The organism is Streptosporangium sp. OZ121 (assembly GCF_051918885.1).
Taxonomy (GTDB): Bacteria; Actinomycetota; Actinomycetes; order Streptosporangiales; family Streptosporangiaceae; genus Streptosporangium.
Map to the genome: position 1 here is coordinate 1 of NZ_JBPXMC010000010.1, position 55,382 is coordinate 55,382.

The window sequence follows — 55,382 nt, forward strand, 5'->3', positions numbered from 1 at the left end:
GGTGGCCACGGCGAGGCTCATCGCGAGCGCGCCTGCAAGGGCAGAACGCCGGACAATGCTGAGCATGATGATCCTTTCTTGGAGAAATCGGCCACTTTAGCCTTGTCTCCCATATGTGCAGCGTGGTTCGGAAAAATGGTGAAGCGTTTGCGGGGGTTTCTCGCAGCGTGCGGCGGACGAAGCGCTATAGATCTGGCCGAAATGCCCCGGCACTCGGGCCTGGCTTCCTTCCGTGGCCACGCCGGTTCCCGTGGTGGACGTGGCTCGGCCTCAGGGTTCGCGGGCGCAGAGGGTAGTCCGCAGCGGTGGCGGCGTGGCCCCAGGCGGTGCCGGCCACGTCGGGGCTGGTCGTGAAGTTTGGCTATGACGCGCTGGGCCGGGTGACCTCCCGTACCGAGGTGTCGGCGGCCCACCCGGGCGGGGTGACCACAACATCGAGATCTGATCCGCCATGACGACTGACCTGCGGTGATCTCTTAGAAGGTGTTCTGAGCTGGGCTTTTGGCTTTCGCTGGTTCTCATCGTTTCGTGCTGCTTCTCGTGCTCATGTGCCCTGGATGTGCCCTGCGCTCCCAGATCTGGACGGCATCCACCGCCGGGTCCGGCCGTGCGCGAAAACCGCTCGATCACGAAACCGAGCGATAATCCGTTGCTGTCTTCGGTGCTCTCACGGGACAGGGACGAAAGGGCCGGAGACGGTTCCGTGGCGATGCTCCTTGGCCACCTGACTCCGTCCGGCCCCATCCAACCCGACTGATCTTCGACTCGGTACTACTCGATCAGATAGCAGGAATGCGCGCCCCGCATCCAATCGCGGCCGAACTCCCGGCCGGTGACTCTGCCGATGAGCGCGAAGGCGGAGGTGATGCACTCCGCGAGGGGCGGGCTGTAGCCGTCGAGCGACAACTGCGTCAGATCCCCCCACTCGTCGGGCACGTCCTCATCCTCGTCCTCCTCGGCGTGCGTCTCCGACCATTCGGCGTATTCGAGCCAGCCCGTGGGCAGGTCGGGGTCGGTTCGCCAGCTCACGTCGGTCCAGTCAAGCCGCAGACCTTCCGCGTAGGCGTCGAGCGCGTGCGGGTCGCTTCCGCGGCGACCCTTGGGCCGGGTGATGTTCATCTCCGTCACGTAGCCGCCATTGACCGCGTACAGGATGGTTCCCGGGTCGTTCACTTGCCAGTTCAGCCCGAGCGCCCAGCCTCCCGTCGACAGCTCGGCGAGAGCGTCGATGGACTCGACGCCCTGGTACTGAAGCACCTGGGTCCACCTGTCGTTCAACTGACCGATCCACACCACACCGCGGTCTTCGGGGAAGCTGCTCTGTCCCAGCTCCGCCCAGCTCAGCCGAACCTCGCTCCCGAGATCCGCGCCCATGAGCCGCGCGGTCTCACGCACTCCCCAGTTCTCCGCCCACACGGCCAGGAACTCCTGGCCCATGCCATATGACCGGACGAGGTGCCACAGACGCTTCTGGTGTCTCACTGTTCCCCCCGAGAACAAGACAAAGGCTGCCAGTGTGAACCGCCCCGGCTTCGCCGGAGCGGTTCAGTCTCTTCTCTCCGGCGGATCTGCCACAAGCCCACCAGCCACGAGACAACGGTCTCGAAATCCCCTCCGACCACTGATGATCTTTAGGTCAGCGTAAACTTGCCGGTATGAGTGCGGCACCCGAGGAGTACGACGACCTGCACCGCCTGGTTGACCGCTTGACACTGGGCCAGGTCCGCGCCTTGCGTGCCGTCGCTCTGCAACTCGTCGAGAACGAACCCGCCCCCGTCGCCGAAGCACAGGGCCGGCGACGTCGGTTGTCGTTCGCCGGAATCATCACCGACGAGCCGGACAGCGCTCAACGCTCGGAGGAGATCCTTCGTGACAGGTTCCGGACCGGCTAGTGCTCATTTGTGACACCGGTCCCCTGTACGCGGCAATGAACCGAAAAGACCAGGATCACGACCGCTGCCTTGATCTCCTCGAAACCCATCCAGGTCCGCTGATCCTTCCTGGACCGGTGCTGGCGGAAGTCTGCTGGCTGCTGGAGTCACGAGTAGGGCCGGCCGCGGAGGCCGACTTCCTTCAGTCCATCGTGGACGGCGAGTTGGCCATGGAGCCACTGACCACCGTTGACATCGCCAGGATGAAAGCCCTGGTCGTGAAATACGCGAATTTCCCTCTGGGCGCGGTGGACGCCGCCGTGATCGCAGTCGCGGAAAGACTTGGCGTCCAGGAAATCGCCACCATCGACCACCGTCACTTCGCAGCGGTGCAGAACGCGCAAGGCGGGCACTTCACATTGCTGCCGTAGGCCACACAAGATTCATGACGCGCACCCCGCCGACCGTGGGTCCACATTCGCGGTCTCACCAACAGGTCGACGGTGTCGGTGAAGCTGATCCAACTCAGCCGACCGCTAGAACATCGAGATCTGATCCGCCATGATGACTGACCTGCGGTGATCTTTTAGAAGGGGCTCTGAGCTGGGCTTTTGGCGTTTACTGGTTCTCATCGTTTCGTGCTGCTTCTCGTGTCCATGTGCCCTGGGTGTGCCCTGTGCTCCCCGATCTGGAGGGCCGCCACCGCCGGGCCCGGGTGCGAAAACCGCTCGATCATGAGGCTGAGCGATGGCTACGCTGGCGAGTATCTCGCATCACCTGTCGCTGTCTTCGGTGCTCTTACGGAGCAGGGACGAAACAAGGCAGGAGGCCGGTTCCGTGGCGATCCCCAAGAAGGGCTCAAGGCTGATCAGCGTCGACGGCATCGCCTATCGCTGGCGGATCCGCCACAAGCCCACATACTGCCAGGCAAACAGCTGGGGTCCGCTGACCTATGCGGTGGAGTCGGCTGAGGGACGGGGGCGGGTTCTCCTGGTGGAGCTCCCCTGTTCTCGACCGGATGCCTGGTACGGGGAGCGAACGATGACCGTAGGGCCGGCTCTCGTGGCGGCGACCATACGGAGAGCCCTTGACCGCGACTGGGACCACTCACGGGCAGGCGGCGCCTTCACCCTTAACCTCACCGAGGATGAGCTAAGCGACGCAATGAACGGTCATCCACCCCTCACAGAATCCTTTAGACCCGTTTGACCGATTTAAAAGACACCCACTTTGGGAGAGTGCGGGCGGAGATGCCCACGCATTTGGGCTGACCTGCTGAAACGCTGTGGCGCCCTGATAGGACTTGCTTGATCATCCCGCGCATGTCCCCAGACGACGAACCATGGTCGCTCGCGCGTAATTCGGCCCCTCCAACCGCTTTCGACAAGGGCGTCCTCGGGCTGACCCTGGAGCGCACCATCGCCGTCTCGGCCAAGTTCGTCGGCCGCTCGCAGTCTTCCCGAGACATGGTGGTCTCCCTAGCCAGCCGGCCTGCCCGAAACCCCCAGCCCGGCTTGCACCCAGTCAAACAGGAACACATCGGCTGGCACAGTCGTCAGGTCTTCCGCGCTCCCGCGGCTGATGCCACCGACTGTTTGTCTGTACGTGCCGCCGAGGTTGTACTTCAAGGGCTACTGGCCGCCTCCAGCACGACTGACACCGAAATGTCGGAAAGGTGGCGTACCGTCACCGGCATGCCAGCCCTGGAACGCGGCACACGGGGTGCGAAGCAGGCCAACTCCTGCGGCATCGGGAAGTGCAACAGCTATGCACCACCGGTGGATGGCTAAAGCTAACCACGGCGCTACTTCTTGTCAGATTGACAAAAATATAGAGTCGGGCCCGTGATCGACGACCGATGGGAGCCGCCCGCCATTCTGCTCGCCGTTGACCTGGTGATCCTCACGTTGCGTGATTCGCGCCTGCACGTGCTGCTCGTCGAGCGCGGCATCGAGCCGTACAAGAGCGCCCAGGCGCTACCGGGCGGTTTCCTGCAGCACTCACAAGAAAGCCTCCTCGCCGCGGCTCATCGAGAACTGGCGGAGGAGGCCGATCTGGACGTCGAGACACTCCGGCTGGAACAGCTCGGTGTTTACGACGACCCTGGCCGTGACCCGCGCGGCCGGGTGGTGAGCGTTGCCTTCCTGGCCATCGCCCCAAGGCTGCCCGAGCCGACCGCCGGCACTGACGCCGCCGACGCCGGCTGGCAGCCCAGCGACCGCGTGCTCTCCGGCGAGTTGCGGCTCGCCTTCGATCACCGCCGCATCGTCACGGACGGCATCGAGCGCGCTCGTGCCAAGCTTGAGCACTCCGCGCTCGCCACGGCCTTTTGCGGGCCGACGTTCACCATCACCGATCTTCAGGACGTGTACGAAGCGGTGTGGGGGATGCCGCTCGACCCCCGGAACTTCTACCGAAAAATCAAGAAAACCGACGGATTTATCATCCCGGCCGGTTCGGCCCGAAAGGCCGCGACCGGGCGACCGGCCCGGTTGTTCAGGGCAGGCCCTCGCGAGGTCCTGTACCCCCCGATGATCCGTCCTGTCGACTCGCCGAATGGAAAGGAGCCAGCGCAGTGAGCCCCATTGTGATCCTCACCGCACTAGACCTGGAATACCAGGCGGTCCGAGAAAAGCTGACCGGCCTGCGCCTGCACCGGCACTCCCAAGGCACCCTCTTCGAGGTGGGGCAGCTGGCAGCCGAGCGAGGCCAGGTCGTCCTAGCGCACGTCGGCAAGGGCAACCTTTCCGCGGCGGTGCTGGCGGAACGTGCCATCGCCGAGTTCCGACCGGCTGCCATGCTCTTCGTTGGCGTGGCCGGCGCGCTGCACGCGCACATCGCTCTTGGCGATGTCGTGGTGGCGACGCACGTCTACGCGTTCCACGGTGGCACCAGCGAGGACGACGGTTTCAAGAGCCGTCCCCGGGTCTGGGAGACCTCGCACGCTGCTGACCAGATCGCTCAGCACCTGCACCGCACCGGCTCCTGGGCCAAGAATCTCGACCCTCGTCCGCAGGTGCATTTCGGGCCGATCGCCGCGGGGGAGGTGGTGCTGAACTCTCGGCTTTCCGAGCACGCTCAATGGATTCGCGAGCACTACAACGACGCGCGCGCAATCGAGATGGAAGGCGCCGGTGTGGCACAGGCAGGCCACCTGAATCGGGCGCTGCCGGTGGTCGTCATCCGGGGAATCAGCGATCGGGCCGACGGCACCAAGGAAGCTACAGACCACGAGCAGTGGCAGCCGCGCGCTGTCGCCAACGCGGCCACGTTCGCCGCGGCCCTGGCCAAGGAGTTGTCCACCGAAGGACCCGCGACAAGGAGTTCCACCATGCCCGAGACGAATACGAACATTGCCAAGGGAAACGCCCAAGTGGGAGTGCAGGCGGGCAGCGTGAACGGCGGCATCTGGACCACCCCTGAGACGTCCCGGCCGGCGAACCTACCGCAGGCGCTGGCCGACTTCCGCTCCCGGTTGTGGCAGGCGTGGGCGGACGGACACCTTGATGAGGCGACGTACAAGGCGGCGGAGGTGGAGCTCGTCGCGGCCGACCAGGCTCTGGAGACCGAAACACCGGATCGGAGGAACACGCTGACGCTGGCGCTGAAGAAGCTGCGCGGGCTCGTCGGTGACGCGGCCGCGCTAGCGGCGGAGCTCACCGTCATCATCGCCTTAGCCCAATCCCTGTCATGACAGAGCCAGGGCACCGTGTCGAAAATGTGGCCACAGACTCCAACATCGGAGTGCAGGCGGGCACGGTGCACAATGTCAACGTCTACGAAAGAGATCCGCGGGACTCGCCCGAGACCACGTTCCGCAAGGGCATCTCCTTTCTGAAAGGCCGGATGTCGGGGCCGGCCCGACGGCTGATCAATGACGCCATGGTGGGCTACGCCACTAACGAGGTCTGTTTCTACTGGTTACTCGCCATGGTGAGCCGCCGGACGCGACACGAGCTGACCAAGGACGAAACCACTCAACTGCGAGACCGGCATGTCACCATGCGGCTGCGGGGCGAGGACCCGTGGCGAGACGGCGTACGCATCATCGATCGTCTCCTGGAGTCGGCGGGTAAGGCGGAGGAGGACATTCGCGTCGTGGTCAAAGACCTTGACGCGCTCCGCGAACCGCAACGCAGCCTGATCCTGGAGCACTTGGAGCTGTACCTCGACGGTCCCATCGAGGACCATCTGTGGCATCGCGCGCTGTCGAAGGCCAAGGTGGATCAGATGGCCGAGGGACGCAAAGATCGGATCTGGAAGTTCTTCCATCCGTCACCGGCAAGGCCCTTGTGCCGAGAGCCGCGGCCACCTGACACACCTCTGGGCTGCTGGGCCCGAGCGGTGACGGCGACGGTCATCCTTATTGTGGCGACAGCCCATCTCGGCTACCTGATCCTGCAGAGCGGTCGCGCACTTCTAATGGTGGCCTACGTGCTGGGCCTCGCCGGCGCCTCTGTCGGCGTACGAGATACCGCGCACTGGCGCCACCGCGTCGTGCGCCGCCGCACCAAGGACAGGGAGTACCGCGGACGCAAAATTGAGGTCGAGCGCAGCGTCGGCCGCCGCGTTAAGGAACACCCGAGAGGCAAAGTTAAGGCCGAGCGCGGCAGTTTCGCGAAAAGGGCTGAGCACCGAATCAACCACTATTTCGCCAAGTACGTTCCCTCGAGCGTGGACCGTGACAATTGGTTAGCCGAAACGGAGGGAATACGTCGAAGCCTGCGCGACGAATTGACGGAAGTCTACGGCGAGACCCGAGTCGGAGTCGAGAAGATCGCATGGCTCATTCGGCACCGGGCAAGCGACGCCAGCACCCGCCGCGGGAAAGGCACGCTGTGGAGCTACCGCCAGGAACTCGCCACTCCCATGTGGACGAAGGCACGGGCGATACTCGGACTCCTCACCCTCACAGGTGGAGGCGGCTGGGCCGCTGTCAGAATCGTGCCGGTCGAGCCTCTGCCTGCGATCGGCACGATCCTCCTCCTGCTGATCTTCGGGTGGATCTGCGCCCGCACCTGGCTGCACATCGTCCTGGAGCGCCGTCGGTATGCCGCAGACCAGGGTGAAAGCGTCTCGGCCTACCAGGATGACCTGGAGGCCCTGGCCAGGTGGCGCGCAAGGCTGGCGGACAAGCCTGATGACGAGGAAATGGCGACCTGGCTGGACTGCGACCGCAAAGTGCTCCTTGAGGAGGCGTTGCGGCATTACAGGCTGACCATGAGTGGTGTCATTGCGTATGCTTTCATCGAGGCTCCCGCTCGGGCGAGCGAGCGCGCACGACTACGTGGGGGCCCGTGGCGCTACAAGAAGTACCAGCTCCTGGTCTTTCTCGTTACTCAGGAAGGGGTACGTCAGTTCACCGTCACGCTCGATTTCTTGAAAGGCACCTTCCACGACCGGCAGCGGCTTAACTACCGCTTCGAAGCGGTCGCGTCCGTACGCGTCAAGCAGTCGGACGACGGCGGGCGCGACTTCCAGCTTGCGCTTGTCAACGGCAATGAGATCAGTGTCGAAGTGAGCTCAGGGATGGAGGAACTACAACAGGGGGAGCGCCCTGGAGCGGTGTCCGAAGTGTCGTTGGACGCTGCAGGTCTCCCTCACACCCTCCATGTTCTGGAAGCAATCGCCGCCGAAGGAAAGAAATGGGTCGATCAGCGAGAGCTACGCACGGGAAACCTCTCGGCTGCACTCAATGATCCCGAGTAGGCGAGCTCTGCACTATGTGAGGCGCTCGTACTCGAAAGTGCGGCTCGCAAAGGAGGAGCTGCACCGAGGGCGAGCGCCGAGCAGGCCACGTTGTCCATGCTTCTCCATGCCGAAACCGGAACACGAAATCACGGTGGAGGTGTCTCCGGTGAATCGTCGCGGTGGCCTCATGCCTTTGGAACTGGTGCTCACCGAACTCGGGGGCATGCGCACACCCGTTGAATACGAGATGCTCTACCCAACTCGCCAACGGCATGAGGGTGAACATCCCCCTCAACATCGAAGAGCCATCAAAGCGGGCATCCCGACGACCCGCGAAAACGGCTTCCACATGCTCCGCCACCACTTCGCCTCGGTGCTCCTGGAGCGAGGCGTGTCCATCAAGGCCGTGGCCGACTTCCTCGGGCACGCCGACCCCGGTTTCACCTTGCGGACCTACACGCACCTGATGCCGTCCAGCGAAGACCGCATGAGGCAGGTCATCGAAGATGTGTGGGCGACGGGCCGATGTGCCCTGGATGTGCCCTGAGAGCCCCACCAAACGAGATCACCGCAGGTCAGAGACCCGGCAGCTCAGAACATCGAGATGTGGACGTGGTCGATGTGGTTGGCGGTGTTGCCGCCTCGGTTGGACATCATCTTCCATCCGGCGCCGGTGCGGACGTCGTAGTACTTCTGCTGCCAGATGATGTACATGACCCCGAGGCGGTTGCCGTTGTCGATGGCCCACTGGGCGAGGCGGTTGCCGCGGTCCAGGGCCTCCGCCGTGGGGACGGCGCCGCCGGAGCTCATCATGAAGTCGCAGGCCCGGCCGCTGCCGTGGTCGCCGGGGTCGCCGGGGCGCAGGCAGCCGTAGTTGTACGGCATGGGGAAGTTCTGCAGCACGAGGTTGCGCATGGTGACCGTGCGGGGGGTCAGGCCGCCGCTGCCCGAGGGGGTCTGGAAGCCGTACTTGGCCAGGAGTCCCTCGATCCTGACCCGCTGGCGTTTGAGGTCGGCGATGTCCTTCTTGAGCTTGACGATCTTCGTGTCGGCGGACCTCTCCGCGGCCTTGGCCTTCTTGATGAGGTCCTTGACCCGGTTGAGCTGGGTGGCGCGGCGGCTGGCCAGGTAGGACATGGTCGCGGCCTGGCCGAGGGCCAGGTTGGCGTCGCCCTGGAAGCTCAGCAGGTTGCCGTCGTCGAGGGCGCCGCCCATGTAGGCGGTCTGGGCGAAGCGCACGACGTCGGTCTCGGCGTTGGCCAGGGCGCGCCTGAGGCTCTTGGCGTTGGAGGTGGCCTTGCTGGCCTGGACCCGGGTCTCCTCCAGGCTCTGCACCTGGCCGCGGTAACTCTTGTTGATCGCGGCGGCCTCCTGGGTCAGCTTCTTGAGCTCGGCCTCGGGACTGGGTTTGACGGCCACCAGGGGGGCGGCTCCGGCGACGGCGGGCGACAGGAGTAGCACGGTGAGTGCGGCAGCCAATGCGGCTGCGCGAGTCGGCCTCACGCTTCGCTCACCTCCGGAGCCCCCTCATGGACGGAGCGAAACTATAGAAGACGATCTTGAAGCTCGCCACCGGAACGAAGGAACTCGCGCACCATTGGTGAACTATCAACCCCTTTAGGGTGATTTAACCAACTACTGCGAGACATGTCACTCCTGTCACTCCGGAGAATCCTCGCACAGAACGCACCACTCCACTCGCGGGCCGAAGACATCTCGGGCCCACGGCACGAGGGCGTCTCACCTCAAGGCCCGAAGACGTCTCAGCCCAAGGCGTGAAGACATCTCACCTCAAGACGCGAAGACGTCTCAGCCCACGACACGGGGGTATCTCCGCCCAAGGCGCGAAGACGTCTCGGATCGGGACACGAAGACGCCGGCCACCCTTGTCATCAGCGACAGAACATGATTCGGTCTCAAGCAGCGGTGGGGCGCGTGGCGCCCTTCCCAGCGGATGAAACCGTCCGAGAATCGCGACTCTGGCCCGCCCACCAGGAGGCAACACATCATGCGCCAGCACGACACGCTCTTCATCGGAGGCGACTGGGTGGCCCCCGCCGGGACCGGCATCATCGACGTCGTCTCCCCCCATACCGAGGAGGTCGTCGGCCGGGTTCCCGACGGCACACCCGCCGACATGGACCGGGCGGTGGCAGCCGCCCGCCAGGCGTTCGACCACGGCCCGTGGCCCCGGATGACGATGGCCGAGCGCGCGGCCGTCGTCGGCAGGCTCGCCGAGCTCTACGCGGCCCGCCAGGGCGAGATGGCCGAGCTCATCACCCTGGAGATGGGCTCTCCGATCACCTTCTCCCAGCTGGCGCAGGCCCCGCAGCCGCTCGGCATGCTCCAGTACTACGCCGAACTGGGCAAGACCTTCCCCGTCGAGGAGGAGCGCCCCGGCACCTTCGGCACCGTGACCGTCCGCCGCGAGCCGGTGGGCGTGGTCGCCGCCGTGGTCCCGTGGAACGTCCCGCAGTTCGTCATCATGATCAAGCTGGCCCCCGCCCTCGTCGCGGGGTGCACGGTCGTGGTCAAGCCCGCGCCCGAGACCCCGCTCGACTCCTACCTGCTGGCCGAGATGGTCAAGGAGGCGGGCATCCCCGACGGCGTCGTCAACATCGTCGCCGCCGGGCGCGAGACGAGCGAGTACCTGATCTCCCACCCGGACGTGGACAAGGTCGCCTTCACCGGTTCCACCGCCGCCGGGCGGCGCATCGCGGCGATCTGCGGCGAGCAGCTCAAGCGGTGCACCCTGGAGCTGGGCGGCAAGTCCGCGGCGATCATCCTGGACGACTGCGACCTGCCCTCCGCGATGGGCTTCCTGTCGATCGCCTCGCTGATGAACAACGGCCAGGCCTGCGTCGCCCAGACCCGCATCCTGGCCTCGCGCAACCGCTACGACGAGGTCGTGGACGCGGTCTCGGCGATGGTACGGGGCATGCAGGTCGGCGACCCGTCCGACCCGGCGACCGGCATCGGCCCGATGGTCGCCAAGCGGCAGCAGGAGCGGGTCGAGGGCTACATCAGGATCGGCATCGACGAGGGCGCCAAGCCGGTCGTCGGCGGCCTGGAGCGCCCCTACGACCGCGGCTGGTACGTGGCCCCGACCGTCTTCGCGGGAGCCACCAACGAGATGCGCATCGCCCGCGAGGAGATCTTCGGGCCGGTCCTGGCGGTGATCCCGTACGAGGACGAGAAGGACGCGATCCGGATCGCCAACGACAGCGACTACGGCCTGGCCGGGACGGTGTGGACCGCCGACACCGAGCACGGCATGGACGTCGCCCGCCAGGTGCGCGCCGGCACCTACGGCGTCAACCTCTTCATGATCGAGAACAGCTCGCCCTTCGGCGGTTTCAAGGGCAGCGGCCTCGGCCGCGAGCTGGGCCCGGAGGGACTGTCGTCCTACCTGGAGTACAAGTCGATCGCCCGCCTGGGTTGAGGCGCTCCGCGAGCGGGTCGAGCCTCAGGTGTGCCCGTACGGCTCGCGACGAGCCGTACGGGCACACCGCCGGACGGACCGCCCAGCGCACCCCCGCGACGCTGGGCGACCGTCCGACCACAAGAAGTATGTCCCATGGCGGTCGCCGAGCGATGATTCGGGTCCCGTGGACTTCTCCCGGCGGATCTCATTCATCCGCTGTCGTGGTAGACGTCTTTCATCCGCGATTGGTTCGGGAAACGACGGAAAGAGTTTGCCGGGCGATCTCGAACTCCTCGTCCGTCGGGATCACCGCGATCCTCACGGCCCCGCCGTCGGCGGAGACGAGCGTGTCGCCCCGCGCGTTGCGTACCGGGTCCACGGTGATGCCGAGCGCCCCGAGACCGGCCAGCGTCCTCTCCCTGACCAGGGCGGAGTTCTCCCCGACGCCGCCGGTGAAGGCGATGACGTCGACCGTGCCGAGGACGGCGTAGTAGGCGCCGACGTACTTGCGGAGCCGGTGGCAGTAGACCGACATGGCCAACTCGGCGTCCGGGTCGCCCCCGGCCAGCCGTTCCGTCACCGCGCGCATGTCGTTGTCGCCGCAGAGACCGAGCATGCCGCTGCGGCGGTTGAGCAGCGCGTCGATCTCGTCGAGGGACATGCCTCCCGTACGCGCCAGGTAGAGGACCACCGCCGGGTCCAGGTCGCCGCTGCGGGTCCCCATGACGAGGCCCTCCAGCGGGGTCATGCCCATGGACGTGTCCACGCACCGCCCGGCGGACACCGCCGAGGCGCTGGCCCCGTTGCCGAGGTGCAGGACGATCACGTTGGCCTCGGGCCCGCCCGCGAGGAGGGCGGCCTCGCGGGAGACGTACGCGTGTGAGGTGCCGTGGAAGCCGTAGCGCCGCACCCCCAGCCGGGCGGCCACCTCGCGGTCGATCGCGTACGTCGAGGCGGCCGGGGGGATCGTGGCGTGGAAGGCGGTGTCGAAGACGGCGACCTGCGGCAGGTCGGGGCGGAGCCTCCGGGCGACCTCGATGCCCGCCAGGTTGGCGGGATTGTGCAGGGGCGCGAGCGGGACGAGCTCCTCGATCCCCCTGACCACCTCGTCGGTGATCAGCGTGGGCCGGGTGAAGGCCGTGCCCCCGTGCACCACCCGGTGCCCGATCGCGGTGAGCTCGGGGGAGTCGAGCCCCAGGCCGCCGGCGGCCAGCCGGGCCGCGACGGTCTCCAGTGCCGCCCGGTGGTCGGGTACCGGGGAGCCGGGCTCGCCGATGCGCTCCACCGTTCCCGAGGCCAGCCGCTCGGCGCCGGACAGGAGCCGGTACTTCAGCGAGGAGGACCCGGAGTTAAGGATCAGTACCCGTCCGGGAAGGCCCTCCCGGCCCGAGCCGGGGCGGTGCCCCGGGACACCGCTCACGCTCTCGTCATCGCTCCGTCCGGAGGCCCCGGCCGTCCGCGCGCCTCGCTCGCTCACGGGGTGACCTCCTGCGCCTGTACGGCGGTGATGGCGACGGTGCTCACGATGTCGGTGACCAGGGCTCCGCGCGACAGGTCGTTGACCGGCCTGCGCAGTCCCTGCAGGACCGGCCCGACCGCGACGGCACCGGCCGAGCGCTGCACGGCCTTGTAGGTGTTGTTGCCGGTGTTCAGGTCGGGGAAGATCAGCACGGTCGCCCGGCCGGCGACCTGTGACCCGGGCAGCTTGGCGGCCGCGACCCTGGCGTCCACCGCCGCGTCGTACTGGATGGGTCCCTCGACCAGCAGGTCGGGCGCCCGCTCGGCGACCAGGGCGGTGGCGGCGCGGACCTTGTCGACGTCGGCGCCGGTGCCCGACTCGCCGGTGGAGTAGGACAGCATCGCGATCCTCGGTTCGACGCCGAACCGCTTCGCCGTACGGGCCGAGGAGATCGCGATGTCGGCGAGCATCTCGGCGTCGGGGTCGGGGTTGATCGCGCAGTCTCCGTAGACGAGGACCCGGTCGGCCAGGCACATGAAGAACACCGAGGAGACGATCGAGGTGTCGGGGACCGTCTTGATGATCTGGAAGGCCGGCAGGATCGTGGCGGCCGTGGTGTGCGCGGCCCCGGAGACCATGCCGTGCACCAGGCCCCGGTGCAGCATCATCGTGCCGAAGAAGTTGACGTCGGAGACCACGTCCAGGGCCGATTCGAAGGTCATGCCCTTGTGCGCCCTCAGCTTGGCGTACTCCTCGGCGAACGACTCCCGCAGCGGCGAGGTGAGCGGGTCGGCGACGGTCGCGCCCGACAGGTCGAGGCCGAGGTCGCCGATCCGCCGCCGCACCACGTCCTCCCTGCCGAGGAGGGTGATGTCGACGATGCCGCGCCGCAGGAGGATGTCGGCCGCCCGCAGGATGCGGTCCTCCTCGCCCTCCGGCAGCACGATGTGCCGCCGGTCGGCCCGCGCCCGCTCCAGCAGGGTGTGCTCGAACATCATCGGGGTGACCCGCCCGGAGCGGGTCAGCTCGATCCTGTCGGCCAGACCGGCCGCGTCCACGTGCGCCTGGAAGTGGCCGAGGGCCGTCTCGATCTTGCGCGGGTTGTCGACGGTGAGCCTTCCCTCCAGCCCGGCCAGGGTGGTCGCCACGGTGAAGCTGTCCGCCTCGGCCGCGAGCACCGGCACGCCGGGCGCCAGACGGGCTGTGAGCTCCCGTACGGCCTCGCTGGGCCTCTCCCCCACCGTGAGGACGACCCCGGCCGGTCTCGCCGTACCGGCCGCCTCGACGGCCAGCGAGACCAGCAGCAGGTCCGCGCGGTCACCCGGTGTGATCACGAGCGCGCCGTCGACGAGGTGCTCCAGGAACACCGGGAGCGTGGCGCCGCCGAACACGAACCCGAGCACGTCGCGCAGCAGGCCGTCCTCGCCCTGGATCAGCTCGGCGTCCACCGCCCGCATGACCTGCCCGACGGTCGGCGCCGACAGCGACGGGTGCTCGGGCACGGCGTAGCAGGGCACCGGCAGGTCGCACTCGATGACCGTGCCCTCGGGCACCCGGTTGGCGATCACCGCGAGCACCGTGCAGCCCAGGTCGGAGAAGACCTGGTGGCCGGTGCGCATCTCCGTCGCGATCTCCTCGGCGTCGTCGCCGTGCGCGCCCACCACCACGATCACCGGGGCGCCGAACTCGGCGGCCAGGCGGGCGTTGAAGGCCAGCTCGCGCGGCAGGTCGTCGGTGTCGAAGGAGCTGCCGAGCACCAGCAGGGCGTCGCACTCGCGCTCCAGCGTGTGGAAGCGGGCGACCAGGCGGCCGATGAGCTCCTCGGCGCCACGCTCGGCGTAGATCTCCGCGGCGTCCTCGGCGGTCACCCCGGTCGCCGCGGCGGCGGGGCGGTATCTGGCCTTGAGCAGTTCCAGGACCCGGTCCTCGCCGCCGCCGGTGATCGGCCGGAACACCCCCGTACGATCGGCCCGCCCGGTCAGCAGCTCCATCAGGCCGAGCTCGACGATCTGCCTGCCGTCTCCCCGGCCAAGACCCGCAACGTAGATGCTCCGCATGTGTCCCTTTCCTCGCCGCTGCCCGTCGCCGTCACATCGGCATCGCCATCAGGTCAATCTTCACGAGGCATACGGTCAATCTTCCCGAGGATAGACATCTTCCGGGGGACCGGAACGGGCCGCGGCCCATCTCCCGATGCGACGGACCAGATCCGGGGTGGCCGCCGACTCCGCGTGGCCGAAGCCGGGCTCGATCCACAGCTCCTTCGGCTCGTTCGCGGCCTCGTAGATCTGGTACGCGTGCTCGAGGGGGAAGAACCGGTCGGCGTCGCCGTGCACGACCAGGAGCGGCACCGGCGAGATCTTCGCGGCCGCCTCGTACGGCGCCAGCGGCAGCGGGTCCCACACGCCCTTCATGATCCGGGTGCGCTTGCCCAGCCGCGCGGCCAGCCGCCCCATCGGCCTCTCGATCGCCCAGTGCACCTGACGCATCGGCCTGGTCCCCCGGTAGTACCAGCGCGCGGGGGCGCTCACCGACACCACCGCGTCCGGACCGCCCAGCACCCCCGCGTGCCGCACGGCCACCGCCCCGCCCATGGAGAACCCGACGGTCACGACCCTCCGGTAGCCGATCGTCCGCGCGTGCCGTACCGCCGCGTCCACGTCGAGGATCTCCAGGTCTCCCACGGTCGACCGGCCTCCCGAGCGGCCGTGTCCCCTGAAGTCGAACGCCACCACCCCGCCGAACCCGCTGAGCACGTGGGCGATGCGGCGCGTGGCGCGTTCCCTGAGCGATCCGGTGAAACCGTGGGCCAGGACGATCCCGAGGTCGTCGGCGCCGCGCGAGGGGGTGTGGGCGGCGTCTATCCGCAGGTTGTCCCGAGTTTTCAGCATTACGGGAAACGACGGTGCGAGAGGCATGGATCCGAGCTTAGGGAGTGCCGTGCACCCGGCCGCACCCCGCCCGCCGCCCCTGTGCGGCCCGGTCCGCCGTACACGCCACGGGCCCCCGCAGGGGGGTCGCGAAGGTGTCCGGATGGTGAATTGGCGCACTTCATCTGCCGGAGGCGTGAGAGCGATTGTCCGGATCAACTAAAATGGGAAGGCCGCACAGTCCGCGGCCAGCCTCCACGATCACAGAGTGAGACTCCATCATGCCTTTGAACAGCCGCGACGACCTGCGGAACATCGCGATCATCGCGCACGTCGACCACGGCAAGACCACTCTCGTGGATGCCATGCTCTGGCAGTCGGGCGCCTTCCGCGTCAACCAGGACGTGGACGACCGTGTCATGGACTCCAACGACCTCGAACGCGAGAAGGGGATCACCATTCTCGCGAAGAACACCGCCGTCAAGCACGGCGGCATGACGCTCAACATCATCGACACCCCCGGCCACGCCGACTTCGGCGGTGAGGTCGAGCGGGGCCTGTCCATGGTCGACGGGGTCGTGCTGCTGGTCGACGCCTCCGAGGGGCCGCTGCCGCAGACCCGGTTCGTGCTGCGCAAGGCGTTCGCCGCGAAGATGCCGGTCATCCTGTGCATCAACAAGGTCGACCGCCCCGACGCCCGGATCAAGGAGGTCGTGGACGAGGTCTACGAGCTCTTCATCGACCTGGACGCCACCGAGGAGCAGATCGACTTCCCGATCGTCTACGCCTCGGCCAAGGCCGGACGCGCCTCGCTCAACCGTCCCGAGGACGCCGGCATGCCGGACTCCGAGGACCTGGAGCCGCTGTTCGAGGTCATCAAGAACACGATCCCGGCCCCGGTGTACGACCCGACGGCCCCGCTGCAGGCGCACGTCACCAACCTGGACGCCTCGTCCTACCTGGGCCGGATCGCGCTCTGCCGCGTCCACCAGGGCACCATCAAGAAGGGCCAGCAGGTCGCCTGGTGCCGCACCGACGGCAGCATCCAGCGGGTGAAGATCACCGAGCTGCTGATGACCGACGCGCTGGAGCGCAAGCCCGCCGAGGAGGCGGGGCCGGGCGACATCATCGCGATCGCCGGCATCCCGGACATCATGATCGGCGAGACCCTCGCCGACCCCGAGGACCCGCGCCCGCTGCCCCTCATCACGGTCGACGAGCCCGCGATCTCCATGACCGTCGGCACCAACACCTCGCCGCTGGTCGGCAGGGTCAAGGGCTCCAAGGTCACCGCCCGCATGGTCAAGGACCGGCTCGACAAGGAGCTCGTCGGCAACGTGTCGCTGCGCGTCCTGCCGACCGACCGTCCCGACGCGTGGGAGGTGCAGGGCCGTGGCGAGCTGGCGCTGGCCATCCTGGTCGAGCAGATGCGCCGCGAGGGCTACGAGCTGACCGTCGGCAAGCCGCAGGTCGTCACCAAGCTCGTCGACGGCAAGGTCCACGAGCCGGTCGAGCGGGTGACCATCGACTGCCCCGAGGAGTACCTCGGGGCGATCACCCAGCTGCTCGCCGTCCGCAAGGGCCGCATGGAGCACATGACCAACCACGGCACCGGCTGGATCCGCATGGAGTTCGTGGTCCCGGCCCGCGGCCTGATCGGCTTCCGGACCGAGTTCCTGACCGAGACCCGCGGCACCGGCATCGTGAACCACGTGTTCGAGGACTACGAGCCGTGGTTCGGCGAGCTGCGCACCCGCAACAACGGCTCGCTGGTCGCCGACCGGCCGGGCCCGGTGACCCCGTTCGCCATGCTGAACCTGCAGGAGCGCGGCGTCCTGTTCGTCCAGCCGACCACCGAGGTCTACGAGGGCATGATCGTTGGTGAGAACTCGCGCTCCGACGACATGGACGTGAACATCACCAAGGAGAAGAAGCTCACCAACATGCGCTCCTCGACGAGCGACACGACGGAGACGCTGATCCCGCCGCGCCAGCTCTCGCTGGAGCAGGCGCTGGAGTTCATCCGCGAGGACGAGTGCGTGGAGATCACGCCGGAGAACGTGCGCATCCGCAAGGTCGTCCTCGACGCCTCGACCCGCGCCCGGACCACCGCCCGCGCCAAGCGGACCAACTGACGCCCGTAGCACCGCTCCACCCCGTCCCGCCGGGCACACCCGGCGGGACGGTCTCGTTTCGTACGACCTCCGCGTCCGGCTCGTTTCATACGGTCTCTTCGTCCGGCTCGTCCGGCTCGTCCGGCTCGTCCGGCTCGTCCGGCTCGTCCTGTCCGGCCTCGCGCGAGACGACCTCTTCCGGCACGCCTTCGTACGGCACGGTTTCGTCCGGCTCGGTCTCTTCGCCAGGCCCGGCCTCGCGCCGGGCGGCCTCGCACGGCACGGTTTTGCCCGGCGGGACGGCGTGGTGTCCCCGGTACCCGCCTCCACCTGGGGTAGGAACCCTGTACTGGCCGCTCCACGTCACCGCGGGGAGCCCAGGACTCGTACGGGGGGATCTCTCATGCTTCACAGAACCTGTCTCGCCCTGGCCGTCTCGCTCGGGACGGTGACGGCCGGAGCCGGCACCGTCCCGGCCGCCCAGGCGATATCGCAGATGTCGCATATTTCGGGGATTTCAGGGACGTCGTCGCCGGCGCCCCAGGCGTCGGCCGAGGCCGTCATCAAGGACACGGCCGGAAGGAACATCGGCTCCCTGCGCATCGACCAGCAGCCGGACGACAAGTCCAGGCTCGCGGTCGCCGTCCGCGGCCTGCGCCCCGGCTACCACGGCTTCCACGTCCACATGAAGGGCGTCTGCGACCCCAGGGCGATCGACCCGGTCACCCGCAGCCCCTTCGCCAGCGCGGGCGCGCACTTCACCATCCCGCCGGTCAAGCACACCGGGCACTCCGGCGACCTGCCCAACCTCCTCGTCGCAGCCGACGGCACCGGCGAGACGACCGTCGTGACCGACCGCTTCCAGGTGGGGCAGCTCTTCGACGCCGACGGCAGTTCCATCGTCGTCCACGCCCTGCCGGACAACCACTCCAACATCCCCGACCGCTACCGCCACCCCGGCGGCACCGGCCCGGACGCGGAGACCCTCAAGGCCGGAGACTCCGGCGGGCGCGTCGCCTGCGGTGTGATCACCAGGAAATAGGGGGCTCCGATCCCCTCAGGGAGCGGCCGGGAGGCGGGACCCTCCTCGTCCCGCCTCCCGGCCGCCTCCCGACTACTCCCAACCGCTCCCAGCCGCCCTCAGCCGCCCTCAGCCGCCGAGTTCACGCTTGCGCCGCAGCAGGGCGGCGCGGTCGGCACGGGCCCTGAGCAGGACGGCCACCGCGAGCACGGCCAGCGTCACGGCGACGACCACCCCCGCCGCACCCGCCCAGGTGCCCCTCGCGACCGCGACCGCGGCCGTCCCCGCCGCCAGCAGGCCCGTCGCGGCCACCGCCAGCCAGGCGGCGATCACCCGGTCGAGAGCGAACAGCGGCGTCCTTCGGGTCAGCGCCCAGGCCCCGTAACCGGCCCAGGTCAGGCCGAGCGCGACCAGCGCGCCGAAGGCCAGGTGGGTGCGGCCCGGCAGGGCGGGCTCGGTGGCCCACAGCAGGCCGATGAACAGCGCCCCGCCCAGGCCGCCGAGCAGTGCCACGACGTTGCCGATCCGGCGGCGCAGCGACAGCGGGCCCGACAGCCTGCCGATCATGTCATCGGGGTTCATCCCTGGTATCCCCTCTCCGTGAGCTGGTCGCGCAGCATGCGCCGCGCGCGGGACAGGCGCGACTTGACCGTGCCGACGGGGACGGCGCAGATCTGCGCGCAGTCCTCCAGGGAGAGGTCCTGCAGGTAGAACAGCACGAGGACCTCCCGCTCCCTGACCGGCAGCCCCGACAGGCCCGCGAGCAGGCCGGCGCGGTCCACGAGGGCGTCGGCGGGGTCGGCGGACACCCGCTCCTCCTCCGCCCGGACCTCGGGCCTGGCGTACTCCTCGCGGAGCCGGTCGGCCACCGCGCGCCTGGCGATCGTGAACAGCCAGGGCGCGAACCTGCCCGGCTCCTTCAGACGCGGCAGCCCGCGCACCACGGCCACCCAGACCTCCTGGGCCACGTCGTCGGCCCGCGAGGGCCCCAGCATGCGCCGCACGTAGTTCCACACCGGATCGTGCCAGGTCCTCACCAGCTCGGCGAACGCCTCGCGCTCACCGAGCCGGCACCGGACCACCAGCAGTTCGTCAGTCACCCTGTCCTCCTCGCCCAGGACAGTCGGGAAACGGGCCCGGCAGGTTCACGCCTCTTCCGCCGGTCCTCTCACCGGTCCTCCGAGCGGGCTCTTCGCCGGTCCTCCGGCAGGTCCTCCCGCCAGGTTTCCCGCAAGGTCCTCCGGCCAGGCGCGGGAGCGGGCCCTGCGCGTCCGTCAAGGGCCGCCGTAGTACTTCCTCCCCGGCGCGGGACGCCCACCGTACAGCTCGGACAGCGTCACGAACCGGTAGCCCCTGGCGGCGAACTCGTCCAGCAGCCGGGGAACGGCCTGGACCGTGGAACGGTGGATGTCGTGCATCAGCACGATGGAACCCGGCCCGGCCTCGGTCGCGCGCCGGGCGACGATCGAGGGGTCCTGGTCACGCCAGTCCAGTGTGTCGACGTCCCACAGGATCTGGGCGAGCCCCAGCTGGCGGCTCTCGGCGGCGACCCTGGAGTCGGTCAGCCCGTACGGCGGGCGCATGAGGATCATCGTGACCCCGGTCGCCCGCTTGACGAGCCACTGGGTACGGCCCAGTTCCTCCCTGATCGCGGACTGTGACAGCAGGGGCAGCTGCGGGTGGTCCCAGGTGTGGTTGCCCAGCTCGTGCCCCTCGGCCACCATCCTGCGGAGGGTGCTCTCGCCGTCCCCGAATGCCATGCGCCCGACGACGAAGAAGGTCGCCCTGGCCCCGTGCCCGGCGAGGATGTCGAGCAACGGCTCGGTGTAGGCCCCAGGCCCGTCGTCGAAGGTCAGCGCCACGCACCTGATCCGCTCGCAGTCGATCCGGCGCGCCCGGGGGGAGACGGGAAGGTCGTCCCGCGCCCAGTGCGGCCGTATCGCGCCGGGTCCGAGCCCGGGGACGACGGCGGGGGCGGTGGCGGGGGCGGGCCGCGCGGGGGCGTACGACGAGGGTTCACCGCCGGGGGAAGCGCCGGCCGCGGGCACGGACCCATCGGGCACGGCGGGCACGGCGGGCACGGGCCGGGCGGAGGGGCCGAAAACAGCGTCCGCACCGGGGACGGCGGACCCCTCAGGGAGAGAGGGCACGTCAGGGACGGGGTCACCGGTCGCCGCGGGTTTCTCGAACCCGGCGGGCCCCGCGAGGACGGCGGGCGTCACGGTCGCCGGTTCCACCGAACCCACCAGGGCGATCGGGGAGGTGCAGCCCCAGATCGCGAACAGCGACGCCACCGGCACGACCCACACCCGCCACACCCGCATGCTTCCCCCCGAAAGCGCCGCGGGGACGGCGAGCGGCCCGGCCGGGTCCCCCCGCAAGATCATGACCGGGTATTCCACCAGGATGGGACATCAACGGCCGATTGCCCGTACCGACGCGCCACTTCACGCCACATCCGGCGAGATGCGCGCCCTGGTGGCCATGTCTCATCCGATGCGGCCAGTTAAAGCCTTAAAGCTCCCAAGGCAGGCAGGCGACCAGTGGCGTCTCTCGAAGAAGACAGGGGGACGGTCGCGGGTCACACATCCGCTCAGAGGCCTCAGAGGCCTCAGGAGCGGTCGGGCGTCTCCCGGGGTTCGGTCACGACCATCATGAACCGCAGCGGCGTGTCCCCCTCGTTGGCGTACCTGTGCGGCCGGTCGGCGCTGAACACGACCGCGTCGCCCGCCTCCGCGATGTGGCTCTTGCCGTACACCGAGAGGGTGAGACGCCCCTCGATGACGGTCAGCATCTCGCGCGTGCCCGGGGGGTGGGCGTCGCCGTCGTGGTGGTCGCCGGGGGCCAGCCGCCAGTCCCACAGCTCCAGGATGGCGGGCGCGTCGGTGCCGACCAGCAGCCGCGCGGTGCTGGACTTCCCGTGCGGGAAGGTGACGACGTCGGCACCGCTGACCACCCGCACCACGGGCGTGTCGGAGACCTCCACCATCCGCGCGACGGTCACCCCGAGCGCGTCGGCGATGCGGGTGAGCGTGCTGATGCTCGGGTTCGTCCTGCCCTGCTCGACCTGGACGAGCATGCCCCGGCTCACTCCCGAGCGCGCGGCGAGCTCGTCGAGGGTCATCTGCCGGTGCGCCCGCTGTGCCCGCACGTTGTTGGCGACCGCGGCGGTGATCGTCTCTGGATCCATGAGTTCAGTCTAGTGAACTCGCTTTGCACTCCATTGCACTTCATATATTGTCCTATTAGTGCAGTCTATTGAACCGAGGTGGAACGTGACGGCTGTGGTGCTGGCGACCGCCTGCGCGCTGGTGTACGGCACCGCGGACTTCCTCGGCGGTCTGGCCACCCGCCGTTCGCGGGTGCTCGCGGTGGTGGTCCTCTCCCAGGGCGCCGGGCTGGCCGTGATCGTCGCGCTGCTGCCGTTCCTGCCGGAGAGACCCACGCCCGCGGCCCTCGCCTGGGGCGCGGTCTCCGGGCTCTGCGGCACGGCGGGGGTCGTGCTGTTCTACCGGGCGCTGGCCACCGGCGTGATGTCGGTGGTCGCGCCGATCACCGCGACCGTCTCGGCGGCACTGCCCGTGCTGTTCGGGCTGGCCGTCGGGGAGCGCCCCGAGCCGGTCGCGCTGGGCGGGGTGGTCCTCGCGCTGCTGGCGGTCCTGCTGGTGAGCCGCGGCTCCTCGGACAGGAAGGCCACCCGGAGGTACGGCCCGATCCTGGTCTCGCTCGCCGCCGGCGCGGGTTTCGGCGGCTTCTTCGTCATCATCGCCCAGGCTCCGGTGGACGGCGGCATGTGGCCGCTGCTCGGAGCGCGCCTGACCTCGGTCGCCATAATCGCCCTGCTGGCCCTGTCCACCGGCCGGGCCCTGCGCCCCGGGCCCGGCACGCTGCGCGTCATCTTCGCGGCCGGGGCGCTCGACATGGCCGCCAACGTGCTTTTCGTGCTCGCTCAGCAGCGCGGCATGCTCAGCCTCGTCGCCGTCCTGGTCTCGCTCTATCCGGCGAGCACCCTGCTGCTCGCCCGCCACTTCCTGGGAGAACGGCTCAACACGGTGCAGGTGGTGGGAATCGGCTTCACTCTCGCCGCGGTCGCACTGATCGCGTCCGGTTGACACGATGTCGCGAACTGACTCTGTTGTGTTGGGGCCGGACGCTTGTTACGGTCATCCCCGTGCAGCCCGATCGGGCGTTCCTCGACTCCGGCGGGCCGTTCGCGCACACGGCTGTCGCGTACGGTTCCGATTCCGGCTTCCTGCGACTCGTCCAGCCCCTGATCGCCGGCGCCCTCCGCGAGGGCCGGCGGATCCTGGTCGTCGCGGGCGAGCGCGGGCTCGACCTGATCGGTGACGCCTTCGGCGCGGACGCCCGCCTCATCGACCGCCGCCTCGCCGGGAAGTGGTACGCCCACCCGACGCGGACCCTCGCCGCCTTCCACGACTACATCCGGCAGCGGGAACGGCCGCTGGTCCTCGGGGAGCCGGTGTGGTCGGGCTGGACCGAGCGGCAGGCCCGCGAGTGGATCCGCTACGAGTCGGTGCTCAACGCCGCCTTCGCCGGAATCCCGGTCAGCCTGTGGTGCCTGTACGACGAGACGCTGGCGCTCGACCACGTCCTGCACACCCACCCCACGGAGCTGAGCGGCGCCGGCCTGCGGCGGAGCGACCGCTACGTCTCCCCGGAGCGGTTCGCGCTGCCGGGAGACGACCTCCCCCTCCCCGCCCCGCCCCCGTCCGCGGTGGTCACCGACTTCACCCTGGAGGAGCTGGGACGGCTGCGCGCGCTCGTCACCGACCACGCGCACCGGGTGGGCATGAGGCGCGACCTGGTCGCCTCACTCGTGCTGAGCGTCTCGGAGATGGCGGCCAACAGCGTGGAGCACGGGGCGGGACACGGCCGGGCGACCATGTGGGCGGCCGACGGCGAGATCGTGTGCGAGATCGCCGACTCCGGCGGCGGCGACCTGGACGTCCCGCTGCCCGGCTACCTCCCGCCCGAGCCCGGGTCGCCGCGCGGGTACGGGCTCTGGATCAGCCGCCAGCTCTGCGACCTGGTGCAGGTGCGCGGCGTGGACGGCGAGCTGAGGGTCAGGCTCCACATGACGCTGGATTGACCGTCTCCTCGCCGGGACGGGATGGCCGCCGCTCGCGCGCGTACGGCCCGCGTGAAGCCGTCCCCGTCGGCGAGGAGGCCCCCGGTGCGCGTACGCGTCCCCGTCGGCGAGGAGGCCCCGGGTGCGCGTACGGCCCGCACCCGAAGCGGGCGCGGGCCGTACGCGAAGCCGGAAAGACGGGGAAGGAGCCGGAAGGCGGGAGAGGGGAGGGGATCAGGCGGCCTGGACCTCCTCGGACACGCGAAGGCCACCCTCCTCGCGGGCGTAGTCCTCGAGCATGGTGCGGAGCTGGCGCCGGCCCCGGTGGAGGCGGGACATGACCGTGCCGATGGGGGTGCCCATCCGCTCGGCGATCTCCTTGTAGGCGAAGCCCTCGACGTCCGCCAGGTAGACGGCGACCCGGAAGTCCTCGGGCAGGGCGCGCAGGGCGTTCATGACCGCGCTGTCGGGCAGCTGCTCCAGCGCCTCGGTCTCGGCGGACTTGAGACCGCTGGACATGTGGGACTCGGCGGCGGCGAGCTGCCAGTCCTCGATCTCCTCGGTGGCCGAGAGCTTGGGCGAGCGCTGCTTCTTGCGGTAGTCGTTGATGAAGTTGTTGGTCAGGATGCGGTGCAGCCACGCCTTGAGGTTGGTGCCCTCACGGAACTGGTGGTACGAGGTGAAGGCCTTGGTGACGGTCTCCTGGACCAGGTCCTCGGCGTCGGCGGTGTTGCGGGTCAGACGCATCGCTGACGCGTAAAGCTGGCTGGTGACCGGCACGACGTCACGCTCGAACCAGTCCTGGCGCTGCTCTTCCGTCATCGTGATCATTGGACCCCCCTCGTGCTCTTCCCCCCACTACCGCCCGGCAAAGGTACGACGCACCCTTTCTGACGGCGTACTTGATGCTCGCAGGCACCTTGTAAGGGGGCCGTTAAAAGCTCTACGTGGTCAGGGGACTGATCTGTGGCTGCGCCAACGGCGGGTGCGACACGCTCTACAGCCGGACAAGTCTCAGTATCGTAACATCGTTCCCCAGATTCGGTAGAAGGTGTGTCCATCATCACATATGCCCAGGTAGGGGCATCTTTGGGGTTGGGAAAAACGTCGATCGCCACCCCCCCGAAACCCGTTGCCGGATGACCGAAGCCAGCCGCCGCGGGGCCCGCGCCCTGAGAAACTCCGACACCCATCTCCACGTCTCCCCGCTTCCCGCGTGTTGGGGACTTAATCTCCTTCTCAAGAGACGGGTCGGCACCCCCCTGTGGTTCACCCGGACGCCATCGCCCGGCCTCCTTCCCCCACCGCCAGGTAGACGGCTCCCCGCAGCCTCCCCGTGACCTCCCCACGAGGTCTCCCCGGCACTTCCTACGGGTCTCCCCACGGCCTCCCCACGGCCCGCCGGACGGCTGGAGCGGTTCGCCGGTCGCGGTCGTCCGGTCTTTCGACGGCGCGGCCGCGACAAGCGACGCTTGCCGCGGCTCGCGGACCCGCCGGTGATCACGCGCCGTACGGAAGCGCGGGCAGAGGAACGGGCACAGGGTGCCGGGCGGATCGGATTGATCGGACAGATCGGGCGGAGGTCAGGCGGCCCTCGCCGGGTCGACCTCGAAGAACTTCGCCAGGTCGTCGAGGATGGAGTGCGCTCCCTGGATGCCGACGGCGGTCATCCAGGTGGTGTCGTTGACGTCGTGCTTGACGCCCTTGAGCCTGCCCCACAGCGGGTTGGCCTCGAACTTCTCCTTGCCCGAGTCGACCGCCGGGTCCTCGTAGGCCGAGACGAAGATGTGCTCGGCGTCCAGCTGGGAGATGTTCTCCTGGCTGATCGGGACCATGACGGTGTCGGTCACGGTCGGCTGGTCCTCGGGGCGCGGGAAACCGACGTCCTTCAGCACCAGGCCCGAGTAGGAGTTCTCCACGTACAGGCGGACGGTCGGCTCACCCGCGAAACGGGCGACGGAGACGGTGGGCAGCTCGCCGTCCTTCGCCTTGATGGACTCGCCGATCTTGGCGGCGCGGTCCTGGTACTCCTTGAGCTTCCGCTCGGCGACGTCCTCCTTGCCCAGGGCCTCGCCCACGAGCTTGAGGTTGTCCTTCCAGATGGCCCCGGTGGTCTCGCTGAAGACCGTCGGCGCGATCTGCGACAGCTTGTCGTACAGCGCCTCGTGGCGGATCTTGGCGGAGACGATCAGGTCGGGCTTGAGGGCGACGATCCGCTCCAGGCTCGGCTGCTCCAGGGTCCCGACCGACGTGGCCTCCTTGGCGTGGCCGAGGACCGGGGTCAGATACTCGGGAAGCTTGTCCTTCAGCGTCCGGTAACTGGTGAAGCCCACGACGTCGGTCTCCAGGGTCAGCACCGCGTCGACGAAGCTCTGGTCGAGGGCCACGACCCGCTTGGGCTGGGCCGGGATCTCGGTCTCTCCCATGACGTGCTTCACCGTCCGGGGGAACGCCGCAGCGTCGCTCACCGCGGGAGCCGCGGACGCGCCCGCGGTGCCGGAGGTCTCCCCGGCGGTACCGGAGGTGCTCGAACCGCAGGCGGCGAGGCCGCCGGACAGCACCACTCCCGCCACCCCGAGGGCCAGGGCGCGCAACGCTCTCATCTTCATGAATCCTTCCATCAAATTAAGGACAACCTTATTTAGCTTAGCTATACCTAAGCTGACATACTTGCCCCGGGTCCGGTGAGAAAAGAGGAGGTCAGGTGATCAACACGGTGGTCGTCTCGCGGCCCGCCCCCGGCGCGGGTCTCAGAAAGACCCACCGGCGCCGCCTTTTCGTCCTGGCCGGATTGCTCGCCGTCCTCGTGGTGGCGGTCGCGCTGAGCCTCGCGTCCGGCGCCAAACCGGTCCCTCCCGGCGACGTCTGGCACGCGCTCACCGGCCCCACCGGCACCGAGAACGACATCGTCGTCCGATCGCTGCGGATCCCCAGGACCGCCATCGGCGTCATGGCCGGGATCGCCCTCGGCGTCGCGGGCGCCCTCATGCAGGGCCACACCCGCAACCCGCTGGCCGACCCGGGCCTGCTCGGCGTCACCCAGGGGGCGGCGTTCGCGATGGTCCTCAGCATCATCGTCCTGGGCGTCACCACCCCGTACGGCTACATCTGGTTCGGTCTCACCGGGGCCCTCCTCGCCAGCGCGGGGGTGTTCGCCCTCGGCATGGCCGGCGGCAGGGGCGGCCCCACCCCGGTGACCCTCGCCCTCGCGGGCACCGCGGTCAGCGCGTTCCTGTACGGGCTCACCTCGGCGCTGGTCCTCCTGGACGAGCAGGCCATGGACGTCTTCCGCTTCTGGCAGTCGGGCTCCATCGCGGCCAGGGGCGCGGACGTGGCCTGGCAGGTGCTCCCCTTCATCGCCGTCGGCCTGGTCCTGGCCCTGGCCAACGCGCCCGGCCTGAACGCGCTCTCCCTCGGCGAGGACGTCGCCCGCGCGCTCGGCCAGAACATCACCCTGACCCGCACCGTCGGCATCGCCGCCATCACCCTGCTCAGCGGCGCCTCCGTGGCGGCCTGCGGCGCGCTGGCCTTCATCGGCCTGGTCGTGCCGCACCTGACCCGGCCGCTCTCGGGCCCCGACCACCGCTGGCTGCTGCCGTACTCGGGCCTGGCGGGCGCCGCCGCCCTGCTCCTCGCCGACGTCATCGGCCGCGTGGTGGCCTTCCCCGGTGAACTGGAGGTGGGCGTGGTCCTCGCCCTCGTCGGGGCGCCGTTCTTCATCATTCTGGTACGACGCAGGAAGCCGGTGCGGCTGTGACCACCTCCACCGCGCCCTCGTCGAGGCCGTCCGCCGAAAGGCGGGCGCTGCGCGTCGGCCCCGCCTCCTGGCCGCTCCGGCCCCGCTCCACCGTCGCGGCGCTGGTCCTGCTGGTCACCACGGCGCTGTTCATGGCGCTCAACATGCGGCTCGGCGACATCCCGATGAGCGTCCTCGACGTCCTGCGCGCGGTCACCGGCGACGGGCCCGACCATTTCGTGATCATGGAGCTCCGGCTCCCCCGCGCGCTGACCGGCGCCCTCGTCGGCGCGGCGCTCGCCCTGGCCGGGGCGATCACCCAGGCCATCGCCCGCAACCCGCTGGCCAGCCCCGACATCCTGGGCGTCACCACCGGCGCCAGCGTGACCGTGGTCGCGGTCATCGTGGCGGCGGGAAACACCTGGGGCGGCACCAGCGGCGCCCTCGCCGAGGTGGGCGTCCCCCTCGTGGCCCTGCTGGGCGGCCTGGCCGGCGCGCTCGCCGTCTACCTGCTGGCCTGGCGCAACGGCCTGGACGGCTACCGGCTGGTCCTGGTCGGCATCGGCGTCTCGGCCGTCTGCACCAACCTCAAGTACTGGCTGCTGACCGTCGGCGACGTCAACGACAGCAGCCGGGCCCTGGTCTGGATCAGCGGCTCGCTGCACGGCCGGGGCTGGGAGCACGTGGTTCCGGTCGCGCTCGCGCTCGCCGTCCTCGTCCCGGCGACACTGCTCGGCACCCGCTCGCTGGGCGTGCTGCGCTTCGGCGACGACACCGTGACCGGCCTGGGCGTAAGGATGAACCTCGCCAGGGGTGTGCTCATCCTCGCGGCCGTGCTGCTCGCGGCGACGGCGACCGCCTCGGCCGGGCCGATCACGTTCGTCGCCCTGGCCGCCCCGCAGATCGCGCTGCGCCTGGCGGGAGTGGCGCAGCCGCCGCTGGTCGTCTCGGCCCTCACGGGCGCGGCCCTCACCACCGGCGCCGACCTGGTCTCCCGGACCGCGTTCACCCCGATCGAGCTGCCGGTGGGCGTGGTCACCGCGGTCCTCGGCGCCCCGTACCTGATCTATCTCCTCGTCCGCGTGCGCAGAGAGGCCCGCCAGTGAGACTGCAAGCCGTCGACGTCAGCCTGGGGTACGGGGACCGCGTGGTCGTCGACGGTCTCGACCTCGGGATCGAGGCAGGGACGGTGACCACGATCATCGGGCCGAACGGGTGCGGCAAGTCCACGCTGCTGCGCGCCCTGGGGCGGCTGCTCAAGCCGTCGGGCGGCGAGGTGCTGCTCGACGGCAGGCGCATCGACAGGATGCCCTCCAAGGAGGTCGCCAGGGTCCTGGGCGTGCTGCCGCAGGCCCCGTCGGCACCCGAGGGCCTGACCGTCGCCGACCTGGTCGCCAGGGGACGGCACCCGCACCAGACCTGGTACCGCCAGTGGTCCTCCGACGACGAGTCCGCGGTCGGCGAGGCCCTGGCCATGACCGGCCTGCTCGACCTGGGCGACCGCCCGCTGGACGAGCTGTCCGGCGGGCAACGGCAGCGGGCGTGGATCTCCATGGCCCTCGCCCAGGGCACCGACCTGCTGCTCCTCGACGAGCCGACGACCTTCCTCGACCTGGCCCACCAGATCGAGGTGCTGGAGCTGGTGCGCAGGCTCCACGGGGAGCTCGACCGCACCGTGGTGATGGTCCTGCACGACCTCAACCTCGCCGCCCGCTACACCGACCGTCTGGTGGCCATGCGGGACGGCAAGGTCGTCGCCGCGGGGCCTCCGGCCGAGGTGCTCACCGAGGCCCTGCTGGCGGAGGTCTTCGAACTGGACGCGAAGGTCATCGAGGACCCGGTGGCCGGTACCCCGCTGGTCATCCCCATCGGCACCCTGTCCCAGCAGCCCTCGCGCTGACCCGTCCCACATCCGTCCGGGGGCGTCCGCCGGGGCGGGACCCATCCGTACCGCCCGCGAGCCCGCGCGTCCGCCCGAGCCGACGGCGACGGCGGCGACGGCGACGGCGACGGCGGGACGAGCGGGACGGTACGGACTCAGTCTCCTGCGGACTCAGTCTCCGAGGAGCGCGTCCACGAAGACCTCGGGGTCGAACGGCGCCAGGTCGTCGGGGCCCTCACCGAGACCCACCAGCTTGACCGGGACGCCCAGCTCGCGCTGGACGGAGATGATGATGCCGCCCTTGGCGGTGCCGTCGAGCTTGGTCAGGGCGATACCGGTGATGTTGACGACCTCGGCGAACACCTGGGCCTGGCGCATCCCGTTCTGGCCGGTGGTGGCGTCGAGGACGAGCAGGACCTCGTCGACCGTGGCCTTCTTCTCGATGACACGCTTGACCTTGCCGAGCTCGTCCATCAGACCGGTCTTGGTGTGCAGCCGCCCCGCGGTGTCGACGATCACCACGTCGGCCTTCTCGCTGATGCCCTCGGCCACGGCGTCGAAGGCCACCGAGGCGGGGTCGCCGCCCTCGGGTCCGCGTACGACCGCGGCCCCGACCCGGTCTCCCCAGGTCTGCAGCTGGTCGGCTGCGGCGGCGCGGAAGGTGTCGGCGGCGCCCAGCACGACCTTGCCGCCGTCACCGATGAGGACGCGTGCCAGCTTGCCGGTGGTGGTGGTCTTGCCGGTGCCGTTGACGCCGACCACGAGGACCACCGCGGGACGCTCGCCGTGCGGCGTGACGTGCAGCGTACGGTCCATGTCGGCGCCGATCTGGACGAGCAGCTGCTCCCTGAGCAGGGCGCGCGCCTCCTCGGGCGTCCGGCTGCCCAGCACCTTCACCCGGGTGCGCAGTTCCTCGACCATCGCCCTGGTCGGCGTGACGCCGACGTCGGCGGTGATCAGGGTCTCCTCGATCTCGTCCCAGGCGTCGTCGTCCAGACGGTCGCGGGAGAGCAGTTCCAGGAGCCCCTTGCCCAGCGTGCTCTGTGACCGGGCCAGGCGGGCGCGGAGCCGCACCATCCGTCCGGCGGACGGCGGCGGAACCTCGATCACCGGGGCGACGACGGTGACCTCCGCCGGCTCCACCGGCTTGGCCGGCGGCGGCACGGTGGTCGTCGACGCGTCGTCGTCGACGACCGTGCCCCGGCCCGGGGCCTGCGCCTCCTTGGGGATCGACGGCGCCTGTGGCGGTTCGACCCGCGGCGGCGCGGTCTTGCCCCCCGACCTGAACAGCAGGAGCATGCCGCCCGCCGCCAACAGGGCGATGACGACGATGATCGCGATTATGCCGAGATAGGCTTCCACAAGAGCACAGTTTTCCAGACGCCCCGGGATGCTCCGACACCCCGGTGCTCCGGACCGGCTCGCGGTCTCTCACCAGCGGCCACCACTCGGTCTCGCGAAGCGGCGCCCCCCGAAGAACCGCCCCCTCGCGAACCCGCGAACTCCCGCTCCCCCGAAGATCCGCCTCCCCCGGGAAGCGTCGCGGATCCCGAACCCCGAGGCCCCCGGCCCCCTCGACGGCTCAGACGGACTCGTGTTCCCTCAGGCGCTGGCTGATGACCTGGGTGACGCCGTCCCCGCGCATCGACACGCCGTACAGCGCGTCGGCGATCTCCATGGTGCGCTTCTGGTGGGTGATGATGATGATCTGCGAGGTCTGCCGGAGCTCCTCGAAGAGGGTGAGCAGGCGCTGGGTGTTGGTGTCGTCCAGCGCGGCCTCGACCTCGTCCATCACGTAGAACGGCGAGGGGCGCGCCTTGAAGATGGACACGAGGAACGCCACCGCGGTCAGCGACCGCTCGCCGCCCGACAGCAGCGACAGGCGCTTGACCTTCTTGCCCGGTGGCCGGGCCTCGACCTCGACGCCGGTGGTCAGCATGTTCTCGGGGTCGGTGAGCAGCAGCCTGCCCTCGCCGCCGGGGAACACCCGCGTGAAGATCGTCTCGAACTCGCGGGCCACGTCCGCGAAGGCGGCGCCGAAGACCTGCTCGACCCGGTCGTCGACCTCCTTGACCACCAGCAGCAGGTCGCGACGGGTCTTCTTGAGGTCCTCCAGCTGCGAGGTGAGGAACGAGTGCCGCTCCTCCAGCGCCGCGAACTCCTCCAGCGCGAGCGGGTTGACTTTGCCGAGCTGGGCCATCTGGCGGTCGGCCGCCCTGGCCCGCTTGAGCTGCTCGTCGCGGTCGTAGGGGACGGGATCGCCGTCGGCCGTCGGGATCGGCTCGCCGGGACCGTACTCGGCGATGAGGGTGTCGGCCTCGACGCCGTACTCCTCCACCGCCCGGCCCTCCAACTGCTCCAGCCGGAGCCGCTGCTCGGTACGGGCCACCTCGCTGCCGTGCGCCCGGTTGACCAGCTTGTCCAGCTCGCCGGAGAGTTCCCGGACACGGATCCTGACGGCCTTGAGAGAGGCGTCGATCTGCCCGCGCGCCCGATCGGCCTCGTCGCGCTCGCCGGCGGCGGCCCCCAGGGAGGTCTCCAGCGCGCGTAGCGCCTGCTCGGCGCCCTGGACGACCGCCTGGGCCGTCCGGGCCTGCCTGCGCCGCCACTCGCGGCGCTCGGCCGCCCTGGAACGCTCCTCGCGCTCACGCTCGGCGGCGCGCGTCAGCTCGTCGGCCCGGCCCTCGATGCCCCTGACCCGCTCCTCCGCCGTCCGCACGGCGAGGCGGACCTCCATCTCGTCCTGCCTGGCCGTCGCGCAGATCTCGGCGAGCTCGTCGCGGAGATCGGTGGTGGGCTCGGTCTCCAGCTCCTCGGAGCCGACGGCCGCGGCGAGCCGCTCCTCCAGCTCGGCGAGACCGGCCGCGTCACGGTCGCGCGCCTCCTCGGCGGCCCGTACGCCCCTGGCCAGGCGCTCGCACTCGTCGCGGGCCGCCTTGGCGGCGGCGCCCAGCCGGGCGAGCCGCTTGGCCACCGCGGCGACCTGCTGGTCGGCGTCACGCTGCCTCGCCCTGACCCGGTCCAGGGCGGCCTGTGCCGCGTTGACCCCGGCCTGCGCGTTCTGCACGCCCGTCTGGGCCTCGGCGACCCGCGCCTGGGCGGTCTCGACCGCGAGCTGCGCCTCCGCCTCGGCCTCGGCGGTCTCCTCCAGCTCCGTTCCCGCCAGCTCGGCGGCGACCCTGGCCTCGGCCAGGTCGGCGACGGCCTCGTCGAGGGCGGCCCGCATCTGGAGCACGGAGGTGCCGCCCGCCGAGCCTCCCCCGGCGGTGTGGGTGCCCAGAAGGTCGCCGGACCGGGTGACGGCCCGCAGCGCGGGGCGCTGCTCGACCGCCTTCCTCGCGGTCGCGAGATCGTCCACGACCAGCACGTCCGCGAGCAGGTGGGTGGCGGCGGCCCGCAGCTCGGCGGAGACCGTGACCAGGTCGATCGCCCACTCGGCTCCGGCCAGCGGCACCGGGCCCGGCGAGCCCGCCGCGCCCGCGCCCGCCCCGGCCGAGGCGATGACGAGGGTGGCGTGGCCGCCGTCGTTGCCCCTGAGGAACTCGATCGCGTCGGCGGCGCTCTGCAGCGACTCCACGGCGACGGCCTCAGCCGCGGCCCCGAGCACGGCCGCGACGGCCACCTCGGCACCGGGCCGCACGGACAGCATCGTCGCCACCGGGCCGAGCACCCCGGCCAGGTCGGCGGCGAGCAGCGCGGCGGCGCCGTCGGCGCCACCGGCCAGGCCCATCTCCAGCGCCTCGAACCTGGCCTCGAGAGCGGCCACCCGGCGCTGCGCCTGCTGATCGGTCTTGCGGGCGGCGGCGAGGGCGGCCCGAGCGGCGCCGAGCGCGGAGTTGGGGCCCGCGACGGCCGCCTTGGCCTCCTCGACCCCGGCCCTGGCCGACTCGACGGACTCCCGGGCCTGCTCGACCGTCTCCAGGGCGATCTCCAGCTCCTCGGCGAGGGCGGGGTCGGCGGACGGCTCGGCACGTTCCTGGCCGTCGTGCTCGGCCTGGGCCTCCTCGGCGCGCTGCTCGGCCTCCTCCAGCGAACGCCGCAGCCTGCCGATCTCCTCCTCGGCGGCCCCCGCCCGGCTGCGCGCGGCGCCGACCTGGCCCCTCAGCCTGGCCAGGCCCTCGCGCCGGTCCGCGGCGGCCCTCGCCTCCGCGGCCAGCCTCCGCTCCTCGGCGGCGAGCGCGGCCTCGGTCTCGGCGCGCCGGGCCACCGCTCCGGCGAGCGACTCCCGCTCCCCTTCGAGCAGCTCGGCCAGGACCCGCTCCTGCTCGCGGACCTCCTCGGCCTCGCGCTCGAAGTCCTCGGGGTCGCGCCCGCGCCGCTCCACGGCGGTGTCGGTGGCGTTCCGGTGCCGCTCGGCGGCGAGCCCGGCCAGGCCCCTGAGGCGCTCGCGGAGTGAGGAGAGGCGGAAGAACGCCTCCTGGGCGGCGGCCAGGCGCGGCTGGGCCTCGGCCTCGGCGGCCTCCAGCTCGGACTCGGCGACCTGGCCCTGCTCCAGCTCGACCTCCACCGCGGCGCGGCGGGTAAGGACGGCGGCCTCGTCGGCCATCTCCCGCTCCAGGGTGGTCCGCAGGGTGAGCACGTCGTCGGCGAGCAGCCGGAGCCTGGCGTCGCGCAGGTCGGCCTGGATGACGGCGGCCTTGCGGGCGATCTCGGCCTGGCGGCCCAGCGGTTTGAGCTGGCGGCGCAGCTCGGTGGTGAGGTCCTGGACCCGGGTCATGTTGGCCTGCATGGCGTCGAGCTTCCGCAGCGCCTTCTCCTTGCGCTTGCGGTGCTTCAGGACGCCCGCGGCCTCCTCGATGAACGCCCTGCGCTCCTCGGGCCCCGCGTGCAGCACCTGGTCGAGCTGGCCCTGCCCGACGATGACGTGCATCTCGCGGCCGATGCCGGAGTCGGACAGCAGCTCCTGGATGTCGAGCAGGCGGCAGGTGTCGCCGTTGATGGCGTACTCGCTCTGGCCCGCCCGGAACATCAGGCGGCTGATCGTCACCTCGGTGTAGTCGATCGGGAGCATGCCGTCGGTGTTGTCGATGGTCAGCGTGACCTCGGCGCGTCCCAGCGGGGCCCGCGAGGAGGTGCCGGCGAAGATGACGTCCTCCATCTTGCCGCCGCGCAGCGACTTGGCGCTGTGCTCGCCCATCACCCAGGCCAGGGCGTCGACCACGTTGGACTTGCCGGAGCCGTTGGGGCCGACGACGGCGGTGATGCCCGGTTCGAACCGGAGAGTGGTGGCGGAGGCGAAGGATTTGAACCCGCGCAGGGTAAGGGTCTTGAGATACAACGAAACCCCCCATTCGCGGCGCGGCCGCGCCGGCCGGCGTGTCACACGCCGTGTCCCGGGCGCCGATGAACGCGTCTTGCCTTGTCAGCCCACGGTCAGCCCACGGTCAGCCCACGGCTTCGGTCACGCGGGAAGACTACCGTTCTTCACCCGCGCCCGCCCGCGCACCGCCTATGGTGCCCTGCATGGACGCGGAACGCGGTGGGGGCGAGGCTCCATCACACCCATCGGGCGGCAGGGGTCACCTCAGGCGGCGCGCCTTCCTCGTGGGCGGCGGGCTGGCCGCGCTCGGCCTCGGTGGCGCCGCCCTGGCGGCCGGGCCGGAGGGCTTCCGTGACGCGTACGCCCAGATCGTCTGCGGCGCGGTCCCCGAGCCTCCGGTGACCTCGCCTGGAACGCTCCAGCGCAGCCGGGTCGACCGGCGGCGCGTGATCGTCGGGATGCCGCCGGGGGCGGGTGACGGACTCCCCGTGGTGATCATGCTGCACGGCGCGGCCGGTGACGCTCGCACGCCGTTCGACGTCTACGCGATCGACCGCTACCTGGCCGCGGGCGGCGGGCGCTTCGCGGTGGCCTCCATCGACGACTGGCCCTCCGCCGACATCCCGGGCACGCTGCTGCCGTACCTGAACACGAACGGGATGGACACCGCGAAGATCGGGCTGATGGGCTGGTCCGCCGGGGGCGCCGGGGCACTGAGGCTGGCCGCGGAGCTGGGCCCCGAGCAGGTGGGGGCGGTCGTCGCGGCGTCGCCCACGGTGAGCGCGGCCCAGGCGCCGCTGCGAGAGCTCGTGGACATCCCGGTCTGGCTGGGGTGCGGCGAGCGGGACGCGTGGGCCAGGCAGACCCAGACCATGCTGAAGGGCCTGAAGGCCCTGGGCGCCACGGCCGAAGGAGGGATTACCGAAGGGTGCCAGGACACGGCCTACCGCCGCAGGGTGTTACCCGAGCAGCTGGCCTTCCTGGCACGACATATAGGACGCACGTGACGGCTGTGACAGCTGTGACGTGCGTATCGATATGACAAGGGACGCCCCTACGAGGCGTCCCTGGACAGTGTGTTCCGCCCCGGCCCCGTTAGGTGAGGGCCGGCTCGCGATCCTGCAGACGGTTGAACTCCTCGTCGCGGGTGCCGGCCGCGAGTTCGTCGTTCTGGGCCTGGAGCCGGGTGAGCTCTCCCTCGAGATCACGGATGCGCTGCTGGAGGCGACGCATTTCCGAGACCATACGAGGGTCGGGACCGCCGACGTGGCCGAGTAGAGCCTTCGCCATAGTAAAGGGTCCTCCACGCTGAGTGACCAGACTGGTTCGCGCACTTCTTTACCGCGGGAGGGGTGCGCGTGGTTCTTTATCAAGAGTCGCACCGGTGAGGGAGACGGTCAAGTTGAACGCTCCGGATGGATGCACCAGTAGGCACTCTCGACGGTCAACTATACCTTATTTTGGGCGGTTTGGGGAAGTGGTCAGCGCTCGACAAAACCCTGGAGGCCGTCTTTGGTCTCGCTCCAGCGTTCGACGACCCCGTCGACCCGCCCGGGTGTGCTCCCGCCCCTGAGCAGGTCGAGCAGCGTCGCGCACGACTTCTCCGGGCCCTGCGCGACCACCTCCACCCGGCCGTCGCCGGTGTTGCGCGCCCAGCCGGTCAGGCCGAGTTCGAGCGCCCTGGCACGCGTCCACCAGCGGAAACCCACGCCCTGCACGTGTCCCCTGACCCAGGCCGTCAGCCGTACGTCCGTCATGCCACGCCCCCTCTCGGCCTGGGCTGGCAGCGGGGGCAACTGTAGGAGGAACGGTTCATGAACGACTCGCGGACGATCGGGGTGCCGCACCGGGGGCAGGGCTCGTCGCGCCGACCGTAAACCGCGAGGGAACGGTCGAAGTAACCGCTCTCGCCATTGACATTCACGTAAAGACTGTCGAAGGATGTGCCGCCCTCGGACAGGGCGGCGGACATCACCTCCCGGGCCGCGGCCAGCAGCTCGGCCACCTTCGGCCGGGTCAGTGTCGCGGTGGGACGGGAGCCGTGCAGCCCGGCCCGCCAGAGGGCCTCGTCGGCGTAGATGTTGCCGACACCGCTGATCAGTGACTGGTCCAGGAGCGCCCGCTTGACCTCGGTCTGGCGGGCGCGCAGCCGGTGGGCGAAGCCGTCGTCGTCGAAGTTCTTCTCGAACGGGTCGGCGGCGATGTGCGCGATCGGCTCGGGCACCGCCCGGCCACCGGCCTGCGTCATGCCGGTCACCAGCACGTGGCCGAAGGTCCGCTGGTCGACGAAGCGCAGCTCGGGACCGCCGTCGGTGAAGCCGATCCGGACCCGCAGGTGCCTCTCCGGCGCCGAGCCCGGCTCCACGACCAGCAGCTGGCCGCTCATCCCCAGGTGCGCCAGGATCGCGTCGGAGCCGCCCAGGGGCAGCCAGAGGTATTTGCCCCTGCGCTCGGCGGGACCGACCGCGCGGCCCTCCATGCGGGCGGAGAACTCCACGGCGCCGGGGACGTGCCGCCTGATCGCCCTCGGGTGGAGCACCTCGGCTCGGGCGACGACCCGGCCGGAGACCCACCGCTCCAGGCCGCGGCGTACCACCTCGACCTCCGGCAGCTCGGGCATGCGTCCCTCCTCGAACGACTCGGGCGACTCGAACGACTCGGCCGGCCGGTCAGCCGGCCTCGCGCCTCTCGCGGTTGTCGCGGATGCGGTTCCAGGCGGCCTCGGCGGCCTGCTGCTCGGCTTCCTTCTTCGAGCGCCCGGATCCCGAGCCGTACGCCTCGCCGCCGACGCGGACGACCGCGGTGAAGGACTTGGCGTGGTCGGGGCCGCTCTCCTCGACATGGTATTCGGGCACGCCGAGCGACTCGGACGCGGTGAGCTCCTGCAGGGAGGTCTTCCAGTCGAGCCCGGCGCCGAGCGAGGCGGATCGGGTGATGAGCGGGTCGAAGAGCAGGTGGACGACGCGGAACGCCTCGTCCAGGCCCCTGTTCACGTAGACCGCGCCGATGAGCGCCTCGAGGGTGTCGGCGAGGATCGAGGACTTGTCGCGACCCCCCGTACCCTCCTCGCCCCGGCCCAGCCGCAGGAAGCGGCCCAGGCCCAGCGAGCGGGCCACGTCGGCGAGGGCGCGCATGTTGACCACCGCGGCCCTGAGCTTGGCCAGCTGCCCCTCGGGCAGGTCCGGGTGGTTGCGGTAGAGGGTGTCGGTGACGACCAGGCCGAGCACCGAGTCGCCGAGGAACTCCAGGCGCTCGTTGGTCGGCAGGCCGCCGTTCTCGTACGCGTAGGAGCGGTGCGTCAGCGCCCGCTCCAGGATGGCGACGTCAAGGCGCACCAGAAGAAGGCGCTCCAGCTCTTCCTTGACGAACTCGACGGCGACAGGCTTGACGCTCGTACCCACGGCTTCTCCTCGCACGTTCTCTCAGCGAATGCGCGATGGCGAAGGAAGGAACGAGAGATGCCCGAAGATGTGGTGGGCGCCGGGAGGGCACGCGTTCTACCGCGAACCCCGGCGTCCACCACAGCCGCGGGCGGACCGCCATCGCAGGGGGTGCAGACGGTGACGCCGACCGGGGCCCGTGGAGGACCCGGCCGGCATCCGTCGGTCAGAATGCGATCAGGCGGAGGGCTCGATCACCTGACGGCGGTTGTAAGTGCCGCAGGTCGGACACGCCACGTGCGGACGCTTCGGCGAGCGGCACTGGGGGCAGCTCACGAGCGAAACCGCGGCGGCCTTCCACTGCGACCTGCGGGAGCGAGTATTGCTCCGCGACATCTTGCGCTTGGGGACAGCCACGTCAGCTCTCCTGATCGTTGTTATGTTCCGGAATCAGACCTTGCAGCTTCGCCCAGCGGGCGTCGACAACCTCGTGGCCGTGGTCAGGCTCGGCATCGGCCAGCCTGACCCCGCACTCCACGCAGAGCCCGGTGCAGTCTTCGCTGCAGACCGGGCTCAACGGCAGTGTGAGCACCACCGCGTCGCGAAACACGGGTTCGAGGTCGAGAAGCTCACCGTCGAGAAGCGAGTCACTCTCGGCAGCATCCTCTGCCGAGTAGAAGAACAGCTCCTGGAAGTCCACCTCGGTTCGTGAGATGACCGGTTCCAGGCAGCGTGCGCACTCCCCCCGCAGCGGGGCTTGCGCAGTGCCCGTGACGAGCACACCCTCCATGACCGCCTCAAGCCGGATGTCCAGCTCGACGTCGGCGTCCTTGGGGACGCCGATCATGTCGACGCCGATGTCCGCCGGTGCCGGGAGAGCGAGATTCATCCTGCGCATCGACCCTGGTCGCCGCCCCAGGTCATGGGTCGAGATCACCCATGGGGCTCGGGGGTCAAGGTGCTGAGTCATTCCGCTCTCATTAGGCATGGCGCATCATCGCCGTCGTGCAAGGCCGAAATAAGAGAATAGCAGGGCCTAGCCCCTGAGCCGTTCGACCAGGAGTTCCTGCACAAGATCAGGTACCAGCCCGGCCACGTTCCCGCCGTACTTGACGATCTCCTTGATCCGGCTGGACGACAGGAAGGAGACCTCGGGGCCGGTGGCCATGAAGAGGGTCTCCACCCCGGACATCCGGTAGTTGAGCTGCGCCATCTGGAGCTCGTAGTCGAAGTCGCTGACCGCGCGCAGGCCCTTCACGATGGCGGGGATCTCCTGCTGCCTGCAGTAGTCGACCAGGAGGCCGTGGAACTTGTCCACGCGGACGTTCCCGTACTCCTTGGTGACCGTCTGGAGCGTCTGGATGCGCTCCTCCACCGTGAACAGGCTCTTCTTCTCGATATTGATCAGTACGGCCACGACGACCTCGTCGTACTGCCGGGAAGCCCGGCCGATGATGTCCAGATGACCGTTCGTGACGGGATCGAACGATCCCGGACAGACAACGCGACGCAAGGCGGACCCCCTGCTCTAAGGATTCCCGGCGGCGCGACCGTACCAAACGGACGCTTCGCCATAACGACGGACCCTCTCCTCTTCGTACCCCGGGGGCCAGACCAGATCCTTGCCTCTGCTCTCCCGCTCCACGGCGACCAGCGCGTCCTCGGCCAGCCAGCCCCGGTCGCGCAGCAGCCCGAGCACCGTCTCCACCTCCTCGGCGCCCAGCGCGTACGGCGGGTCGGCGAGGACGAGGTCGTACGGTTCCCCGGTGGTTCCGGTGTCCCCGGGGCCGCCGGGGCCTCTGGCGAGCAGCCGCTCCACCCGGTCGGCGGCGACCTCCGCCCCCGGAAGGCCCAGCGAGGCCACGTTCTGCCTGATCGTCCGGATCGCCCTGGCGTCCGACTCCACGAGAAGCGCGTGGCCGGCGCCCCGGGAGAGCGCCTCGAGCCCGAGCGCCCCGGAGCCCGCGTAGAGGTCGAGCACCCGGCACCCTTCCAGCGGGCCGATCAGCGACCCCACGGTGGAGAAGATCCCCTCCCTGGCCCGGTCGCTGGTGGGGCGTGTCCCCCGTCCCGGCGGCACGGCCAGCCGCCGTCCTCCTGCGCTTCCCGCGATGACTCGGCTCACCCGGCCATCCTCTCAGTGCCGTTTCAGTGCCGGTCCCGCCGCCGTCCGCGCTCCCGTCCCGAGGGCGTCGTGCGCAGCACCGGCGTGTCGCGACGCATCACATAACCGCAGGTCAAAAGGGTCCTGGTAGGTGATCTAGGTCAAGAGTGGGCAAGGAGTGGCGACGAAAGCGTAAGGGTCGTTCCGTCCGGTGCCGGTCCCTTGCATGATGATTCCTGCGGCCTCCAAGTGACCCAGGGGGAGGCCGACCGGCGTGATCGTGAGCCCTTCCGCACGCCGGTGCTCTCGGCACCTGACCCGGGAGTGGGCCCAAGCGGGGACGGCATTCGGGGGGAGGCCGTCCCCGCAGTTGGGCACCGGGACCGAGATCCCCGCCGGGCACCGCGGACAGCCGTTCCGGCCGGGCACCTCGCGACCTCGTTCCGTCAGGTCTTCTCCAGGTACTCGGCGCGCTCGTCCGCGAGAAGCCTGTCGATCTCCGCGCGGAGCACGGGATGCTTCGCCAGCTCGGGGTCGGCCTCCAGCATGGTCTCGGCGTCCAGGCGCGCGGCGTGGATGACGTCCTCGTCGCGAAGGAGCCTGAGCATCTTCAGTGACGATCTGCGCCCCGACTGGGCCACACCGAGCACATCACCCTCCCTGCGCTGCTCCAGGTCGACACGGGACAGCTCGAAGCCGTCCAGGGTGGCCGCCACGGCGTCGAGCCGCGCCCTCGCCGGCGTGCCCCCCGGGGAGTCGGTCACCAGCAGGCACAGCCCGGGCAGGCCGCCGCGCCCGACCCGGCCACGGAGCTGGTGGAGCTGGGAGACGCCGAACCGGTCGGCGTCCATGATGACCATGACCGAGGAGTTGGGGACGTCGACGCCGACCTCGATGACCGTGGTCGCCACCAGCACGTCGATCTCTCCCCGGGTGAAGGCCTTCATCACCGCCTCCTTCTCCTCCGGCGGGAGCTTGCCGTGGAGCACCTCCGTACGAAGCCCGTGCAGCGGCCCCTGCGCGAGCGTCTCGGCCACGTCGAGCACCGCCAGCGGCGGCCTGCGCTCGTCGTCGGCCTTCGACATGTCGCCCTCGTCGCCCTCCAGGTCGCCGATGCGCGGGCACACGACGTAGGCCTGGCGGCCCAGCTCGATCTCCTCGCGCAGCCGCGTCCAGGCCCGGTCGAGGAAGTGCGGCTTCTCCGCGGCGGGGACCACGTGCGTGGTGATCGGAGCACGGCCCGAGGGCAGCTGGGAGAGCGTGGAGACCGTGAGGTCGCCGAAGACCGTCATGGCGACGGTGCGGGGGATGGGCGTGGCGGTCATGACGAGCACGTGCGGACGGCCGCCCCCGGCCTTCTCGCGGAGCGCGTCGCGCTGCTCGACGCCGAACCGGTGCTGCTCGTCGACCACGACCAGGCCGAGGTCGGCGAACTGGACGCGTTCCTGCAGGACCGCGTGGGTGCCGACGACGATGCCCGCCGCGCCCGAGGCCGCGTCGAGCATGGCCGAGCGGCGGGCCGCGGCGCCCAGCGAGCCGGTCAGCAGGGCGACCGCGGTGCCGCCGAACATGCCGCCGGTGGCCAGGTCCCCGAGCATGGCCGAGATCGACCGGTGGTGCTGCTGGGCGAGCACCTCGGTGGGGGCCAGCAGCACTGCCTGTCCCCCGGCGTCGACCACCTGGAGCATCGCCCGCAGCGCGACGACGGTCTTGCCCGCGCCGACCTCGCCCTGGAGCAGCCGGTGCATGGGGTGGGGCAGCGCCAGGTCCGCCGAGATCTCCTCGCCCACGTCGCGCTGGCCCTCGGTGAGCTCGAACGGCAGCCGCCCGTCGAAGTCGGCGAGCAGCCCGCCGGAGATCGCGGGCCGGGGCGTGGCGGGCCAGGAGGCCGCGGCCATCCGGCGCTGCAGCAGCACCGCCTGGAGCAGGAACGCCTCGTCGAACCTGAGCCGCTTGCGCGCCCTGGCCACGTCGGCGTGGTCGCGCGGGCGGTGGATCGCCAGCAGCGCCTCCGACAGGCCGGGAAGCCGGTGGCGGGCGCGCAGCTCCGCGGGGAGGGAGTCGTCGAGCTCGCCCATCGTGTCGAGGACGACGCCCAGCGCCCTGCGGATGGCCCAGGGCGTCACGTCCTTGCCCGCCGGGTAGATCGGCACGAGCGCGGCGGCGAACTCCTCGGCGCCCGTCTCGCTCTCCTCGATCATCTCGAACTCGGGGTGGGAGAGCTGCCACCTGCGTTTCTCGCCCTGGCCGAAGGCGCCGACCTTCCCGGCGAACATGCCGCGCCTGCCCGGCTTCAGCCGCGTCTCCGCGATGTGGGACGTCTTCCCGAAGAACGACAGGTAGATCTTGCTGCCCCGGGCGTCGACGACCTCGACCTCCAGCCAGGTGCCGCCCTTGTTGCGCATCGGCCTGCGCATCGCCCTGGTGACCTCGCCCACCACGGTGACGTGGTCGTCGACCCGCAGGTCGTCGAGATCGGTCAGCTCGCCCCGCTCGGCGTAGCGCCGCGGGTAGTGCCGCAGCAGGTCGCCGACGGTGCGCAGGTCGAGAACGCTCTCCAGCAGCTTGGCCGTCTTGGGGTCAAGCGCCTTCGCCAGCGGCTCGTCGAAGCTCGTCACCCCCGTTTTCTACCGTGCCCGGGTGACAGATTTCACCAGCCACGGCGTACCCGGCCGTCCGGCACCGGCTCACTCCACGCCGATCAGCAGCGGGTAGCCGCCCTGCCCGCCCTCGTACCGGACCACCTCGACGTCCGGCCTGGTCCCGGCCAGATGGTCCTGTACGGCGCGTGCGAGCCCCTCGGGGGCGTCGGCGCCCTCCAGGAGGGTCACCAGCTCGCTGCTGGAGGAGACCATGCGGCGTACGACCTCCAGCGCGGTCGCCGCCAGATCCGTGCCGATCAGCGCGGCGTCACCGTCGACCACCCCCAGGACGTCGCCGGGGACGGTCAGGCCCGCGCTCGTCATGACCTCGCGGTCGGCCACCCACACGTGCCCGTGGCGGGTGTGCGCGGCGGCCTCGGTCATGGCGACCACGTCGTCGTCGAAGCGGCGCAGCGGGTCGTGGACGGCCAGCGCCGACAGGCCCTGCACCGAGGCCCTGGTCGGGAGGACGCCGACCACCAGGCCCTCCTCCCTCGCGATCTCCGCGGCGGCCGCCGCGACCTCGCGCGTGTCGCTGTCGTTGGGCAGGACCACGACCTCGGACCCGGCCTCGCGGACGGCGGCGAGCACCGCCGCCAGCGGAGGGCTGGAGCCGGGCTCGCGCCGGACGACCACGGCTCCCGCCTCCTCGAACACCGCCGCCAGCGCGGGCCCCGCGGCCACGGCCACCACGCCCCTCCCCCGCGCGACCGGATGGGTCCTGCCCGAGGCGACCAGGTACGTCACCTTGATCCGGTGAGGACGGCCCCACCTCATCGCCGCCTCGATCGCCGCGCCCGCGTCGTCCACGTGGACGTGGACGTTCCACAGGCCGTCCCCGCCCACGACCACCAGCGAGTCGCCGAGCGCGTCGAGCTCCTCCCGCAGCGCGGCGACCTCTTCCTCGCCGGCGTCCAGCAGGTACATGACCTCGTAGCCGGGTCCCTCCCCGCCCTCCCGGGCTTCCCGGGGGGTCTCCGGGACGATCCGGTGTGCCGGGGCGGGGATGTCCACCCGGCCGGTGTAGGAGTCGGTGACGACGGCGGCGAGGCTCTCCAGGATGATCGTCAGGCCCGCCCCGCCCGCGTCGACCACCCCGCCGCGGGCCAGCACGTCGAGCTGCCCCGTGGTGCGGCCGAGCGCGGAGCGCGCCTCCCCCGCCGCCCTCCTCGCGACCGAGGCGAGATCCTCCCGCCCGTCGCGGACCGCCGCGGCCACGGCCGCCAGGACGCTCAGGATCGTGCCCTCGACCGGCCTGGACACCGCGGCGCGGGCCAGCTCGGCGGCCCTGACCAGGCCTCGTCCGAGGTCGGCGCCGCGCCCCTCGGCCTCCCTGAGCACCTCGGCGAGGCCGCGCAGCGCCTGGCTGACGATCACCCCCGAGTTGCCGCGGGCGCCGAGCAGCGCCCCCTGCGCGAACGTCCGCCAGGTGGCCTCGGCCCCGGCGTCGTCGGGCAGCCCGTCGAGCGCCTCGGCGGCGGAGAGCATGGTCAGGTGCAGGTTGGTGCCGGTGTCGCCGTCGGGCACGGGAAAGACGTTGAGCGCGTCGATCTCCTCGCGCGCCCTTCCGAGCGTCTCGGCGGCCAGCCGCGACCATCTGCGCACCGCGAGCGGGTCGAGAACCTGCAGCATCCCTGCCCTCCTGCTCCCCGGCTCCTGCTCGCGCCCGCCGGACGCCCTCACCGGGCTCCGGGCGTCTCCCGGTCCGCTCTCGGCTCCGCTGCCCCGCCCGGCTCTCCGGCGGGACCCGCCGTGGCGTGTCCCGGAATGCGCTACGGTTGCCTCCGGAGATTATCCCCGTTCGACCGTTCACGGCGGCTCGCGTTCGCCGCGGGGCCGGACATCGGATATCCTCGTGTGGCCAGCCGGTCGTCCCGGCGTGCCCGATGACCGCCGCCAGTGCGGCGGATCGAGCCTCTCGACTGATATAAGGAGCGAACCGTGGCTTCCGTCTGCGACGTTTGCGCTAAGAAGCCGACCTTCGGCAACAACGTCTCCCACTCGCACCGCCGCACCCGCCGCCGCTGGAACCCGAACATCCAGCCCGTGCGCGCAGTGGTGAACGGCACGCCGAAGCGGCTGAACGTGTGCACCTCCTGCATCAAGGCCGGCAAGGTCACCCGCTAGCCAGACCTTCGCGAAGCCCGCCGTCCCCTCGAAGGGGCGGCGGGCTTCGTCGTTCCCGGCGGCTTTCGTCCCGTCCGGCTTCCTGTCCGGGGAGGCCGTCCCGTTCGGGAAGCCGTCCCGCCGGGGCGCGGCTCAGGAGACGCGCAGGCGCCAGGCGTGGTCGACGGGGCCGATGCCCTCCCCCAGGGGGAAGCCGTGCGCGATCGCGCCGGTGACGTACGCCTTCGCCTTCTCCACGGCGGGCGGGACGTCCTCGCCGAGGGCGAGGTAGGAGGCGATCGCGGAGGCCAGGGTGCAGCCCGTGCCGTGGGTGTGCCGGTTGTCGTGGCGCTCCGCGGTGAAACGGAACTCGCGCGTGCCGTCGGTAAGCAGGTCGACCGGCGCACCCGGCAGGTGACCCCCCTTGACGAGCGCCCACGCGGGCCCGAGCTCCAGGATCGCGTCTGCGGCCCGGCGCAGGTCGGGCTCGTCCTCGACCTTCACCCCGGTGAGCTGCAGGACCTCCCACAGGTTGGGGGTGACCACCGTGGCGGTGGGCAGCAGGCGCCTCTTCACCGTCTCCACCGCCTCGGGGGCGAGGAGCGCGTCGCCGTGCTTGGAGACCCCGACGGGATCGACCACGACGGGCACGTCCAGCCCCGCCAGGACCTCGGCCACCGTCTCCACCAGTACCGGTGAGGCGAGCATGCCGGTCTTGACCGCCTGGGCCCCGATGTCACCGAGCACCGAGTCGAGCTGGGCCCGTACCGCCTCCGGGGGAAGCTCCCAGTAGCCCTGCACGCCGACCGAGTTCTGGGCGGTCACCGCGGCGATCACACTCATGCCGTGCACGCCGAGGGCGAGCATGGTCTTCAGGTCGGCCTGGACTCCCGCACCGCCTCCGGAGTCGGAGCCGGCGACGGTCAGCACGCGAGGGGGGGTCAGAACGGTCATGTTCCCCATCCAACCAGCTCCGCTCCGGCCCGCGACGCGCTCCCCCGGCTTCCCGCCGTTCCCGGACGCCGGGTCTCCCGCCCCGCTCCCGTGGGCCGAAACGGCCACCGGGTCAGGCGACGGCGCACTCTCCCTGGTCGCTGTGGCAGCTCTGCGGGATCTCCGCGTCACCGCTCGCGGTGAAGGTGACGACGAGCTCCTCGTCGACCCCCAGACCCTCCGGTGACTCGATCAGCAGGCTGTCGCCGACCTGTTCCCAGTCGGCTCCGCTCACCGAGGTGACCTCCCCGCTGACCGGCACGCTCACCTTGAGCCGCTCGACGCTCTCGTTCGCGGCGACCACGAGCTCGACGGTGTAGGTGCGCGATCTCTCCCTCACGATGTCCGCGCCGACCGTGATCGCGGCTCCCCCGGCGAGCGGGGCCGCGCTGAAGGCCGTCTCGCTGGGCACGGGGTCGGGCCCGGCGCTGCTCGGGGACTGCTCGGGAGCCGGCGTACGGTCACCGGCGACGAGGGGCTGGGGGGTGTCGGGGGTGAAACTGGGCTCGGGCTCGTCGGCGGACTCCTCGGAAGGCGACGAGTCGTCGGTGTCGGCCGGCGCGCGGGTGGCCTTCCGCGTCGGTGTGGGCCGGGGGGTGGAGGTGCCCTCGCCTCCGCCACGGGTGGAGGTGCGGTCGGGGGCCGGGGTGGACCTCGTCCTCCCGTCACCCGGCCGCGGCGTCTCGTCGCCCGGCTCCGAGGGCTCGTCGTCCGGCGCCGGCTCCTGCGAGGGCTCCTCCGCCGCGGGCTCGTCGGCGGTGTCGGTCTCCGGCACCGGCTGGTTCGACGCCGCCGTGACGCAACCGGCGGGCGGGCAGTCGGCGGGGCTCCCGGAGCCGGCCAGTGCCCGGACGCCGACCACGGTCCCGCCGAGCACCACGGCCACCGCGGCGACGATCAGCACCGTCTTCCTGATCCGCCCGCCGGGCCGCTCCTCGTCCTCGGGCCACGGGTCGAACCGGGTGGACTCCTTGGACGAGTCGGACAGCTCGGACTCCGAGCTCCATCCCGAGCCCAGAAAACCCGTCCGGGTCTCGGTGGTCACCGACTCCTCGGGACGGAGCCGGCGCCCGATCGGCTCGTCCTCCCGACCTGGTTCCCGAGCGAACTCCGGCTCGCGTTTACCCCGGTTCGGGGAAGCCTCTTCCCCGGTTCCACCGTGGCGGCCCATATGGCCCCTTTCTCGAAGGGAATCTCGACCGCCCATCTTCATACCAGTTAGGTAAACGTTTGTCGCAATTTTCACAGATGTCGCAGGAAGTGGTAAGGATCACTCCCGGAAGTGGTCCCAGCCTCCACGGTCGAGTGAAAGGCCCTTGACCTGCACGCCTTCCCCCTCGACGACGTGACCCGCCACGCTCCAGCCCTCCGGGAGCCGTACGTGGGCCGGGAAGGTCGCGGCGAGCGCGTGGTCGTCGCCGCCGGAGAACACCCACTCCAGCGGATCGACGCCGAGCAGCCGGGCGGCCTCTCGCATCGCCGGGGGGAGGGTGAACGCCTCAGGGTCGAGGACGAGCGCGACCCCGGCTGCCGCGGCCACATGGCCGAGATCCTGCAGCAGGCCGTCGCTCACGTCGAGCATGGCCGTCGCGCCGAGCCCGGCGGCCTCCGGACCGCGCGCGTAGGGCGGGCACGGGCGGCGGTGGGCCTCGATCAGCTCCACCGGCCCGGACAGGCCCGCGCGGAGCAGCGCGAGCCCGGCGGCGGCGTGCCCGAGGCGGCCCGCGACGGCGACCACGTCGCCCGGGCGGGCTCCCGACCGCGTGACGGGTGCCCGGCCGCCCAGGTCGCCCAGAGCGGTGACGGCGATCACGACGAGGTCGCTGCGGGTGATGTCACCGCCCGCCACGCTGGCTCCGACGAGGTCGCACTCGTCGCGGAAGCCGTCGGTGAGATCGTCCAGCCAGCCGGTGGTGGCGTCGGCGGGTATCCCGAGGCCGACCACGAGGCCGGTGGGGTCTGCCCCCATCGCCACGACGTCGGAGAGGTTCTGCGCCGCGGCCTTGCGGCCGATGTCGTAGCCACTGGACCAATCGCGCCGGAAGTGCCTACCCTCAATCAACAGGTCAGTCGTCACGACGACCCGCCCGTCGGGAGCGCTCACCACCGCGGCGTCGTCCCCGGGGCCGAGCAATACGGTCCTACCTTGTGGCAAACGTCCGGCAATACGTGCAACAACCCCGAATTCGCCGAGATCTCCGACTGTGATGACACACCTCCTGTTCATCACAGGGTACGGTGGCCCTTCGGCACTGATCCAATCGCCCGGGAGGTCGTTATGGTGCAGGCCTATATCCTCATCCAGACCGAGGTCGGCAAGGCCGCGAGCGTGGCTTCGGCGATCTCCGGCATCTCGGGTGTCACGCAGGCCGAGGACGTCACGGGACCGTACGACGTGATCGTGCGCGCCGAGGCCCGCAACGTCGACGAGCTGGGGAAGCTCGTGGTGGCGCAGATCCAGGGCGTGGAAGGGATCACGCGTACGCTGACGTGCCCCATCGTCCACATCTAGCCCGCGTCCGAGCCCGCGTGTGAATTCGTGCCCGGACTCACACGCGGGTCCTCGAATCCGTATCCGATCGTCTGGAACGTGACATGTCACTGCGGTTCGCCCGCCGGGCGGGGTGCGCCTGCGCCCTGCTGATCCTGGTGGGATGCGGCGGCGCCGTCCGGGTCGAGCCGCCGGTCCCCGAGGGGCCCGCCGCCGCCGCGTGCCGGGCGCTCGCCGAGCGGCTTCCGGGGAAACTCGACGGCGCGGCCCGGACGGAGTCCACTCCAGCCTCCCCCTACGTCGCCGTGTGGGGGGAGGCTCGCATCGCCCTGCGCTGCGGGGTGCCGCGACCGGTGACGATGTCGCCGACCGACCAGGTGCCCGAGATCGACGGGGTGGCGTGGTACGCCGACCCGGCCAGGCCGACGCTGTTCACCGCGATCGGCAGGGAGGCCTACGTCGAGGTGACGATCGCGCGGGAGCACATCCCGCAGAACGTGCTGGTCGCTCTCGCGGCCCCCATCAAGAGCGCCCTACCGCAGACCGGGTGAGCGTCCGAGCGCGAGCCGGATCAGCCGGTCGACCAGCTCGGCGTAGGGCACCCCGGTGGCGGCCCACAGCTGCGGCGCCACCGACATCGCGGTGAAGCCCGGCATGGTGTTGATCTCGTTGACGATCAGCCGTCCGTCGGGGGTGTAGAAGAAGTCGACCCGTGACAGGCCCTCGCAGCCCAGCGCCTCGAAGGCGCGGACGGCCATCGCCCGCAGCTCCTCGGCCGTCTCCTGGGGGATGTCGGCGGGCACGGACAGGGACATGTCGCTTCCGATGTACTTGGCCTCGAAGTCGAAGAACTCGTGGTCGCCGTGGACCAGCACCTCTCCGGGCAGGCTGGCCCTGGGCGCCTCGTCGCCCGGCGACTCCAGCACCGCGCACTCGATCTCGCGGCCCGTGACGGCGGCCTCGACCAGCACCTTGGGGTCGTGCTCGCGGGCGAACTCGATGGCCCGCTCCAGCTCCTCCAGGGTGGCGGCCTTGGAGATGCCCTGGCTGGACCCGGCGCGCGCGGGCTTGACGAAGACCGGCCAGCCGAGCTCCTGGACCTCCTTGAGGACCCGGCCGCGGTCGGTCCGCCAGTCGCGGTCGCGGATCACGACGTACGGGCCGACGGGCAGGCCGGCGGCGGCGAGGACCAGCTTCATGTACGCCTTGTCCATGCCGACCGAGCTGGCCAGCACCCCGGAGCCGACGTAGCGGACCCCGGCCATCTCCAGCAGTCCCTGGATCGTGCCGTCCTCGGCGAAGGGGCCGTGCATCACGGGGAAGACGACGTCGACCTGGCCGAGCTCGACGGGGATGCTGCCGGGGTCGTACGCCACCAGCGAGCCGCCGCCGGAGGCCAGCGCCAGCGTCGCGCCCGCCGCGTCGACGGCGGGCAGCTCACCGCTCTCGATCTCGTAGCGCTGCTCCCCGGAGGCGAGCACCCACCGGCCGTCCGTGGCGATCCCGATGGGGACCACCTCGTACTTGGATCTGTCGATGGCCCCCAGCACGCTTCCCGCCCCGAGAATGGAGACGGCGTGCTCGGAATTGCGACCGCCGAAGACGACGGCGACCCTCGGTAGAGGTTCGTGCTGCTCACTCATGATGACCGAATGTACCCCCTGTTAGGGGGCAATCCGCCTGTTGGACGCGCCTACCTACCCGATGCGGGTAGTGAGTCGAGGGCCTGGGTGACGTCCATGATGAGATCCTCGGCGTCCTCCAGCCCGATGGAGAACCTGACCGCCGCCGCGTCGGTCCCCGGTTCCTCACCGGGCCGCCGGTGGACGGCCGAGGCCACGTGCGCGGCCTTGGTGCGGGTTCCTCCGGCGGAGGTGGCGATCGAGACGAGCTTGAGCGCGTCGGCCAGGGCCACTCCCGCGTCGTAGCCGCCGCGCGGGGTGATCGTCACGCAGGCGCCGTATCTCGTGCCCTCGGGACCGGAGTCGAACAGGTGCCTGGCGAGCTGGTGACCGGGGTGTCCCGGCAGCCCCGGGTAGTCGACCCGGCGTACGGCGGGGTGCTTGGCCACGGCGGCGGCGAAGACCATCGCGGTGGAGCACATCCGGCGGACCCGCAGCGGCAGGGTCTCCAGCCCCCGGCGGAGCAGGAACGCGTCGTCGGGAGACAGGGTGCCCCCGGTGTCGATCCTGACCTCGCGCAGCTGGGCGATCAGGTCGGGGCGGCCGACCGCCACGCCCCCGGCGCAGTCGTCGTGACCGCCGAGATACTTGGTCGCGGAGTGGATCACCAGGTCGGCGCCGTGTTCGAGGGGGCGGCACACGATCGGGGTGGCGAAGGTCGAGTCGACCACCAGCAGCGCCCCCGCGGCGCGGGCGATCCGGTAGAGGCCCCGGATGTCGGAGACGGCCATGGTGGGGTTGGACAGCGTCTCCGCGTAGATGATCTTCGTGTTGGGTTTGATCGCCGCCTGCACCCTGGCCAGCTCACCGTAGCCGACGAAGTCTGCGTCGACCCCGAACCTGGCCAGCACGTTCGTGATCAGCGAGTGGGTCCCGCCGTACAGCGGGGCGGGGGCCACGATGTGCGCGCCCGCGCGCAGGAACGTCATCAGGACGGCGTTGACGGCGGCCATCCCCGAGGCGAACGCCTGCCCCGCCACGTCCTCGGGCGCCGCGGCGCCCTCCAGGGAGGCCACCGCCGCGGCGAAGGCGGCGGTGGTGGGGTTGTCGATCCGGCCGTAGGCGTAGCCGGAACTCTTCTCGTCGAACACCTCGGCGTACTCGGCGGAGTCACCGAAGCCCCACGCGGAACTGCGCCACACGGGAAGGCCGAGAGGGGGCTGCCGGGGCGTCTCGGGAGCGGGCAGGTGCACCGACCGGGTGTTCTCGCCCTTGCGTCTGCGCATCCGTCTGTTCATCGACCACGCTGTCCGTTCACAGGCCGTACCGTTCCGCCTTGGGAGTCCGCGACATCAGGAGCACCCCGGCCTCGCTGGGGGGCATCGCGTCGTGGACGACGGCCACCACCACCTCGGTGATCGGCATCTCCACGTCGTGCTTTCTGGCCAGTTCGAGCACCGACTCGCAGGATTTGACCCCCTCGGCGGTCTGTTTCGTCGCGGCGATGACCTCGTCCAGCGTCATACCTCGCCCGAGATTCTCCCCGAAAGTACGGTTCCGCGACAATGGGGACACACAGGTCGCCACAAGATCGCCCATACCCGCGAGGCCCGCGAAGGTGTGCGGGTCGGCGCCGAGCACCGCGCCCAGCCGGGAGATCTCGGCCAGCCCGCGCGTCATCAGCATCGCCCCGACGTTGTCGCCGAGCCCCATCCCCGCCGAGATGCCGACCGCCAGGGCGATCACGTTCTTGACGGCCCCGCCGAGCTCGACCCCGATGACGTCGGGGTTGGTGTACGGGCGGAACCAGGGCGGCAGGTAGCAGGCCGCCTGGAGGCGCTCCATCGCCCGCTCGTCCGTGCAGGCGACCACGGTGGCGGCCGGCTGGCCCCTGACGATCTCGCCGGCCAGGTTGGGGCCGGACACCACCGCGACCCGTTCCTGGGGCACCTCGGCGACCTCGCAGATCACCTCGCTCATCCGCTTGGTGGTGCCCAGCTCGATGCCCTTCATCAGGCTGACCAGCACCGCGTCGGGCGGCAGGTGCGGCTTCCAGCGGGTCAGGTTCTCCCTCAGGGTCTGGGAAGGCACCGCGAGCACCACGAAGTCGGCGCCTTCGAGGGCCTCGGCGGGGTCGGTGGTGGCGCGCAGCGTCTCGGGCAGCACCGCGCCCGGCAGGTAGTCGGGGTTCTCGTGCCGCCGGTCGATCGCCTCGACGATCTCCGGCTTGCGTCCCCACAGCGTCGTCCGGGTGCCCGCCCCGGCGAGGATCATTCCGAAGGTCGTCCCCCACGAGCCCGTGCCGAACACGGCCGCCTTGGTCATCGGTTCTCCTCGGGCGTGGGAACCCCCGCCTCCGGGCGGGGGAGGGAACGCGGCGCGGTGCCGCGCCCGGCGGTGGCGGCGACCGGACCACCGCGGGTGTGGTCGACGACGTCCTCGCCGCCTGGCCGGCGGAGAGGCGGGACGCCTGTGGAACTGCTGTGGAACCTCAAGGAATTTCTCCTGGCGGGCGACCGGCGGTGAATCGGGAACTCTCACGGGCGACCGTGGGAATCCCCTCCCTTCGGGGAGGGGAGGATGTCAACACCGTACGCCGAAGTCAGTTGTCGGACGGTCGCCTGAACGGCGTCTCGGGTGCCTTCTCCCCGCGGATCTCGGCCAGCTGGGCCGTGATGGCCGCCATGATGTCGGCGGTCGCCTCGCGCAGGACCTCGGCGGAGACCGGCTGTCCCTCGTGGCCCGCGTACTTCGACAGGTCGACCGGCGGTCCCGTCTGCACGCGGAAGGTCTTGCGCGGCAGCAGGCGGGGCCTCCTGGCGCCGTACGGCAGGATCTCCTGGGCTCCCCAGTGGGCGACGGGGATCACCGTCGCGCCGGTGGCCAGCGCGAGCCTGGCCGCGCCGGTCTTGCCCTCCATCGGCCAGAAGTCCGGGTCGCGGGTGCAGGTGCCCTCCGGGTAGAACATCACGCACGCCCCGGCGGCGAGCCGCCGCCGCGACTCCTCCAGCGAGCGCGCCGCGTCGGCGCTTCCCCGGTAGACCGGGATGGCCTGCAGCGCCCTCACCAGGGGGCCGACCAGCGGCACCGAGAAGAGACCCGACTTGGCGAGGATCACCGGCCAGCGGCCGTGGTTGTAGAGGAAGTGCGCGACGAGGATGGGGTCCAGCCACGACAGGTGGTTGGTCACCATGATGATCCCGCCCGTCCTGGGCAGGCGGTCGCTGCGACGCCAGTCCTTCTTGACCAGGAGCCACGAGATCGGCTTGACGATCGTGACGGCGAAGGCCACCCAGAATCGCGAAGGCCATCCGGGGCGTCTCATGAGCTCCTCCATATGAGCGGGATGCGCCCCAAGTCTCCCGGTTGGCTCCCGGGGATGTCGAGGCGGGATGCTTAAGGCTATGTCTGCTTCGGAGAGCTCGGGCTGGACCCTCGTCGTCCCGGTCAAGACGCTGGTCGCCGCCAAGACCCGTCTGTCGGCCGCGGCGGGCCCGCACCGGGCCGCGCTGGCCGTGGCGATCGCCTGCGACACCGTCGAGGCGGCGCTGAGCTGCGCGCTCGTCGCGCGGGTGATCGTGGTGACGGGCGACCCTGTGGCCGCGAAGGCGCTCGGCGAGGTCGGCGCGCACGTGGTCGGCGACCCGGAGGAGGGACTGAACGCCGCCCTGCGGCACGGCGCTCTCGAGGCGGTGCGGCTGGCGCCCGGCGACCCCGTCGGCGCCCTCCAGGCCGACCTCCCCGCCCTCCGCCCCGCGGAGCTGGCCCGCGTGCTGACCGCCGCCGCGGAGTTCGGCCAGATGTTCCTGCCCGACGCCGCCGAGATCGGCACGACCTTCTACGGCGTACGGCCGGGGGTGCCGTTCACGCCGGGGTTCGGCGGCGAGTCGCGGGACCGGCACCTGCGGCGCGGCGCCAAGGAGCTCTGCGTGGACGGAGTGGAGTCGGTCCGCCACGACGTGGACACCCCGGACGACCTGCGCCTGGCGCTGACCCTCGGCGTCGGCCCCCGCACGCTGGCGATGGCGAGAAAGATCTCGGCGTCGGGCCCGGACGGAGGGCGGGACCCCGCGGACGGGGACGGCGCGCGGGAGACGGACCGCGAATGAGACGAGGGCGGCGGGCGCGGGACGGGCGCCCGGGCGGGAGTTAGGCTGGGCGGGTGCAGGCGACGGTACGGAACTTCGACCCGGCGACCCGATCGGGGTCGGTCTTCCTGGACGACGGGACAGAGATCCCGTTCGAGGCGGCGGCGTTCGACGCGGGGCCGCTGCGACTGCTCAGGTCCGGCCAGCGGGTCAACCTCGTCATGGACGGCGACGACGTCACCTACGTCACCCTCTCGACCTTCCCCGTTCCCGAATAGACGCCCCGTTCCCGGACAGGCGGCCCCGGACGGCGCCGGGCACGCCCCGGGGAGCTCCTCGGGTGAGCGGCCTCGCCGGGCGAGATCGTCGAGGCCCTGCAGAGCGCGGTGGAGGCGGATCCCACGCTGGAGATCACCGTCGACCTGGGAGAACGCCGGGAAAGCCGGACGCCCGGCCTCCCGTCGGGGGAGTCCGGGCGCCTGTGCCCGAGGCCTACCGCTTCTTGGACGCCTTCTTGCCGCCGGTGTTGACGAGTTCCTTGAAGTCGGAGCCCGGCCGGAACTTCGGCCCCCAGCTCTCGGCGACGCGAATCTCGGCCCCCGTCGAGGGGTTGCGGGCGGTGCGGGCCGGCTTGTGCACCATCTCGAAAGCACCGAACCCCGTGATCGAGACCTTGTCGCCATTCGCGACGGCGGTCTGGATGGCGTCGAGCACCGCGTTCACGGCCTCGGTGGCCGTCTTCTTGTCGCCCACCCGATCCGCGATGGCGTCGACGAGTTCCTTTTTGTTCATAAGGTTGCTCCCCCTGCTTACCGATGTCCGGGAGTGGGTCACGAGGCAGAAAACCCGTCTCACCCGATTTGTCACGGCGAGGGGTCTCATCACAGATCTCTCATCAACGATCACGATGAGAAACCCCTTGCCCGCTTGAAATTAGGGGACGGAGCCGTATGACTCAATCACCTTCCGCAATGTTTCCAGTGCTTGGCGTATCTGAAACCACGACATCAATGCTGAGAAGGAACAAATCAAGACGCCCGGCGGCGTGTTCGAGGTCGCGTTTGGCCAAATCGCAGATGGCCAGAAGGCGCCGCGCGAGACGTTTTTTCTCCTCGTCGGGCACGGGCAGGGACCGGACGCGGCGGTGCGCCTCGCGCAACCGCCACGCCAGCTCGTGTTCTGAACTCGTCAGACGGTCGTCGGCAGCCATGGCTGCCGACCATTCTCGTATGCCCCTATGGCGTCGGCGTTGCGCAGGGTCAGCCCGATGTCGTCCAGGCCCTCCGTGAGCCGCCAGCGCGTGTAGTCGTCGATCTCGAACGCGGCGACCTCGCCGCCCCAGCGGACCTGGCGTTCTCCCAGGTCGACGGTGATCTCCAGCGTGGGATCCGCCTCCACCGCGCTCTGCAGGGCCTCGACGATCTCGCCCGGCAGGACGACCGGGAGCAGACCCATCTTGGTGGAGTTATTACGGAAGATATCCCCGAAGCGGGCCGCGATCACGACGCGGAAACCGTACTGCTGCAGCGCCCAGACCGC

At 70.4% G+C, this 55,382-nt stretch carries 55 protein-coding genes and 1 pseudogene (1 of these 56 running past the window's edge); 22 read left to right on the forward strand and 34 right to left on the reverse strand.

What is annotated here, in order from left to right; genetic code table 11:
• Positions 1-771 precede the first annotated feature (771 nt).
• The gene (locus ACTOQ1_RS19370; protein WP_440068978.1) at positions 772-1,437 is read right to left on the reverse strand and encodes a hypothetical protein; all 666 of its coding nucleotides are present in this window, start codon (positions 1,435-1,437) and stop codon (positions 772-774) included.
• Positions 1,438-1,655: 218 nt separating this feature from the next.
• Between ACTOQ1_RS19370 and ACTOQ1_RS19375 the strand changes: the two genes are divergently transcribed.
• From ACTOQ1_RS19375 to ACTOQ1_RS19410, 8 genes and pseudogenes are all read left to right on the forward strand, one after another.
• The gene (locus ACTOQ1_RS19375) at positions 1,656-1,892 is read left to right on the forward strand and encodes a hypothetical protein (protein ID WP_440068979.1); all 237 of its coding nucleotides are present in this window, start codon (positions 1,656-1,658) and stop codon (positions 1,890-1,892) included.
• On the forward strand, positions 1,892-2,302 hold the full coding sequence (locus ACTOQ1_RS19380) for a type II toxin-antitoxin system VapC family toxin (protein WP_440068980.1): 411 nt from the start codon (positions 1,892-1,894) through the stop codon (positions 2,300-2,302). Before ACTOQ1_RS19375 ends, ACTOQ1_RS19380 begins: the two co-directional genes overlap by 1 nt.
• 406 nt (positions 2,303-2,708) lie before the next feature.
• Positions 2,709-3,080 (forward strand): hypothetical protein, encoded by a 372-nt coding sequence (locus tag ACTOQ1_RS19385; protein ID WP_440068982.1) that lies wholly within the window; start codon positions 2,709-2,711, stop codon positions 3,078-3,080.
• A 167-nt stretch (positions 3,081-3,247) separates the two neighbouring features.
• Positions 3,248-3,448, forward strand: a pseudogene (locus ACTOQ1_RS19390) (phosphorothioated DNA-binding restriction endonuclease); the annotation flags it as partial.
• 267 nt (positions 3,449-3,715) lie between these two features.
• Positions 3,716-4,450 carry an NUDIX hydrolase gene (locus ACTOQ1_RS19395; RefSeq protein ID WP_440068984.1) on the forward strand — a complete coding sequence of 245 codons (735 nt, stop codon included), beginning with the start codon at positions 3,716-3,718 and terminating at the stop codon, positions 4,448-4,450.
• Entirely contained in the window at positions 4,447-5,565 is a 1,119-nt protein-coding gene (locus tag ACTOQ1_RS19400; protein WP_440068986.1) for a 5'-methylthioadenosine/S-adenosylhomocysteine nucleosidase, read from the forward strand. Before ACTOQ1_RS19395 ends, ACTOQ1_RS19400 begins: the two co-directional genes overlap by 4 nt.
• A complete protein-coding gene (locus tag ACTOQ1_RS19405) occupies positions 5,562-7,580 on the forward strand; it encodes a hypothetical protein (RefSeq protein ID WP_440068988.1) in 2,019 nt (672 codons plus the stop codon). Before ACTOQ1_RS19400 ends, ACTOQ1_RS19405 begins: the two co-directional genes overlap by 4 nt.
• Before the next feature lie 169 nt (positions 7,581-7,749).
• Positions 7,750-8,109: a tyrosine-type recombinase/integrase gene (locus tag ACTOQ1_RS19410; protein WP_440068990.1), complete on the forward strand. Its 360-nt coding sequence runs from the start codon at positions 7,750-7,752 to the stop codon at positions 8,107-8,109.
• Positions 8,110-8,153: 44 nt separating this feature from the next.
• Here ACTOQ1_RS19410 and ACTOQ1_RS19415 read toward each other — a convergent pair whose 3' ends face one another.
• Positions 8,154-9,041, reverse strand: a complete 888-nt coding sequence (locus ACTOQ1_RS19415; RefSeq protein ID WP_440068992.1) for a coiled-coil domain-containing protein — start codon at positions 9,039-9,041, stop codon at positions 8,154-8,156.
• Positions 9,042-9,570: 529 nt separating this feature from the next.
• On the opposite strand from ACTOQ1_RS19415, the gene ACTOQ1_RS19420 reads away from it, so the two are divergent.
• On the forward strand, positions 9,571-11,004 hold the full coding sequence (locus ACTOQ1_RS19420; RefSeq protein WP_440068994.1) for an aldehyde dehydrogenase: 1,434 nt from the start codon (positions 9,571-9,573) through the stop codon (positions 11,002-11,004).
• A gap of 217 nt (positions 11,005-11,221) precedes the next feature.
• Here the strand turns inward: ACTOQ1_RS19420 and ACTOQ1_RS19425 are convergent, their stop codons facing one another.
• The 3 genes from ACTOQ1_RS19425 to ACTOQ1_RS19435 form a co-directional block, all read right to left on the reverse strand.
• Positions 11,222-12,463 (reverse strand): acetate/propionate family kinase, encoded by a 1,242-nt coding sequence (locus tag ACTOQ1_RS19425; protein WP_440068996.1) that lies wholly within the window; start codon positions 12,461-12,463, stop codon positions 11,222-11,224.
• A complete protein-coding gene (gene pta, locus ACTOQ1_RS19430; RefSeq protein ID WP_440068997.1) occupies positions 12,460-14,502 on the reverse strand; it encodes a phosphate acetyltransferase in 2,043 nt (680 codons plus the stop codon). The genes ACTOQ1_RS19425 and pta overlap by 4 nt, the downstream gene beginning before the upstream one ends.
• Positions 14,503-14,577: 75 nt before the next feature.
• Positions 14,578-15,336, reverse strand: a complete 759-nt coding sequence (locus ACTOQ1_RS19435) for an alpha/beta hydrolase (protein WP_440068999.1) — start codon at positions 15,334-15,336, stop codon at positions 14,578-14,580.
• Between the two features lie 260 nt (positions 15,337-15,596).
• Here ACTOQ1_RS19435 and typA point away from each other — a divergent pair, with 260 nt between their 5' ends.
• Complete coding sequence (gene typA, locus ACTOQ1_RS19440) at positions 15,597-17,450, forward strand: translational GTPase TypA (protein WP_440069001.1); 1,854 nt, start codon at positions 15,597-15,599, stop codon at positions 17,448-17,450.
• An 85-nt stretch (positions 17,451-17,535) separates the two neighbouring features.
• Here the strand turns inward: typA and ACTOQ1_RS19445 are convergent, their stop codons facing one another.
• Positions 17,536-17,712: a hypothetical protein gene (locus ACTOQ1_RS19445; RefSeq protein ID WP_440069002.1), complete on the reverse strand. Its 177-nt coding sequence runs from the start codon at positions 17,710-17,712 to the stop codon at positions 17,536-17,538.
• A gap of 120 nt (positions 17,713-17,832) precedes the next feature.
• On the opposite strand from ACTOQ1_RS19445, the gene ACTOQ1_RS19450 reads away from it, so the two are divergent.
• Positions 17,833-18,471, forward strand: a complete 639-nt coding sequence (locus tag ACTOQ1_RS19450; protein WP_440069003.1) for a superoxide dismutase family protein — start codon at positions 17,833-17,835, stop codon at positions 18,469-18,471.
• Between the two features lie 108 nt (positions 18,472-18,579).
• Here ACTOQ1_RS19450 and ACTOQ1_RS19455 read toward each other — a convergent pair whose 3' ends face one another.
• The 4 genes from ACTOQ1_RS19455 to ACTOQ1_RS19470 all read right to left on the reverse strand — a co-directional run bounded on the left by ACTOQ1_RS19455 (position 18,580) and on the right by ACTOQ1_RS19470 (position 21,640).
• Positions 18,580-19,032 (reverse strand): hypothetical protein, encoded by a 453-nt coding sequence (locus ACTOQ1_RS19455; protein WP_440069005.1) that lies wholly within the window; start codon positions 19,030-19,032, stop codon positions 18,580-18,582.
• A complete protein-coding gene (locus ACTOQ1_RS19460; protein ID WP_440069007.1) occupies positions 19,029-19,550 on the reverse strand; it encodes an RNA polymerase sigma factor in 522 nt (173 codons plus the stop codon). The genes ACTOQ1_RS19455 and ACTOQ1_RS19460 overlap by 4 nt, the downstream gene beginning before the upstream one ends.
• Before the next feature lie 174 nt (positions 19,551-19,724).
• Positions 19,725-20,837, reverse strand: a complete 1,113-nt coding sequence (locus ACTOQ1_RS19465; RefSeq protein WP_440069009.1) for a polysaccharide deacetylase family protein — start codon at positions 20,835-20,837, stop codon at positions 19,725-19,727.
• A 224-nt stretch (positions 20,838-21,061) separates the two neighbouring features.
• Positions 21,062-21,640, reverse strand: a complete 579-nt coding sequence (locus ACTOQ1_RS19470) for a helix-turn-helix domain-containing protein (protein ID WP_440069011.1) — start codon at positions 21,638-21,640, stop codon at positions 21,062-21,064.
• 85 nt (positions 21,641-21,725) lie between these two features.
• Between ACTOQ1_RS19470 and ACTOQ1_RS19475 the strand changes: the two genes are divergently transcribed.
• Positions 21,726-22,562, forward strand: coding sequence for an EamA family transporter (locus ACTOQ1_RS19475; RefSeq protein ID WP_440069013.1), 837 nt, complete (start codon positions 21,726-21,728; stop codon positions 22,560-22,562).
• A 59-nt stretch (positions 22,563-22,621) separates the two neighbouring features.
• Entirely contained in the window at positions 22,622-23,560 is a 939-nt protein-coding gene (locus ACTOQ1_RS19480; RefSeq protein ID WP_440069015.1) for an anti-sigma factor RsbA family regulatory protein, read from the forward strand.
• A 213-nt stretch (positions 23,561-23,773) separates the two neighbouring features.
• Here ACTOQ1_RS19480 and ACTOQ1_RS19485 read toward each other — a convergent pair whose 3' ends face one another.
• Complete coding sequence (locus ACTOQ1_RS19485; RefSeq protein ID WP_362693591.1) at positions 23,774-24,370, reverse strand: sigma-70 family RNA polymerase sigma factor; 597 nt, start codon at positions 24,368-24,370, stop codon at positions 23,774-23,776.
• 752 nt (positions 24,371-25,122) lie between these two features.
• Positions 25,123-26,142 carry an ABC transporter substrate-binding protein gene (locus ACTOQ1_RS19490; protein ID WP_440069017.1) on the reverse strand — a complete coding sequence of 340 codons (1,020 nt, stop codon included), beginning with the start codon at positions 26,140-26,142 and terminating at the stop codon, positions 25,123-25,125.
• A gap of 101 nt (positions 26,143-26,243) precedes the next feature.
• On the opposite strand from ACTOQ1_RS19490, the gene ACTOQ1_RS19495 reads away from it, so the two are divergent.
• From ACTOQ1_RS19495 to ACTOQ1_RS19505, 3 genes are read left to right on the forward strand one after another with little or no spacing between them, the layout of a single operon-like run.
• Positions 26,244-27,296 (forward strand): FecCD family ABC transporter permease, encoded by a 1,053-nt coding sequence (locus tag ACTOQ1_RS19495; RefSeq protein ID WP_440069019.1) that lies wholly within the window; start codon positions 26,244-26,246, stop codon positions 27,294-27,296.
• Positions 27,293-28,381, forward strand: a complete 1,089-nt coding sequence (locus ACTOQ1_RS19500) for a FecCD family ABC transporter permease (RefSeq protein WP_440069020.1) — start codon at positions 27,293-27,295, stop codon at positions 28,379-28,381. The genes ACTOQ1_RS19495 and ACTOQ1_RS19500 overlap by 4 nt, the downstream gene beginning before the upstream one ends.
• Entirely contained in the window at positions 28,378-29,175 is a 798-nt protein-coding gene (locus ACTOQ1_RS19505; RefSeq protein ID WP_440069021.1) for an ABC transporter ATP-binding protein, read from the forward strand. The genes ACTOQ1_RS19500 and ACTOQ1_RS19505 overlap by 4 nt, the downstream gene beginning before the upstream one ends.
• Positions 29,176-29,328: 153 nt before the next feature.
• Here the strand turns inward: ACTOQ1_RS19505 and ftsY are convergent, their stop codons facing one another.
• Both ftsY and smc read right to left on the reverse strand, forming a co-directional pair.
• Complete coding sequence (ftsY, locus tag ACTOQ1_RS19510) at positions 29,329-30,519, reverse strand: signal recognition particle-docking protein FtsY (protein WP_440069023.1); 1,191 nt, start codon at positions 30,517-30,519, stop codon at positions 29,329-29,331.
• Positions 30,520-30,739: 220 nt separating this feature from the next.
• A complete protein-coding gene (smc, locus tag ACTOQ1_RS19515; protein ID WP_440069025.1) occupies positions 30,740-34,435 on the reverse strand; it encodes a chromosome segregation protein SMC in 3,696 nt (1,231 codons plus the stop codon).
• A gap of 185 nt (positions 34,436-34,620) precedes the next feature.
• On the opposite strand from smc, the gene ACTOQ1_RS19520 reads away from it, so the two are divergent.
• Positions 34,621-35,424 (forward strand): alpha/beta hydrolase-fold protein, encoded by an 804-nt coding sequence (locus ACTOQ1_RS19520; protein WP_440069026.1) that lies wholly within the window; start codon positions 34,621-34,623, stop codon positions 35,422-35,424.
• Positions 35,425-35,512: 88 nt separating this feature from the next.
• Here the strand turns inward: ACTOQ1_RS19520 and ACTOQ1_RS19525 are convergent, their stop codons facing one another.
• From ACTOQ1_RS19525 to ACTOQ1_RS19570, 10 genes are all read right to left on the reverse strand, one after another.
• Positions 35,513-35,707, reverse strand: coding sequence for a hypothetical protein (locus ACTOQ1_RS19525; protein ID WP_344748163.1), 195 nt, complete (start codon positions 35,705-35,707; stop codon positions 35,513-35,515).
• A gap of 191 nt (positions 35,708-35,898) precedes the next feature.
• Entirely contained in the window at positions 35,899-36,174 is a 276-nt protein-coding gene (locus tag ACTOQ1_RS19530) for an acylphosphatase (RefSeq protein ID WP_440069027.1), read from the reverse strand.
• Positions 36,171-37,037: a bifunctional DNA-formamidopyrimidine glycosylase/DNA-(apurinic or apyrimidinic site) lyase gene (mutM, locus tag ACTOQ1_RS19535; protein ID WP_440069028.1), complete on the reverse strand. Its 867-nt coding sequence runs from the start codon at positions 37,035-37,037 to the stop codon at positions 36,171-36,173. The genes ACTOQ1_RS19530 and mutM overlap by 4 nt, the downstream gene beginning before the upstream one ends.
• Before the next feature lie 49 nt (positions 37,038-37,086).
• Complete coding sequence (rnc, locus tag ACTOQ1_RS19540; protein WP_440069341.1) at positions 37,087-37,770, reverse strand: ribonuclease III; 684 nt, start codon at positions 37,768-37,770, stop codon at positions 37,087-37,089.
• A gap of 264 nt (positions 37,771-38,034) precedes the next feature.
• Positions 38,035-38,214: a 50S ribosomal protein L32 gene (gene rpmF, locus ACTOQ1_RS19545; protein ID WP_012894381.1), complete on the reverse strand. Its 180-nt coding sequence runs from the start codon at positions 38,212-38,214 to the stop codon at positions 38,035-38,037.
• A gap of 1 nt (position 38,215) precedes the next feature.
• The gene (locus ACTOQ1_RS19550; protein ID WP_440069030.1) at positions 38,216-38,767 is read right to left on the reverse strand and encodes a YceD family protein; all 552 of its coding nucleotides are present in this window, start codon (positions 38,765-38,767) and stop codon (positions 38,216-38,218) included.
• 66 nt (positions 38,768-38,833) lie between these two features.
• Positions 38,834-39,310, reverse strand: a complete 477-nt coding sequence (coaD, locus tag ACTOQ1_RS19555; RefSeq protein ID WP_329085210.1) for a pantetheine-phosphate adenylyltransferase — start codon at positions 39,308-39,310, stop codon at positions 38,834-38,836.
• A gap of 15 nt (positions 39,311-39,325) precedes the next feature.
• Positions 39,326-39,922 (reverse strand): 16S rRNA (guanine(966)-N(2))-methyltransferase RsmD, encoded by a 597-nt coding sequence (rsmD, locus tag ACTOQ1_RS19560; protein ID WP_440069031.1) that lies wholly within the window; start codon positions 39,920-39,922, stop codon positions 39,326-39,328.
• 425 nt (positions 39,923-40,347) lie between these two features.
• Positions 40,348-42,519 carry an ATP-dependent DNA helicase RecG gene (gene recG / locus ACTOQ1_RS19565; RefSeq protein ID WP_440069033.1) on the reverse strand — a complete coding sequence of 724 codons (2,172 nt, stop codon included), beginning with the start codon at positions 42,517-42,519 and terminating at the stop codon, positions 40,348-40,350.
• A gap of 69 nt (positions 42,520-42,588) precedes the next feature.
• Entirely contained in the window at positions 42,589-44,175 is a 1,587-nt protein-coding gene (locus ACTOQ1_RS19570) for a DAK2 domain-containing protein (RefSeq protein ID WP_440069035.1), read from the reverse strand.
• A gap of 309 nt (positions 44,176-44,484) precedes the next feature.
• Here ACTOQ1_RS19570 and rpmB point away from each other — a divergent pair, with 309 nt between their 5' ends.
• Positions 44,485-44,670 (forward strand): 50S ribosomal protein L28, encoded by a 186-nt coding sequence (gene rpmB / locus ACTOQ1_RS19575; RefSeq protein WP_012894387.1) that lies wholly within the window; start codon positions 44,485-44,487, stop codon positions 44,668-44,670.
• Positions 44,671-44,802: 132 nt separating this feature from the next.
• On the opposite strand, the gene thiD is transcribed toward rpmB, so the two are convergent.
• The 3 genes from thiD to ACTOQ1_RS19590 form a co-directional block, all read right to left on the reverse strand.
• The gene (gene thiD / locus ACTOQ1_RS19580; protein ID WP_440069037.1) at positions 44,803-45,612 is read right to left on the reverse strand and encodes a bifunctional hydroxymethylpyrimidine kinase/phosphomethylpyrimidine kinase; all 810 of its coding nucleotides are present in this window, start codon (positions 45,610-45,612) and stop codon (positions 44,803-44,805) included.
• Between the two features lie 103 nt (positions 45,613-45,715).
• Positions 45,716-46,687, reverse strand: a complete 972-nt coding sequence (locus ACTOQ1_RS19585; protein ID WP_440069039.1) for a hypothetical protein — start codon at positions 46,685-46,687, stop codon at positions 45,716-45,718.
• 225 nt (positions 46,688-46,912) lie between these two features.
• A complete protein-coding gene (locus ACTOQ1_RS19590; protein ID WP_440069040.1) occupies positions 46,913-47,869 on the reverse strand; it encodes a thiamine-phosphate kinase in 957 nt (318 codons plus the stop codon).
• A 51-nt stretch (positions 47,870-47,920) separates the two neighbouring features.
• Between ACTOQ1_RS19590 and ACTOQ1_RS19595 the strand changes: the two genes are divergently transcribed.
• Both ACTOQ1_RS19595 and ACTOQ1_RS19600 read left to right on the forward strand, forming a co-directional pair.
• Entirely contained in the window at positions 47,921-48,154 is a 234-nt protein-coding gene (locus ACTOQ1_RS19595; protein ID WP_440069042.1) for an Lrp/AsnC family transcriptional regulator, read from the forward strand.
• Between the two features lie 83 nt (positions 48,155-48,237).
• Positions 48,238-48,684 carry a DUF3515 family protein gene (locus tag ACTOQ1_RS19600; RefSeq protein ID WP_440069044.1) on the forward strand — a complete coding sequence of 149 codons (447 nt, stop codon included), beginning with the start codon at positions 48,238-48,240 and terminating at the stop codon, positions 48,682-48,684.
• On the opposite strand, the gene ACTOQ1_RS19605 is transcribed toward ACTOQ1_RS19600, so the two are convergent.
• The 4 genes from ACTOQ1_RS19605 to ACTOQ1_RS19620 all read right to left on the reverse strand — a co-directional run bounded on the left by ACTOQ1_RS19605 (position 48,667) and on the right by ACTOQ1_RS19620 (position 53,080).
• Complete coding sequence (locus ACTOQ1_RS19605) at positions 48,667-49,776, reverse strand: D-alanine--D-alanine ligase family protein (protein ID WP_440069045.1); 1,110 nt, start codon at positions 49,774-49,776, stop codon at positions 48,667-48,669. The two genes, ACTOQ1_RS19600 and ACTOQ1_RS19605, sit on opposite strands and share 18 nt — an antisense overlap.
• Positions 49,777-49,826: 50 nt before the next feature.
• Complete coding sequence (locus tag ACTOQ1_RS19610) at positions 49,827-51,041, reverse strand: trans-sulfuration enzyme family protein (protein ID WP_440069047.1); 1,215 nt, start codon at positions 51,039-51,041, stop codon at positions 49,827-49,829.
• Between the two features lie 28 nt (positions 51,042-51,069).
• Positions 51,070-52,080 carry an NAD(P)H-dependent glycerol-3-phosphate dehydrogenase gene (locus tag ACTOQ1_RS19615; protein WP_440069049.1) on the reverse strand — a complete coding sequence of 337 codons (1,011 nt, stop codon included), beginning with the start codon at positions 52,078-52,080 and terminating at the stop codon, positions 51,070-51,072.
• Positions 52,081-52,357: 277 nt separating this feature from the next.
• Positions 52,358-53,080, reverse strand: coding sequence for a lysophospholipid acyltransferase family protein (locus ACTOQ1_RS19620; protein ID WP_440069050.1), 723 nt, complete (start codon positions 53,078-53,080; stop codon positions 52,358-52,360).
• A gap of 79 nt (positions 53,081-53,159) precedes the next feature.
• Here ACTOQ1_RS19620 and cofC point away from each other — a divergent pair, with 79 nt between their 5' ends.
• Positions 53,160-53,864, forward strand: a complete 705-nt coding sequence (gene cofC, locus ACTOQ1_RS19625; RefSeq protein WP_440069052.1) for a 2-phospho-L-lactate guanylyltransferase — start codon at positions 53,160-53,162, stop codon at positions 53,862-53,864.
• A 53-nt stretch (positions 53,865-53,917) separates the two neighbouring features.
• Entirely contained in the window at positions 53,918-54,121 is a 204-nt protein-coding gene (locus ACTOQ1_RS19630) for a hypothetical protein (protein ID WP_440069054.1), read from the forward strand.
• A 214-nt stretch (positions 54,122-54,335) separates the two neighbouring features.
• Here ACTOQ1_RS19630 and ACTOQ1_RS19635 read toward each other — a convergent pair whose 3' ends face one another.
• The 3 genes from ACTOQ1_RS19635 to leuD form a co-directional block, all read right to left on the reverse strand.
• Positions 54,336-54,635, reverse strand: coding sequence for an HU family DNA-binding protein (locus ACTOQ1_RS19635; RefSeq protein ID WP_329085236.1), 300 nt, complete (start codon positions 54,633-54,635; stop codon positions 54,336-54,338).
• A 163-nt stretch (positions 54,636-54,798) separates the two neighbouring features.
• Positions 54,799-55,053, reverse strand: a complete 255-nt coding sequence (locus tag ACTOQ1_RS19640) for a hypothetical protein (RefSeq protein WP_362693667.1) — start codon at positions 55,051-55,053, stop codon at positions 54,799-54,801.
• A protein-coding gene (gene leuD, locus ACTOQ1_RS19645) for a 3-isopropylmalate dehydratase small subunit (RefSeq protein ID WP_440069056.1) crosses the window boundary here: on the reverse strand, positions 55,032-55,382 show its 3' portion. 237 nt of this gene lie beyond the right edge of the window; the window shows 351 of its 588 coding nt (coding positions 238-588); the start codon falls outside the window, past its right edge; the stop codon is at positions 55,032-55,034. The genes ACTOQ1_RS19640 and leuD overlap by 22 nt, the downstream gene beginning before the upstream one ends.

Coding starts and splice junctions, on each gene's coding strand:
- ACTOQ1_RS19370 (WP_440068978.1), bottom strand. CDS start 1,437: ATGGGCCAGGAGTTCCTGGCCGTGTGGGCGGAGAACTGGGGAGTGCGT.
- ACTOQ1_RS19375 (WP_440068979.1), top strand. CDS start 1,656: ATGAGTGCGGCACCCGAGGAGTACGACGACCTGCACCGCCTGGTTGAC.
- ACTOQ1_RS19405 (WP_440068988.1), top strand. CDS start 5,562: ATGACAGAGCCAGGGCACCGTGTCGAAAATGTGGCCACAGACTCCAAC.
- ACTOQ1_RS19410 (WP_440068990.1), top strand. CDS start 7,750: ATGCCTTTGGAACTGGTGCTCACCGAACTCGGGGGCATGCGCACACCC.
- ACTOQ1_RS19420 (WP_440068994.1), top strand. CDS start 9,571: ATGCGCCAGCACGACACGCTCTTCATCGGAGGCGACTGGGTGGCCCCC.
- pta (WP_440068997.1), bottom strand. CDS start 14,502: ATGCGGAGCATCTACGTTGCGGGTCTTGGCCGGGGAGACGGCAGGCAG.
- ACTOQ1_RS19435 (WP_440068999.1), bottom strand. CDS start 15,336: ATGCTGAAAACTCGGGACAACCTGCGGATAGACGCCGCCCACACCCCC.
- typA (WP_440069001.1), top strand. CDS start 15,597: ATGCCTTTGAACAGCCGCGACGACCTGCGGAACATCGCGATCATCGCG.
- ACTOQ1_RS19450 (WP_440069003.1), top strand. CDS start 17,833: ATGCTTCACAGAACCTGTCTCGCCCTGGCCGTCTCGCTCGGGACGGTG.
- ACTOQ1_RS19455 (WP_440069005.1), bottom strand. CDS start 19,032: ATGAACCCCGATGACATGATCGGCAGGCTGTCGGGCCCGCTGTCGCTG.
- ACTOQ1_RS19465 (WP_440069009.1), bottom strand. CDS start 20,837: ATGATCTTGCGGGGGGACCCGGCCGGGCCGCTCGCCGTCCCCGCGGCG.
- ACTOQ1_RS19470 (WP_440069011.1), bottom strand. CDS start 21,640: ATGGATCCAGAGACGATCACCGCCGCGGTCGCCAACAACGTGCGGGCA.
- ACTOQ1_RS19485 (WP_362693591.1), bottom strand. CDS start 24,370: ATGATCACGATGACGGAAGAGCAGCGCCAGGACTGGTTCGAGCGTGAC.
- ACTOQ1_RS19490 (WP_440069017.1), bottom strand. CDS start 26,142: ATGAGAGCGTTGCGCGCCCTGGCCCTCGGGGTGGCGGGAGTGGTGCTG.
- ACTOQ1_RS19520 (WP_440069026.1), top strand. CDS start 34,621: ATGGACGCGGAACGCGGTGGGGGCGAGGCTCCATCACACCCATCGGGC.
- ACTOQ1_RS19525 (WP_344748163.1), bottom strand. CDS start 35,707: ATGGCGAAGGCTCTACTCGGCCACGTCGGCGGTCCCGACCCTCGTATG.
- ACTOQ1_RS19530 (WP_440069027.1), bottom strand. CDS start 36,174: ATGACGGACGTACGGCTGACGGCCTGGGTCAGGGGACACGTGCAGGGC.
- mutM (WP_440069028.1), bottom strand. CDS start 37,037: ATGCCCGAGCTGCCGGAGGTCGAGGTGGTACGCCGCGGCCTGGAGCGG.
- ACTOQ1_RS19550 (WP_440069030.1), bottom strand. CDS start 38,767: ATGACTCAGCACCTTGACCCCCGAGCCCCATGGGTGATCTCGACCCAT.
- ACTOQ1_RS19570 (WP_440069035.1), bottom strand. CDS start 44,175: ATGCTGCAGGTTCTCGACCCGCTCGCGGTGCGCAGATGGTCGCGGCTG.
- thiD (WP_440069037.1), bottom strand. CDS start 45,612: ATGGGGAACATGACCGTTCTGACCCCCCCTCGCGTGCTGACCGTCGCC.
- ACTOQ1_RS19590 (WP_440069040.1), bottom strand. CDS start 47,869: ATGAACAGGAGGTGTGTCATCACAGTCGGAGATCTCGGCGAATTCGGG.
- ACTOQ1_RS19595 (WP_440069042.1), top strand. CDS start 47,921: ATGGTGCAGGCCTATATCCTCATCCAGACCGAGGTCGGCAAGGCCGCG.
- ACTOQ1_RS19600 (WP_440069044.1), top strand. CDS start 48,238: ATGTCACTGCGGTTCGCCCGCCGGGCGGGGTGCGCCTGCGCCCTGCTG.
- ACTOQ1_RS19605 (WP_440069045.1), bottom strand. CDS start 49,776: ATGAGTGAGCAGCACGAACCTCTACCGAGGGTCGCCGTCGTCTTCGGC.
- ACTOQ1_RS19610 (WP_440069047.1), bottom strand. CDS start 51,041: ATGCGCAGACGCAAGGGCGAGAACACCCGGTCGGTGCACCTGCCCGCT.
- ACTOQ1_RS19615 (WP_440069049.1), bottom strand. CDS start 52,080: ATGACCAAGGCGGCCGTGTTCGGCACGGGCTCGTGGGGGACGACCTTC.
- ACTOQ1_RS19620 (WP_440069050.1), bottom strand. CDS start 53,080: ATGAGACGCCCCGGATGGCCTTCGCGATTCTGGGTGGCCTTCGCCGTC.
- cofC (WP_440069052.1), top strand. CDS start 53,160: ATGTCTGCTTCGGAGAGCTCGGGCTGGACCCTCGTCGTCCCGGTCAAG.
- ACTOQ1_RS19635 (WP_329085236.1), bottom strand. CDS start 54,635: ATGAACAAAAAGGAACTCGTCGACGCCATCGCGGATCGGGTGGGCGAC.
- ACTOQ1_RS19640 (WP_362693667.1), bottom strand. CDS start 55,053: ATGGCTGCCGACGACCGTCTGACGAGTTCAGAACACGAGCTGGCGTGG.